This is a genomic window from Streptomyces sp. C (assembly GCF_000158895.1).
Taxonomy (GTDB): Bacteria; Actinomycetota; Actinomycetes; order Streptomycetales; family Streptomycetaceae; genus Streptomyces; species Streptomyces racemochromogenes.
On record NZ_GG657750.1, the window covers coordinates 5095105 to 5139169 of the forward strand.

The following is a 44065-nucleotide window of genomic DNA, read 5'->3' on the forward strand; positions in this document are numbered from 1 at the left end:
CCCTCGGCGTTCCCCCGCCCGGCCCGCCCGGCCCGGCGGCCGGGGGCCAAAGTCCGTTGCGGCCGCGCCCCGGCGCCGCCGACAGTGGACGGATGACCACCGAGACGCTGACCGTCCGCCCGGCCGGGCCCGGGGACGCGCGGGACATCTGCGCACTGCTCAACGCCGTCGACGTCATCGAGATCGGCAGACCCGAGACCGACCTGGGCACCGTCGAGGCCGACCTCAACCACCCCTGCGTGGACCTCGCCACCGACTCCTGGCTCGCCTTCCAGGACGGCCGGCTCGTCGCCTACGCCCTCGTGTGGGCCGACTCGGGCCCCGGCCGCGTCGACGGCGACCACTACGTCCTGCCCGGCCACGGCCGGGCCGCCCTGGCACTCCTGCACCGGATGGAGGACCGCGCCCGCCACATGGCCTGCGGCGCCGGCCCCGGCGCGCGCCTGCGGATCCAGCTCAACGTCCGGCCCACCCTCGACCTCGTCCTCCTCACCGGCCGCGGCTACCGCAGCGTGCGCCGCTACCAGGTGATGACCCGCCGGCTCTCGCCCGCCGCCGACCTGCCGCCCGTCCCGCCCGGCGGCCTCGCCCTGCGCGACTGCGCGGCCGACGGGGCCGACCGCCGCCGCGCCCACGCCCTGGTGGAGGAGACCTTCGCCGCCCACTTCGGGCACGCGCACCGCCCGTACGAGTCCTGGCTCGACCACATCGACGGCCGCTCCCTCGACTGGTCGCTCGTGTGGATCGCGAGCCTGCCCGGCAAGGGCGACGTCGCCGTCCTCGTCACCCGCGACGACCGCACCAGCATGGGCTGGATCAGCCACCTCGGCGTACGCGAGGACCTGCGCGGCCACGGCCTCGGCTCCCACCTGCTGCGGCACGCCTTCGCCGGCTACGCCGCCCGCGGCCGCGACACCCTGGGCCTCGGCGTGGACACCCTCAACGAGAGCGGCGCCCTCGCCCTGTACGAGGCCCACGGCATGGCCCTGCACTACGCCGTCGACACGTGGGAGCTCGCATTGCACCCCCAGGGGTGACAGGCGGGGGACGCGAGGGTGCAAAAGGGCCAACCAGGAGTGCGCAGGACCCGACATGAGGTGACATTGCCCCTAAGTGAGTCCTGGTACCTCTAGGAGGCAGTCCATGCGCGGAGCCACCCACGCCAAGTGGGCCGCATGTGCGGTGGCCGTCGCCCTCGCGGCGACGGCCTGCGGCGGCGGGAGCGACAGCGGCGGGGGCGGCGGCGCGGCCGGGATCGTCAGCTCCTCCTGGGGTGACCCGCAGAACCCGCTGGAGCCCGCCAACACCAACGAGGTGCAGGGCGGCAAGGTCCTCGACATGCTCTTCCGGGGCCTCAAGCGCTACGACGCGAAGACCGGCGAGGCCAGGAACATGGTCGCCGAGAAGATCGAGACCACCGACGGCCAGAACTTCACGATCACCCTGAAGGACGGCTGGAAGTTCAGCAACGACGAGCCGGTCACCGCGCAGTCCTTCGTCGACGCCTGGAACTACGCGGCGGACGTGCGCAACAAGCAGAACAACGCGCCCTTCTTCGCCGACATCGTGGGCTACGCCGACCTGCACCCCGCCTCCGGGGACCCCAAGGCCAAGACCATGTCCGGCCTGGTCGTCAAGGACCCGAAGACCTTCACCGTCGCCCTCAAGACCAAGTTCTCCACCTGGCCCGAGACCCTCGGCTACCAGGCCTTCTCCCCCCTGCCCAAGGCCTTCTTCACCGACCACTCCGCCTGGCTCGACAAGCCCGTCGGCAACGGCCCGTACACGGTGGACTCGTACACCAAGGGCACCGGCATGAAGCTGCGCACGTGGGAGGGCTACCCCGGCGAGGACAAGGCGCAGAACGGCGGCGTGGACCTCAAGGTCTACACCGACAACAACACCGCCTACACGGACCTGATCTCCGGCAACCTCGACCTCGTCGACGACATCCCCGCCCAGCAGCTGAAGAACGTCAAGAACGACCTCGGCGACCGCTACATCAACCAGCCGGCCCTCATCATCCAGACCCTCACCTTCCCCCTGTACGACCCTCAGTGGGGCAAGGAGGGCATGGAGAAGGTCCGCCGGGGCATCTCGATGGCCATCAACCGCGACGAGATCACCCAGCAGATCTTCCGCGAGACCCGCACCCCCGCCAAGGACTGGACCTCCCCGGCCCTCGGCGACAAGGGCGGCTTCAAGTCCACCCTCTGCGGCGACGCCTGCACGTACGACCCGAAGGCGGCCAAGGCGCTCATCCAGGAGGCCGGCGGCCTGCCCGGCGGCAAGATGACCCTCACCTCGAACGTGGACACCGGCTCGCACCGCGACTGGATGGACGCCGTCTGCAACAGCGTCAACAACGCCCTCGGCGAGGGCCCGGTCTGCACGGTCAACCCGGTCGGCACCTTCGCGGACTTCCGCAACCAGCAGAGCGCCTACAAGCTCACCGGCCCCTTCCGCTCCGGCTGGCAGGCCGACTACCCGCTGATCCAGAACTTCCTCCAGCCGCTGTACTACACCGGAGCCTCCTCCAACTACGGCAAGTTCAGCAGCCCGGACTTCGACAAGCTCGTCGACCAGGCCAACCAGGAGACCGACGCCGCCAAGGCCACCGCCTCCTTCCAGGACGCTGAGAAGATCCTCGCCGAGCAGATGCCGGCCATCCCCCTCTGGTACCAGAACGGCAGCGCCGGCCACTCCGAGCGGATCTCCGACGTCGCCCTGAACCAGTTCAGCGTCCCGGTCTACAACGAGATCAAGGTCAGCTGAACCCTCCGACGGATCGATCCTGGAGCAGTCCATGGGACGTTACGTGATCCGGCGGCTGCTCCAGATGATCCCCGTGTTCATCGGCAGCACCTTCCTGATCTTCATCATGGTCTACGCGCTCGGCGACCCGGTCGCGGCCCTCTTCGGCGACAAGGCCCCGGACCCCGCCACGGCCGCCCGGATCCGCAAGGACCTCTACCTCGACCGCCCCCTGTGGGAGCAGTACGTCCACTACATGGGGCAGATCTTCAAGGGCGACTTCGGCACCGCCTTCAACGGCCAGAAGGTCACCGAGCTGATGGCCACGGCCTTCCCCGTCACCCTGCGCCTCACCCTGGTCGCGATCTTCTTCGAGATCGTCATCGGCATCACCCTCGGCGTGGTCAGCGGGCTGCGCCGGGGCAAGGCCGTCGACACCACCCTGCTGGTCCTCACCCTCGTCGTCATCTCGGTGCCCACCTTCGTCACCGGATACGTGATCCAGTTCGTCCTCGGCGTCAAATGGGGCTGGGTACGCCCCACCGTCTCCTCGAACGCCTCCCTCGACGAGCTGATCCTGCCCGGCATCGTCCTCGCCCTGGTCTCCCTCGCGTACGTCACCCGGCTCTCGCGGACCTCCATCGCCGAGAACGTCAAGGCCGACTACGTCCGCACCGCCGTCGCCAAGGGCCTGCCCCGGCGCAGGATCATCACCCGCCACCTGCTGCGCAACTCCCTGATCCCGGTGGTCACCTTCATCGGCACCGACATCGGCGCCCTGATGGGCGGCGCCATCATCACCGAGCGGATCTTCAACATCCACGGCGTCGGCTACCAGCTCTACCAGGGCATCCTGCGCAACAACTCGCCCACGGTGGTCGGCTTCGTCACCATCCTCGTCATCGTCTTCCTCGTGGCGAACCTGCTCGTCGACCTGCTCTACGCGGTCCTGGACCCGAGGATCCGTTATGCCTGAGCCCGAGCGCCCCGAAGGCTCCGAACGCCCCGGAGCCCCCGGAGCCCCCGGAGTCCCCGGAGTCCCCGGAGTCCCCGGAGGCTACGACCCGGTGGGGCCCCGCCCCGGCGAGGCCATGTCACCCACCGGCCAGGGCGGGGCCATGGACCTGGCCCTCCAGGAGGCCGAGAGCGTGGAAGGCGTCACCGTCGCCAAGGAGTCCGGCCCGGCCGGAGCGGCCGGCCCGGCCGGAGCCGCGGGCCCCCGGGAGAAGGCCCGCTCCCTCTGGTCCGACGCCTGGCACCAGCTGCGCCGCAACCCCGTCTTCATCGTCTCGGCGCTGATCATCCTCTTCCTCGTCGTCATCTCCGTCTGGCCCCAGCTCATCGCGAGCGGCGACCCCCTCCAGTGCGACCTGTCCAAGTCGCAGCAGGGCTCCGCCCCCGGCCACCCCTTCGGCTACGACACCCAGGGCTGCGACGTCTACACCCGCACCGTCTACGGCGCCCGCGCCTCCATCACGGTCGGCATCTGCGCCACCGTCGGCGCCGCCCTGCTGGGCTCCGTACTCGGCGGACTCGCCGGCTTCTTCGGCGGCTGGGGCGACTCCCTGCTCTCCCGCGTCGCCGACATCTTCTTCGGGATCCCCGTCGTCCTCGGCGGCCTGGTCTTCCTGTCCGTGGTCACCAGCACCACCGTGTGGCCCGTCGTCGGGTTCATCGTTCTGCTCGGCTGGCCGCAGCTCGCCCGCATCGCCCGCGGCTCGGTGATCACCGCCAAGCAGAACGACTACGTCCAGGCCGCGCGCGCCCTGGGCGCCGGCAACGGGCGCATGCTGCTGCGCCACGTGGCGCCCAACGCCGTCGCCCCCGTCATCGTCGTCGCCACCATCGCGCTGGGCACCTACATCTCCCTCGAAGCCACCCTGTCGTTCCTCGGCGTGGGCCTGCGCCCGCCCACCGTCTCCTGGGGCATCGACATCTCCAACGCCGCCACCCAGATCCGCAACGCCCCGCACATGCTGCTCTGGCCGGCGGGCGCCCTGAGCCTGACCGTGCTCGCCTTCATCATGCTCGGCGACGCGGTGCGCGACGCCCTCGACCCCAAGCTGCGCTGAGGAGTGTGAGCCGCCAGATGCTGCTCGAAGTCCGGGACCTGCACGTCGAGTTCGCCACCCGGGACGGGGTCGCCAAGGCCGTCAACGGGGTGAACTACTCGGTGGACGAGGGCGAGACCCTCGCCGTGCTCGGCGAGTCCGGCTCCGGCAAGTCGGTGACGGCCCAGGCCGTGATGGGGATCCTCGACGTCCCACCGGGCCGGATCGCGGGCGGCGAGATCCTCTTCAAGGGCCGGGACCTCCTGAAGGCGAAGGAGGAGGAGCGCCGCAGGATCCGCGGCGCCGAAATGGCGATGATCTTCCAGGACGCGCTGTCCTCCCTCAACCCCGTGCTCAGCGTCGGTGCCCAGCTCGGCGAGATGTTCGAGGTCCACCGGGGGATGTCCCGCAAGGAATCCCGGGCCAGGGCCGTGGAGCTGATGGACCGGGTGAAGATCCCCGCCGCGAAGCAGCGGGTGGGGGACTACCCGCACCAGTTCTCCGGCGGCATGCGCCAGCGCATCATGATCGCCATGGCGCTGGCCCTGGAACCCTCCCTGATCATCGCCGACGAGCCCACCACCGCCCTCGACGTCACCGTCCAGGCCCAGGTCATGGACCTGCTCGCCGAGCTCCAGCGCGAACTCAACATGGGCCTGATCCTGATCACCCACGACCTCGGCGTCGTCGCCGACGTCGCCGACAAGATCGCCGTCATGTACGCGGGCCGGATCGTCGAGGCCGCCCCCGTGCGCGAGATCTACGCGTCGCCCGCCCACCCCTACACCCGGGGGCTGCTCGACTCGATCCCGCGCCTGGACCAGAAGGGCCAGGAGCTCTACGCCATCAAGGGCCTGCCGCCGAACCTGCTGGCCATCCCGCCCGGCTGCGCCTTCAACCCGCGCTGCCCGATGGCCCGGGCCGTCTGCCGGGCCGAGGTCCCGCCGCTGGCCGACGTCGGCCCGGACCGGGCCAGCGCCTGCTTCTTCTGGAAGGAGTGCCTCGGTGCCTGAGCCCATCCTGGAGGTCCGCGACCTCGTCAAGCACTACCCGCTGACCCGGGGCATCCTCTTCAAGAAGCAGGTCGGCGCGGTCAAGGCGGTCGACGGGGTCTCCTTCTCCCTCGCCGCGGGGGAGACCCTCGGCATCGTCGGCGAGTCCGGCTGCGGGAAGTCCACCGTCGCCCGGATGCTGGTCAACCTCGAACGCCCCACCGCCGGCGCGATCTCGTACAAGGGCGAGGACATCACCAGGCTCTCGAGCCGCGCACTGAAGGCGGTGCGCCGCAACATCCAGATGGTGTTCCAGGACCCGTACACCTCGCTGAACCCGCGCATGACGGTCGGCGACATCATCGGCGAGCCGTACGAGATCCACCCCGAGGTGGCCCCGAAGGGCGACCGGCGCCGCAAGGTCCAGGAGCTCCTGGACGTCGTGGGTCTGAACCCGGAGTACATCAACCGGTACCCGCACCAGTTCTCCGGCGGCCAGCGCCAGCGCATCGGCATCGCCCGCGGCCTCGCCCTGCGGCCCGAGGTCATCGTCGCGGACGAGCCCGTCTCCGCGCTGGACGTCTCCGTCCAGGCCCAGGTGGTCAACCTGCTGGAGCGCCTCCAGGACGAGTTCGGCCTCTCGTACGTGTTCATCGCGCACGACCTGTCCATCGTCCGGCACATCTCCGACCGGGTCGGGGTCATGTACCTGGGGCGCGTCGTCGAGATCGGGACGGACACCCAGATCTACGACCATCCCACCCACCCCTACACCCAGGCCCTGCTCTCCGCCGTGCCCGTGCCCGACCCCGGGGCCCGGGCCCACCGGGAGCGGATCATCCTCACCGGCGACGTACCCTCCCCGGCCAACCCGCCGTCGGGCTGCCGCTTCCGCACCCGCTGCTGGAAGGCCGAATCCCGCTGTGCGACGGAGGTGCCCCTGCTGGCCGTCCCGCAGGCCCTCCCGCCGGGCCCGGCCGCCCATCCCTCGGCCTGCCACTTCGCGGCCGAGAAGCAGGTGGTCCCGCCGCCGGGCGAACTGCCGCCCCCGCCGGCCCCTCTGACGAAGGAGTAGCGAACGGTTTCGGACGCCCGGGTGAGCGATCATTTCCAGCCACCCCCGCGTGCGGGCGCCCGGTCGGGTCGGCTGTGACCCAACACGCTTAACACAGGGGCAACTTGACCGTTTCTGCCCCGAGATCTGGGGCATGCAGTCTGGGCCGTGTGCGGCCGTGCGGGTGCCGACAGCCGGCCGGGAGGGCGTGAAGCCCTCCCGGCCGGTCTTCGTGTGCCCCCGGCCGTGCGCGGCATGCGCCCCTCGTGCTGCCGGAATTCGATCGATGTGCTGGTACGGATAGTTATGATCCGTAGCGCACGGTGGGTATGAATGCGCCGAGCAAGAGTACGCATACCGATGTCCGCTCGACGTGGAGGTGAAACGCCGTGGCACTCTCGATCTCGGCCGTGGTGCTGCTGGCGATCGTCGTCTTCCTTCTGGTCCGGAAGTCGGGGCTGAAGGCGGGACACGCGTTCGTCTGCGTACTGCTCGGGTTCTACCTGGCGAGTTCCACGGTCGCGCCCACCCTCAGCCAGCTCACCTCCAACGTGGCGAGCATGATCAGTGGCCTCAAGCTGTAGGGGGCGTCCCGGCCCTGCTCGTAGGGTGGACCCATGAACGGTCTTCCCGCCCGTCGTCTGCTCCTCGTGCACGCGCACCCGGACGACGAGTCGATCAACAACGGCGTCACCATGGCCAAGTACGCGGCCGAGGGTGCCCACGTCGCGCTGGTGACCTGCACCCTCGGCGAGGAGGGCGAGGTCATCCCCGCCGAGCTGGCCCACCTGGCCCCGGACCGCGACGACACCCTCGGTCCCTTCCGGGTCGGCGAGCTCGCCGCCGCCATGAAGGAACTCGGGGTCGCCGACCACCGCTTCCTCGGCGGCGCCGGCCGCTTCCGGGACTCCGGGATGATGGGCGCCCCGCAGAACGCCCGCCCCGGCTCCTTCTGGTCGGCCGATCTGGACGAGGCGGCCGGGTACCTCGTGGAAGTGATCCGCGAGCTGCGCCCGCAGGTCCTGGTCACCTACGACCCCGACGGCGGCTACGGCCACCCCGACCACATCCAGGCCCACCGGGTCGCCACGCGCGGCGCCGAGCTGGCCGCCGACGCCGCGTTCCGCCCCGAACTCGGAGCCCCGCACGCCGTCGCGAAGCTCTACTGGAACCGCGTGCCCGCCTCGGTCGTCGAGGAGGGCTTCGAGCGGCTGCGCGCGGCGGGCACCGCCTTCCCCGGCCTCGCGACCCCGGACGACGTGCCCGGCGTGGTCCCCGACGAGCGGATCACCGCCGAGATCGGCGACGAGGGCGGCGCCACCGTGCTGGTGGCGGCGAAGGCGGCCGCCATGCGGGCGCACGTCACCCAGATCGCCGTGGACGGCCCCTTCTTCGCCCTCTCCAACGACCTGGGCCAGCCCCTGTTCGCCCGGGAGTACTACGAGTTGGCCGCGGGCCGGTCCGGAGCCCCGGCCGGCGAGCGCGAGCGGGACCTCTTCGCGGGGGTGGAGGCGTGACCACCGCGCTGACGCCGGGGCGGATCGCCGCCCTCCTCGGCCTGCTCGTCCTCGGCGCCCTGACCGGCGCGGCCGGCTGGCTCGTGGTCGACCTGTGGTTCCCGGCCGGGCTGCTGCTCGCCCTGCTGGCCCTCCTCGGGCTGTTCCTCGCGGGCCGGCTGACGGTCGGCGGGGGCCTCGGAGTGGGCGCCCCGGCGGCCGGCTGGTTCCTGTCCTACGTCCTCCTCGGCGTCCCGCGCCCCGAAGGGGACTTCCTGCTCGGTTCCTCCGGAATCGGCATGTACGCATACCTTTTGGGGGGAAGTGCGGCCGCTGTGATCTGCGCCACGATGCGCGGACCCGCGCAAGGTCCCGTTCCGGCCTCCGAATCCCGCGGATGACAGGCCGCTGAACTCCCGCATCCGCCGATCGGGGACGGGTTGCGGGGGTTTGACGGGCCCTCGCCCGGGGGCGTGCGGAAGCAGAAGAGGAACCTGGGATTCCTGGCCGAGAGTTGTGCCGGGGCGGCGGCCAGTATGGTGGACGGGCCGCCGAGCTGCCCGCGCACGGAATGACGGGCGGCGGAGCCAACCGGGAGAACCTGCCTTGAGTCGTGAAACCGACAGTTCGTCCCCCGGGCCCCAAGGGCACGGTGGAGCCGCCTACCCCTCGGGTACGCCGCCGTATGGAACCGGCCAGTATCCGTCCGTGCCACCCGGTCCCGGCGCCGCGACCGTCCCGGAGGAGAACCCTGTGACCTCGAACCCGTCCACGCCCGACACCGACACCGACGGGCCGAAGACCGAGACCCACCTGACGACCCGGATCCGGATCAACATCCCCGGATCCCGGCCGATCCCGCCCGTGGTCGTGCGCAAGCCCGTCAAGGACGGCGCCCAGGACGCGTCCCCGGCCGCCGCCGGCCCGGCCCCGGACGCGGCCCCGCGCACGCCCGAGCGGCGCCCCGCGCAGGCCCGGCCCGCGGGCTCGGCGCCCGCGCTCCCCGCGGCAGCGGCCCCGGCCCCCGCGCCGGCCGCGCCCGCGCCCGAGCCGGCCCCCGCGCCCGCCGGGCCGCCGGCCGGCGGATGGTTCGCCCCGCGCAAGGCGGTGACGCCCCCGCCGACCGCGACACCGCCGGCCGGCGTGCCCGTCGGCGGCCCGGGCGGTCCCGGTGCGGCCGGCCCCGGCGGTCATGGCGGTCCCGGTGCGCCCGGCCCCGGCGGTCCCGGGGGCCATGGCGGTCCCGGTGCCCCCGGCCCCGGCGCGAGCTACGGCTCCGGCGTGCCCGGCGCCGGCACCGGCGCCGGCTTCGCGCCCCCGGCCGAGCCCGGACGCCCGCAGCCCCCGGCCGCGCACGGCACCGGAGCCGGCTTCGCACCTGCCCCCGCCGTCGGCGGACCCGGAGTCGGCGCGCCCCAGGGGTACGCCGGGTACGACAACGGGCCCGTCACCGAGCCCTTCCCCGCCTTCCCGGAGCCCGCCGGGCCGACGGGCGGACCCGCGCTGGGCACCGTACCCGTCGGCGCCGAGGCGCCCCCGAGCTGGCCCGGCCCCGAGGCCTTCGACACCCCGGCCCCCGCGCCCGTGCCCGCCCCCGGCCCGGCCGCCCCGCCGCCGGGCCCGAAGCCGCCGCGCCAGATGACGCCGCCGCCCGCCCCCGCCGGCAAGTCCGGCAAGGCCGCCCCGGCCGGCAAGCCCGCCAAGAAGAAGGGCCGCTCCAAGCTGGTCCTGCTCGGCGGCGGCATCGTCGTCCTCGCCGGCGTGGCCTACGGCGCCGGCCTGCTCATGAACCACTCCGACGTCCCCAAGGGCACCACCGTCCTCGGCGTCGACATCAGCGGCAGCCGCGACGACGCCGTCGCCAAGCTCCAGACCGCCTTCGGCAAGCGCGCCGCCGCCCCGCTCCAGCTCAGCGTCGGCGGCAAGCAGGTCGAGCTGAAGCCCGAGAAGGCCGGCCTGACCCTCGACAGCCAGACCACCGTCCGCAACGCCACGGGCAGCGACTACAACCCCGTCACCGTCATCGGCTCCCTCTTCGGCGTCGAGCGCACGGCCACCGCCGTCATGCCGGTCGACGAGGAGAAGCTGCGGGTCTCCCTCCAGGAACTGGCCGGCACCGCCGGCTCGGCCTCCGAGAGCACCATCAAGTTCGACACCGGCAAGGCCGTGGCCGTGCCCGGCAAGGCCGGCGAGGGCCTCGACGTCGACGCCTCCGTCGACAAGGTCACCAAGGCCTTCCGCGCACTCGTCGCCGACGGCAAGGCCCCGACCGTCCAACTCCCCGTCGCCAAGAAGGAGCCCACGGTCACCCAGGCCGAACTGGACCGCGCCATGAAGGAGTTCGCGGAGCCCGCCATGTCCGGCGTGGCGACCGTCAAGGCGGGCACCAAGTCCATCCCCTTCGGCCCCAAATCCCTGCCGAAGATCCTCAGCATGACGGCCGTGGACGGACGCCTCGTCGAGAAGTACGACCTGGAAGCCCTCAAGGCCACCTACGGGAACGCCTTCGACGGGGTCCTGATCACCCGGGGCACCGGCGCCAAGACCCCCGTCACCCCGCAGGACGTCGCGGGCGCCCTCGGCAAGGCCCTCATCGGCAAGACCCCCGCCGAACGGACCGTCACGATCGACACCAACGCGAACTGACGGCCCACGACCGCGCCGCGATGCCCCTCCCCGGCCTCCGGGAAGGGGCATCGCCGCATCCGGAACCCTGCCCCACCAGGCATGTCACCCCCACCGCATGACATCCGTCATGCGGGACTCACGACCCGCGACACTGCCGCACCCACCCCCGTACGGGCGAACCTCGGGGCATGACGACGACGACCGCGGCACACCCCGCCGCCCCGGGCCCCGCAGGCGGATCCGGCGACACCGCAACCGTGGTGTCCTTCCAGAACGTGACCAAGAGCTACGGCAAGGTCCGGGCCGTCGACGGACTCTCCCTCGCACTCCACCCGGGCGAGACCGTCGCCCTCCTCGGCCCCAACGGCGCCGGCAAGTCCTCCACCCTCGACCTCCTCCTCGGCCTGCGCCCCGCCGACTCCGGCACCGTCAGCCTCTTCGGCACCACCCCCCGCGAGGCCATCGCCTCCGGCCGGGTCGGCGCCATGCTCCAGAGCGGCGGCCTCATGGAGGAGGTGACCGTGCGCGAGCTCGTCACCCTCGGCTGCGCCCTGCACCCGCGCCCGTACCCCGTCGACGAGGTGCTCAGCCGGGCAGGGATCGACGAGATCGCCGGCCGGCTCGTCAACAAGCTCTCCGGCGGCCAGGAGCAGCGCGTGCGCTTCGCCCTCGCCACCGCCGGACACAACGACCTGATCGTCCTCGACGAGCCCACCACCGGCATGGACGTCACCTCGCGCCAGGCCTTCTGGGCCACCATGCGGGACCAGGCAGCCCAGGGCCGCACGGTCCTGTTCGCCACCCACTACCTGGAGGAGGCGGACGCCATCGCCGACCGCGTCCTCGTCCTCAACAAGGGCCGGCTGCTCGCCGACGGCACCGCCGCCGAGATCAAGGCCAGGGCCGGCGCCCGCAAGATCGCCTTCGACCTCGACGGGCCGGTCGACGAGCAGGCGCTGCGCGCCCTGCCCGGTCTGACGGCCTTCGACCTCACCGGCCGCTCCGTACGGCTCCAGTCGCGCGACGCCGACGCCACCGTGCACGCCGTGTACGCGCTCGGCCTGCGCCCCCGCAACCTGGAGGTCGCCGGCCTCGGCCTGGAACAGGCCTTCATCGCCCTCACCGAGGCCGAGGAGGCCACCCGATGACGAGCACCGTCAACACCGTCAACACCGTCAACACCGTCAACACCGGCACCCTGCGGCTGGTCAGGCTGGAGATCACCCGCGCCCTGCGCAACAAGAAGTACCTCTTCTTCACCGTCCTCTACCCGGCCGCCCTCTTCCTGATGCTCGGCGGCACCCTGGACGGCACGACGAAGGTCATGGGCACCGAACTGACCATGCCCGCCTTCTACATGGTCGCCATGGCCTCCTTCGGAGCCCTGACCGCCGTGCTGGTCGGCAACAGCGAACGCATCGCCAAGGAGCGGGAGAAGGGCTGGGTGCGCCAGCTGCGGCTGACGGCCCTGCCCGGCCACGGCTACGTCCTCGCCAAGACCGCCAGCGCCGGCGTCCTGTCCCTGCCGTCCATCCTGGTCGTCTTCGCCGTCGCCGCCGGGGCCAAGGGCGTACGGTTCGAGGCCTGGCAGTGGCTCGCCCTCACCGGCTCGATCTGGGCCGGCAGCCTCGTCTTCGCCGCGCTGGGCGTCGCCATCGGCTACCTGGCCGGCGCGGACAACGTCCGCCCCATCACGATGCTGATCTACTTCGCCCTGGCGATCCTCGGCGGCCTGTGGATGCCCACCGCCAACTTCCCGCAGTGGCTCCGCGACATCTGCGAGTGGCTGCCGACCCGCGCCTACACCGGCCTCGGCCAGGCCATCGAGCTCGGGGGCGCGCCGCACGCCAAGGACGTGGCGATCCTCGCCGTGTACTTCGTACTGTTCACCGGTGCGGCCGCCTGGCTGTACCGCAAGGACTCACTGAAGGCCTGAGGACGTGGCGCTGACACAGGAAGCCGACGGTCTGCACCGCATCGGCCAGGCACCGGAGACCACCACCCACAAGGTGGTGAAGAGCCTGTGGATCGGGATCTGGCTCTTCTACCTCAGCGCCCCCGTCACCGACCTCGTCAGCGGCGGGCACAGCACCGGGGCACGGCTGCTCGGCGGCCTGGGCCTGCTGGCCTTCACCTGCTGGTACCTGGTGCTGGTCTTCCGCACCGTCAAGATGATGCCGGTGCCCCGGGTGCTGGTCTCCCTGGCCGTGCTCGCCACGCAGGCCACCGTGCTGTCGCTGACGCTGGGCCGCGAGTGGCTCGTGCTCTTCGTGTACGTGTCCATCTCCTCCGGCGCCGCCCTGCCGGGGGAGGTGTCCCGCTGGACCGTCCCCGGCGCGACCGCGCTGCTGACGGCGGTCGCCCTCGCGGTCCCGGGCGGCACCCAGTACCTGGCCGGGCTGGTGGTGCCGGCGCTGATGGGCGGCTTCGCGATGGTCGGGGTCCGGGCGATGATCCGGACCACGATAGAGCTGCGCCAGGCCCGGGCCACGGTCGCCGAGCTCGCCGCCAACGAGGAGCGCCTGCGGATGGCCCGCGACCTCCACGACCTGCTGGGCCACTCGCTGTCGCTGATCACGCTCAAGAGCGAGCTGGCGGGCCGGATGCTGCCCGAGCACCCCGAGCGGGCCGCCCAGCAGGTCGCGGACATCGAGCGGGTCAGCCGGCAGGCGCTGGTCGACGTACGGGAGGCCGTGAGCGGCTACCGGCGGCCGACGCTGCCCGGCGAACTCGCGGGCGCGCGCACGGCGCTGGCGGCGGCGGGCGTGGCGGCGGACCTGCCGGCCGGCTGCGACGACGCCGAGCTGCCGGAGGAGACGGAGTCCGCGCTGGCGTGGTCCCTGCGCGAGGCCGTGACGAACGTGGTCCGGCACAGCGGGGCCCGGCGCTGCACCGTCACCCTCACCACCCGCCAGACCCTTGCAGGCCCGGTCGTCGAACTGAGCGTCACCGACGACGGGACGGGCGGCCCGGCCGTCCCCGGCAACGGCCTGACCGGCCTGACGGAACGCCTGGAGGCGGTCGGCGGCACCCTGTCGGCCGGCCCGGTGGGCAGGACCGGCTTCCGCCTGCTGGCGCGGGTCCCCCTAGGATCCGGGTCATGAGCGAAACCGGCGCCGCCCCCATCCGGATCCTCCTGGCCGAGGACCAGTCGATGGTCCGGGAGGCCCTCGCGGCCCTCCTCGGACTGGAACCGGACATCGAGGTCCTGGCCCAGGTCGCCCGCGGCGACGAGGTGGTCGCCGCTGCCCGCTCCCACGACGTGAACGTGGCCCTCCTCGACATCGAGATGCCCGGCATGACGGGCATCGAGGCGGCCGCGCAGCTGCGGGCCGCCCTCCCCGCCCTCAAGATCGTCGTGCTGACCACCTTCGGCCGCCCCGGCTACCTCCGCCGCGCGATGGAGGCGGGCGCCTCGGCCTTCCTGGTCAAGGACGCCCCGGCCGCCCAGCTCGCCGACGCGGTGCGCAAGGTCCTGGCGGGGCAGCGCGTCATCGACCCCACCCTCGCGGCGGCGGCCCTCGCGGAGGGCGCGAACCCCCTGACGGACCGCGAGCGGGAGGTCCTGCGCGCGGCGGAGTTCGGCGCGACCAACGCCGAACTGGCGTCCCGCCTCGGCCTCTCCCAGGGCACGGTCCGCAACTACCTCTCGACGGCCATCCAGAAACTGGCGGCGCGCAACCGAGCCGAAGCGGTGCGCGTGGCCCGCGAGAAGGGGTGGCTGTAGCCGGTGCCGGTGCCGGTGCCGGTGCCGGTGCCGGTGGCGTTGCCGCTGCGCGGGCTGGATACATCCAGCCCCGCCGGCGTTTGAGGCGCGGGGGTGCGGGGGCGGAGCCCCCGCAAGGGGTCCGGGCGCAGCCCGGGGAACGGGCGAAGGGCGGGTAGGGGACCCAGCCCCGCGCAGCGGTCCTCCGCGGAGCCGGCGCGGCTAGTTCAGGAGGGCGCGAGCCGCGACGGCCTCGCCGCGGATGCGGCCCGCCTCGGCCTTGTCCACCGCGTCCATGACCTCCGCGTACGCGTCCATCTCCGCCGCGCCCTCCCGGAAGGAACCCCGTTCCACCAGGAGCCGAGCCCGCTCGTAGCGCAGGGCCGCCGGGTGGGAGGGCAGCAGCAGCGACAGGTCCAGGGCCCACAGGGCGACCGCCGAGTGCTCCGGCCGGGCGGAGGCCCAGACGCGGATGTTGTTCAGGATCCGCAGCACGATGTCCAGGGTGCGCGCCGGGGTCTTGGGGGAGGCCGCCAGTTCCGCCGGGCCCGTTCCCAGCGAGGCGCCGCCCGCGAAGGGGTCGACCACCACCGAGTCCTCCGGGTCCCCGAAGCCCACCACGAAGTGTCCCGGCAGCCCCAGCCCGTACACCGGCGCGCCCGCCCTGCGGGCCACCTCCAGCCACACCACCGAGAGGAGGATCGGCAGGCCCCGCCGGCGCAGCAGCACCTCGTGCAGCAGGGAGGACGACAGCCGGTCGTAGTCCTTCGGGGTGCCGTGGAAGCCCAGCCGGCCGCCCAGCAGTTCCGTCACCGCCGCCGCCCACGACCGCGCGTCCCGCAGCCCGTACGGCAGCATCCCCGCGAGCCGGTCCAGCTCGATCTCGGCCCGGTCCATGGCGTGTTCGTCCAGCGACGGATCCGCCTCCGCGGCCAGCAGCAGGCACAGCCGGGCCAGGTCGGGCCGCTCCGCGCGGGCCTCCGCCGCGAACAGCTCACGGGTGTTCACCGCGCCGCCCGGAAGTGGTGGTAGGAGTGGTGCGTGGCGAAGCCCATCCCGTCGTAGAGGGCCCGCGCCGCCGGATTGTCCGTCTCCACCTGGAGCCACGCCGCCGACGCGCCCTCCTCCAGCGCCCGCCGGGCGAGCGCCGTCATCACCGCCGTCGCGAGCCCGCGCCGCCGGTCCTCCGGGGCGACGGTGACCGCCGCGAAGCCGGCCCAGCGGCCGTCCACCACGCAGCGCCCGATCGCCCGGCCCCCGTCCAGGGAGGCGAACCACACCGACGGGCCCTCCACCAGCATCCGCCGGGCGAGCTCCGGGTCCCGCACCTTGCCGTAGCGGGCGAGCCACTCCTCGTCCGGCTCGCGGGTCAGCCGTACCGCCGCCACGTCCGCGTCCAGGTCGCCCACCGGGGCCAGGCCCCCGACGCGTACCTCCGCCGAGACCTCGTTCACCCAGCCGCGCCCCTCCAGCTCGGCGCAGAGCAGCTCCTGCGTCCCGGCGGCGCCCGTCGCGGCCTGCACGTACGCCGGAAGGTCGCGCTCCGCGTACCAGGAGGTCACCCGCGCGAGTGCTTCGTCCAGGGGTATGCCGGGATCGCCGAGCGGGAGCACGGAATTGGCGCGCCGCGTGAACCCCGCGGCGGCCCGCAGCGTCCACTCGCCGAGCGGCTCGCTCTCCAGCGGCAGCCAGGCCCGCGCCGTGACCCGCGCCAGCTCCTCGAAGGAGGCCGCGGGACCCCGCCGCCGGGCCGGCGCGGGCGGCACGACCTTGCCCGCCACCAGCGACGATTCCGGGATGTGGACGGACACGCCGTCCTTGCGTGTGATCGTCAGCACACCCCCGGTCCAGGATGTGAGAACCCCTACTGCGTCGGCGAAGGCAGGGGTACCGCTCCCGCCGCCCTCCACCCGTCGTACAGAGACCCGTTTACCCACGTCAGCCGGGGTAATACGGATCTCCAGCAGCCCACCGGCAGTGATTTCCACAGCTCTGTCCGCCCCTCCTGTTCGGATCGTGCCCGGGAACGGAGATACTAGGTGCGGGCATCGACGACGCCGCGCTCCCGCGCGAATGGACAGCCCTACCGAGGAGGAACGAGAGCGTGACCTACGTCATCGCGGAGCCTTGTGTCGACGTCAAGGACAAGGCCTGCATCGAAGAGTGCCCCGTCGACTGCATCTACGAGGGCCAGCGGTCCTTGTACATCCACCCGGACGAGTGCGTCGACTGCGGCGCCTGTGAGCCGGTCTGCCCCGTCGAGGCCATCTTCTACGAGGACGACACCCCGGAGGAGTGGAAGGACTACTACAAGGCGAACGTCGAGTTCTTCGACGAGCTCGGCTCGCCCGGTGGTGCCTCCAAGCTCGGCCTGATCGAGCGCGACCACCCCTTCGTCGCCGCGCTGCCCGCCGACATCAACGCCGGCGAGCACTGACCGTTTCACGGCAGACGCGCTTCTCGGTCCCGTACGGCACTCCTGCCGGGCGGGACCGAGCCGTTTTCCCGCACCCTTCCAGCCCCTGAGAGAGAGCAGAGCACCGTGGCCGCAGTTTCCGACCGTCTCCCCACGTTCCCCTGGGACAAGCTGGAGCCCTACAAGGCCACGGCGGCGGCCCACGCTGACGGCATCGTCGACCTGTCCGTCGGCACGCCCGTCGACCCGGTGCCGCAGCTGATCCAGGACGCCCTGGTCGCCGCCGCCGACTCCCCGGGCTACCCGACCGTGTGGGGCACCCCCGCCCTGCGCGACGCCATCACCGGCTGGGTGCGCGGCCGCCTCGGCGCGAGCGCCGCCGGACACCGCAACGTCCTGCCCGTCGTCGGCTCCAAGGAGCTGGTGGCCTGGCTGCCGACCCAGCTGGGCCTGGGCGCCGGCACTGGGACGATCAAAGACAAGGTCGCCTACCCGCGCCTCGCCTACCCGACGTACGAGGTCGGCGCGCGGCTGTGCGGCGCCGAGGCCGTCGTCTACGACGACCCGACCGAGCTGGACCCGGCGGGGGTGAAGCTCCTGTGGCTCAACTCCCCGTCCAACCCCACCGGGAAGGTCATCCCGAAGGAAGAGCTGATCCGGATCGTCGCCTGGGCGCGAGAGCACGGCATCCTCGTCTTCAGCGACGAGTGCTACCTGGAGCTGGGCTGGGAGGCCGAGCCCGTCTCCGTCCTGCACGACGACGTGTGCGGCGGCTCCTACGAGGGCCTCGTCGCGGTCCACTCGCTCTCCAAGCGCTCCAACCTGGCCGGCTACCGGGCCGCGTTCATCGCCGGTGACGCGGCCGTCCTCGGCGAACTGCTGGAGATCCGCAAGCACGGCGGCATGATGACCCCCGCCCCGGTGCAGGCGGCCACGGTGGCGGCCCTCGGCGACGACACCCACGTCGAGGAACAGCGCGCCCGCTACGCCGCCCGCCGCGAGGCGCTGCGCACGGCCCTGGAGGCGCACGGCTTCCGCATCGAGCACAGCGAGGCCAGCCTCTACCTGTGGGCGACCCGCGACGAGCCCTGCTGGGACACCGTCGCGCACCTCGCGGAGCTCGGCATCCTGGTCGCGCCGGGCGACTTCTACGGCGAGGCCGGCGCGAACTTCGTCCGGGTGGCCTTCACGGCCACCGACGAGCGGGTCGCCGCCGCGGTCAAGCGCCTCGGCTGACCGGCGCGGCCGGACGTGAACGCGCCGAGGGGGCCGGGAGCAGCAGCTACCGGCCCCCTCGGCCGTTCGCGCGTCCCGACGCGGGTCAGCCCAGCAGGCCGCCCGGAAGACCGCCACCCGGAAGACCGCCGCCGGGCAGGCCGCCGCCCAGGGCCTCCCCGGCGACCGGCAGGCCGCCCAGCGTCTGGGTGGCTCCGCCGGCGCCGCCGAGGGCTTCGGTGGCGGGGGCGGCGACGGGGGCGGCGGCCGGGAGGGCCTCGGTGGCGGTGTGCGTGGCGTCGGTGGCCGCGCCGGCGTCGGGGGCGGTGAGCGTGTTCAGCTTCGGCAGGGACTCCAGGCCCACGGCGTCGGCCGCGCTGGCGGCGCCTGCCGCACCGACCACGGGAGCGGTACCGGCTGCGAGGAGAAGCGCGGCGCGGGCGATCCGACGGGTCAGGGGGAGGGTCATGATGCTCCTAAGCGGTAGCGGCTGAGTACGCCGTGTACAACCGCTCCCGGGGTGGGGGGAGTTGCGGACCCGTCGGGTAAAGGATCAGTAACGCATCGTTTAATCGGCTTCCGTGACAAGAGCACCGGACCCGCGCCGACCTGCGGTTCTTCCCGCCTTCCGGGTGTACGGGCCGAACGCGGGGACCCCCCTCCCGGGTGACGGTGCGCACGGATGACCGTGCCGCCGCGGCAGCACGCCGGGCCGCCCGCGCGCCGGGGGCGTACGCGGGTGGCCGACGCCGGCCGGTGATCGCGCCGGCGGGTCAGCGGGCGGTGGTGCGGGCCAGGAAGATCCGGACCTCGCCCGGCGCCGCGTCGTGCGGGTCGGCACCGGACTTGCGGCCGCCGCCCTTGCCCCGCCACGAGCCGCCGTCCCGCCCGGCCGTCCACGAGGAACCGTCGTACGACACCCGCGCGATGCCCAGCTCCTTCGACCGGGCCACCGCCCAGTGGGCCATCGCCCGCCCGCGCCGCGCCTCGGCCGGACCGCCGCCCTCCTTGAGCCGCAGCCCGACCTCCGCCTCGGGCACCGACCCGCCCGGCGACCCCGGCCGCCCGGCCGGAGCACCCGCCCGGCCCCCGCCCAGCGCCTCCCGCGCCGGCGCCCCGAACGCCCGCACCAGCTCCGCCCGCACCTTCTCCGGGTCGCCCGCCGAGGGCGCCGGGCCGGAGCAGACCAGGGAGGCCGGCGTGCCGTTCTCACCGAAGGCCGCCGTCAGCACCGTCGCGTCCGGCTCGTGCTTCGCGTACGCCTGCGGGAAACCGCTGAGCTGCACCTTCTGCGCCGCCACCGTCAGCGGCAGCCTGGTGTAGCCCTTGATCTCCGCGAGCCGGTCGTAGAAGATCCCCGCCGAGTACACCGGGTCCATGATCTGCTCCGGGGTGCCCCAGCCCTGCGAGGGCCGCTGCTGGAACAGACCCAGCGAATCACGGTCCCCGTGGTCGAGGTTGCGCAGCGCCGACTCCTGCATCGCCGTCGCCAGCGCGATGGTCACCGCCCGGTCCGGCAGCCCCTTGGAGATCCCGACGGCGGCTATCGTCGCCGCGTTCGCCGCCTGCTCCGGGGTCATCTCGTACGTCTGGACGTCCCCCGCACCCGCGGAGCCCGCCGCTCCGGTCGCCGAAGCAGTGCAGTACGGGGCGCCGTTGTCGGATTCCCGCTGGACGACGAAGTACCCGATCACCCCGAGCAGGACGACCAGGCCGACGGCCTTGCGGAACGGCCGGCGGCGGCGGGGACGGGAGCGATCGGTCTCGGACACGCGGCCCACCGTACTTGAGGCCGATAAACCGTCCACCGGCCGGACGCTCCCGCTTCCCGCCCATCCCGGGGCGTTAGGGTCAGTTCCATGTCCGAATCCGAGCTGGACCTCACCCTGGACGCTGCCGAGCTGACCGCCCGGCTCGTCGACATCCCTTCCGTGAGCGGCGACGAGAAGGTGCTCGCCGACCTGGTGGAAGACGCGCTGCGCGCCCTCCCGCACCTCACCGTCGACCGCCTCGGCAACAACGTCGTCGCCCGTACGCACCTCGGCCGCACCGAGCGCGTCGTGCTGGCCGGCCACCTCGACACCGTGCCGATCGCCGACAACATCCCGTCCCGCCTGGACGAGAACGGCGTCCTGTGGGGCTGCGGCACGACGGACATGAAGTCCGGGGTCGCCGTACAGCTGAGGATCGCGGCGACCGTCCCCGAACCCAACCGCGACCTCACCTTCGTCTTCTACGACCAGGAGGAGGTGGCCGCCGACCTCAACGGCCTCGGCAAGGTCGCCGACGCCCACCCCGACTGGCTGGCCGGTGACTTCGCCGTCCTGCTGGAGCCCTCCAACGCCGAGGTCGAGGGCGGCTGCCAGGGCACCCTGCGCGTGCTCCTGCGCACCGAGGGCGAGCGCGCCCACTCCGCGCGCAGCTGGATGGGCTCCAACGCCATCCACGCCGCCGCCCCGATCCTGGCGAAGCTGGCCGCGTACGAGCCCCGCAAGCCGGTCATCGACGGCCTGGAGTACCACGAGGGCCTCAACGCGGTCCGCATCGCGGGCGGCGTCGCCAACAACGTCATCCCCGACGCCTGCACGGTCACCGTGAACTTCCGCTACGCCCCCGACCGCAGCGAGGCCGACGCGCTGGCCCACGTCCGGGAGGTCTTCGCGGACTGCGACATCGCCGAGTTCGTGGTCGACGACTCCTCCGGCGGGGCCCTGCCCGGCCTGTCCCACCCGGCCGCGGCGGCCTTCATGGAGGCGGTCGGCGGCCGTCCGATGCCCAAGTTCGGCTGGACGGACGTCTCCCGCTTCAGCGCGCTCGGCGTCCCGGCGGTCAACTACGGGCCGGGCGACGCGCTGCTGGCCCACAAGGTCGACGAGCGTGTCGAGACGAAGGCCATCCTGCACTGCGAGGAACGACTCCGCGCCTGGCTGACCTCGTAAATTCCCCTTCCGGCCACCTTCGTGCGCCTAACCTGATCCAACGATCAGCTGGAGGGAGCACATCATGGGCAACCACGGCAGTGCCGAGGGGTCTCGCCGTCGGCCCGAGGAGCAGCAGCTCGGGCCGGTGCTGCGCAGGCGGGGCCAGGTGCAGGCGGGCAGTACGACGGACCAGCGGCTCCTGGACTCGGCCGGGCCCTCCGAGTGGGTGCACACCGATCCCTGGCGGGTCCTGCGCATCCAGTCGGAGTTCATCGAGGGCTTCGGCACCCTGGCGGAGCTGCCACCCGCGATCAGCGTGTTCGGCTCGGCCCGCACGCCGGTGGACTCGCCCGAGTACGAGGCCGGCGTACGGATCGGCAGCGCGCTCGTCGAGGCCGGCTTCGCCGTGATCACCGGCGGCGGCCCGGGCGCGATGGAGGCGGCCAACAAGGGCGCCCGCGAGGCGAACGGCATCTCCGTCGGCCTGGGCATCGAGCTCCCCTTCGAGCAGGGGCTCAACCAGCACGTCGACCTGGGGCTGAACTTCCGGTACTTCTTCGTCCGCAAGACGATGTTCGTGAAGTACAGCCAGGGCTTCGTGGTCCTGCCGGGCGGGCTCGGCACCCTGGACGAGATGTTCGAGGCGCTGACCCTGGTCCAGACGCAGAAGATCACCAGGTTCCCCATCGTGCTCTTCGGCACGGAGTACTGGGGCGGCCTGATCGACTGGCTGCGCAACACGGTCATCGCCCAGGGCAAGGCCTCGGAGAAGGACCTCTACCTCTTCCACGTCACGGACGACGTGGACGAGGCGATCGCGCTGGTCACGAAGGAAGTCGGCAAGTAGGGACCACGGCCGCGCCGCCGCGGCGGCGCGGCTCCGGGGGCCTCAGGCCAGGCCGCGGCGGGCGACGGCCGGCGGGCGGTGCCCCTGGATCGAGCGGACCATGTCGAGGACCTGCTTCGTCTCCGCGACCTCGTGGACGCGGTACACCTGCGCGCCGAGCCAGGCCGAGACGGCCGTGGTCGCCAGGGTGCCCAGCAGGCGCTCCTTGACCGGCTTGTCGAGGGTCTCCCCGACGAAGTCCTTGTTGGACAGCGACACCAGCACCGGCCAACCGGTTTCGGTCATCTCCGCGAGCCGGCGGGTGGCCTCCAGCGAATGCCGGGTGTTCTTCCCGAAGTCGTGACCCGGATCGATCATGATCGACTCGCGGGGCACCCCGAGGGCCTCGGCCCGCTCCGCCAGGGCGACCGTGACGCGCAGGACGTCCTCCATCACGTCCTCGTACGAGGTCCGGTGCGGCCGCGTGCGGGGCTCGACCCCGCCCGCGTGGGTGCACACGATGCCCGCGCCGTAGCGCGCGGCGACCTCCGCCAGCTTCGGGTCCACGCCGCCCCACGCGTCGTTCAGCACGTCCGCCCCGGCCTCGCAGACCGCCTCCCCGACCTCGTGCCGCCAGGTGTCCACGCTGATCACCACGTCCGGGTGGCGGCGGCGCACCTCCGCCACGAAGCCGACCGTGCGCCGGGCCTCCTCCGCCGCGTCCACGTGCTCGCCGGGGCCCGCCTTCACCCCGCCGATGTCGATGATCGCCGCGCCCTCGGCCACGGCCTGCTCCACCCGGTCGAGGGCCGGTTCGTCGCGGAAGGTGGCGCCCTGGTCGTAGAAGGAGTCCGGCGTGCGGTTCACGATGGCCATGATCACCGGCTCGTGGGTGTCGAACTCGCGCCTGCCCAGTCGCAGCATCCTGCTCTTTCCTCCTTCGGCGACCCTCGCGCCTCGTCTGCGACCTTAACCTGAGGGCAGGAGTCTCTCAGGGGAGTTGATCGTGTTCTGGTTCTTGCTGATCGCGCTGGTCGTGGTCGTGGCCGCGGTCACCCTCGCGGTGGTCGGCGGCGGTTCCGAAGCCGTACTGCCCGAGGCCGAGCCGGACCGGGTGGCCGACGCGCTCCCGGAGAGCCGGCCGGTGGTGCGGGCGGACATCGACGCGCTGCGGCTGCCGGTCGCGCCGCGCGGCTACCGGATGGCCGAGGTGGACGACGTACTGGACCGGCTCGCGGCCGAGCTGGCCGAGCGCGACGCGCGGATCGCGGAGCTGACGGCCGCGCGCGCCCACGCCCCGGCGGACCGGGTCGACCTCACGAAGGACGAGCGGTGAGCGGCGCGGGACTGCTGGCGGGCCCGGACGGCGGCCTGCGCTGCCCCTGGGGGCTGTCCACGGAGGACTACGTCACCTACCACGACACCGAATGGGGCAGGCCCGTCCACGGCGACGACGCCCTCTACGAACGGCTGTGCCTGGAGGCCTTCCAGTCCGGGCTGTCCTGGATCACGATCCTGCGCCGCCGCGAGGGCTTCCGCAAGGCCTTCGCGGACTTCGAGATCGCGGCGGTCGCGGAGTTCGGGCCGGCCGACGCCGAACGGCTCATGGGCGACGAGGGGATCATCCGCAACCGGGCCAAGATCGAGGCCACCCTGGCCAACGCGAAGGTCCTGGCCGGCTGGGGGGCGGGGGAGCTGGACGAGCTGATCTGGTCCCACGCCCCCGGGAAGCGGGGCCGGGCCCCGAGGAGCACCGCCGACGTGCCGGCGGTGACCCCGGAGTCCACGGCCCTGGCCAAGGCCCTGAAGAAGGCGGGCATCCGCTTCGTCGGGCCGACCACGGCCTACGCCCTGATGCAGGCCTGCGGCCTGGTCAACGACCACCTCGCGGGCTGCGTCTCCCGCGAGGGGTGAGGCGTCAGCGGCCCAGGTACCGCGGCGGCTGCTTCGCGAGGAAGGCCTGCACGGCGATGGAGTGGTCCTCGGAGGCCCCCGCGCGGGTCTGGAGGACGTCCTCGCGCTCCAGGGCCTCGGAGAGGGTGTGCGAGGCCCCGTACGCCAGGGACTCCTTGACGGCCGCGTAGGCCACCGTCGGGCCGGTGGCGAGGGTCCGGGCCACCTTCTCGGCCTCCGCGCGCAGCGACTCCGCGGGCACCAGCCGGTTCACGATGCCCAGCTCGTACGCCTCCTGCGCCTTGATGGAGCGGGGGAACAGCAGCAGGTCGGAGGCCCGGGAGGCGCCGATCAGCCGCGGCAGCGTCCAGGACACCCCGGAGTCGGCGGTCAGCGCGACCCCGGCGAAGGAGGTGTTGAAGGACGCGGACTCGGAGACGACGCGGAAGTCCGCCGCGAGCGCGAACCCGAAGCCGGCCCCGGCGGCGACGCCGTTGACCGCGGCCACGACGGGCTTGGGCATCTCCGTCAGGGCCCGCACGATCGGGTTGTAGTGCTCGGAGACCGTGCTCATCGTGAGCGTCGAGCCGTTCTCGCGGTCCGCGGCGAGGTTGCCGATGTGCTCCTTGAGGTCCTGGCCCACGCAGAAGGCCCGCTCCCCGGCGGCGGTGAGCAGGACCGCCCGTACGGCGGTGTCGGCGGCGGCGGCCTCGACGGCGTCGCGCAGGGCGACCTTGGCCTCCGTGTTCATGGCGTTCATCGCGTCGGGCCGGTTGATCGTGACGGTCGCGAGTCCGTCGGTCACTTCGTAGAGCACGCTGTCGGCCATGGTGGGGGTCCCCCTTCGTCGCGGGCTTGGCTACCGGCCGGTACCGGCCGGTGCAAGGGTCAGCATGGCGGACGGGACCGGGGGCGGGCATGTGATGTGCGTCAAACAAAGCGGAGCCCCACCCCCGGGGGCGACGGCGAAGTATCGCAGGCGGATCCCCGAAATGAGTGGTTTTGGTCGAGCGCGTTGCGCAAGCGTTCCCTTCCGATGTTGGTCATCGGGTCCTGACATGCGGGATAATGGCTGGGAAGCAATGTGTTCGATGCCGGGTACTAGGCGCCTGAACGGGGCCGTCGGCTGACGATGAGCTGGTTTCAGGAAGGGGAACGAGCATGGCGGCCATGAAGCCGCGGACGGGCGACGGCCCGCTCGAGGTCACCAAGGAGGGGCGAGGCATCGTCATGCGCGTACCGCTCGAAGGCGGCGGTCGGCTTGTCGTCGAGCTGACGCCGGACGAGGCGGACGCCCTGGGTGACGCCCTGAAGAAGGTCGTCGGCTGAGCCCCGACCCTTTTGATCTTGCCCCGCCCCTACCGCGCCTGCGGTGGGGGCGGGGCCGTTTTTTTCCCCTCTTGACGCGCCGCTCGCGCGGCTCGGCCGCGGGCGGCCTCCCCGGCTTCGCGCCGCTGCGACAGCCTCCGGCCGTCGGACCCGGGGCGGGGTTGGTTCGGGTGGCTGGTGCCGGTGTGTCGTCTGCGGGTGGGTGTGCCGCTGCGCGGGGCTGGTCCCCTACCCGCCCTTCCACCGTTCCCAGGGGCGCTGCCCCTGACCCCGTTGCGCTCAAACGCCGCGCGGGCTGGAAGACCTGGGGCTGCGCCCCAGACCCCGTGCCGGGCGCCGCGCGGGCTGGATTTCGCGCAGCGAAATTCCAGCCCCGCCGGCGTTTGAGGCGCGGGGGTCTGGGGGCGGAGCCCCCAGGAGGGGTCCGGGCGCAGCCCGGGGAACGGGCGAAGGGTGGGGCGGGGAGCAGCCCGCGCAGCGGCAGACCCGCGCACCGCCCGGCCAGGGCAGCGGCTACCGCCGGACCGCGCAGAGGAGCCCGTCCCCCACCGGAAGCAGCGCAGCTTCGAGCGCCGGACTCTCCCGCACGCTGCGCAGCAGCTCCCGCACCCGGATCACCTCCACCGGCTGAGCCGCGGAGTCCACCGTCCGCCCGTCCGCGAAGACCCCCTCGAAGCACACCAGGCCCCCGGGCCTCAGCAGCCGCAACGATTCCGCGAGGTAGTCGAGGGACTCGGCCGGGTCGCCGTCGCAGAAGACCAGGTCGTACCCGCCGTCGGCGAGCCGCGGCAGCACGTCCAGCGCCCGCCCCGGAATGAACCGCGCGCGGTTCCCCGCGAAGCCCGCCGCGCGGAAGGCCTGGCGGGCGAAGGCCTGCCGGTCGGGTTCGGGGTCCACCGTGGTCAGGACCCCGTCCGGCCGCATCCCGTGCAGCAGGTGGATCCCCGAGACGCCGGTCCCCGTGCCGATCTCGGCGACGGCCTTGGCGTCCGCGGTGGCGGCGAGCAGACGCAGCGCGGCCCCGGTGCCGGGGGACACGGACCGCAGGCCCGCTTCCCTGGACCGGTCTCGGGCCCATCGCAGAGCGTCGTCCTCGGCTACGAACGCGTCGGCGAACGCCCAGCTCGTCTGCCGGTTGCCGCTAATGACCCTCTCCTGTCCCCATAGTTGGCGCAACGGTGACTGTATCCGCTGACGTCGGGAACCCGCAGATGGGACCGGGCGTTGGGAGGGTGAGAGGCGGGATAGAGGGGACGGCTGCGGGCAGATCGGCGGTCCGGACCCCGAGGTCCGTGCAAAGTTACTGCAAAAATGCTTATCCAGAGCTGACGGGAGGGGTGGCTATGGTAGGGGCTCCACTGGACACCACCAGAGCCGACAGGGGAGGTGCGGCTGCGCTTGTGGATCGTGGAGGCGGCCTCAGACGCCTCTTCTGGTCGGCGGGTGAGCCGAAATCCGTGACCTACACTGCTGACCGCTTCCACACCGCCCACACCGCGACCACCGCGACCTTTGCCGCTGACGCGGGCTCCCAGGCGTGGACCCCTCCCTCGTGGGAGGAGATCGTCAGCACGCACAGCGCGCGGGTCTACCGCCTCGCCTACCGCCTGACGGGCAATCAGCACGACGCCGAGGACCTGACGCAGGAGGTCTTCGTCCGGGTCTTCCGTTCGCTGTCCACCTACACGCCCGGCACCTTCGAGGGCTGGCTGCACCGCATCACCACGAACCTGTTCCTGGACATGGTGCGCCGCAAGCAGCGGATCCGCTTCGACGCCCTCGGCGACGACGCCGCCGAGCGGCTGCCGAGCCGCGAGCCGTCCCCCCAGCAGGTCCTGCACGACACGCACTTCGACGCCGACGTGCAGCAGGCGCTGGACACCCTCGCGCCCGAGTTCCGCGCCGCCGTGGTTCTCTGCGACATCGAGGGCCTGTCCTACGAGGAGATCGCCGCCACGCTCGGCGTGAAGCTCGGCACCGTCCGCAGCCGCATCCACCGCGGCCGCTCGCACCTGCGCAAGGCGCTCAAGCACCGCTCTCCCGAGTTCCGCGCCGAGCAGCGCGCGCTGGCGGGCGTGGCGGTGGGCGCGCCGGGCGCCGGGGGAGAGGGCGGAGCCGAGTGAGCGGAGCGAGTCCCTCCCCCGCCGAACAGCACCTGGGCGACCGGCTCGCCGCCCTGGTGGACGGGGAGTTGAAGCACGACGCGCGCGAGCGGGTGCTGGCGCACCTGGCGACCTGTGCCAAGTGCAAGGCCGAGGCCGACGCGCAGCGCCGGCTGAAGACCCTGTTCGTGGAGAGCGCCCCGCCACCGCTGTCGGCCGGCCTGCTGGCCCGGCTCCAGGGGCTGCCGGGAGCGGGCCCGGACGGGCCCGCCGGGCCAGCCGGTCCGGGCGGCGGACCGGGGGCTCCGCTCGCGCCCCCGGCTCCGGGCGTCGACCCGTTCTCCTCGTTCGGGTACTCCGCTCCGGCCGCCCCGCGCGAGGGCTTCCGCATCCACGAGGTGGGCCGTCCCAGACGCCGCTTCGCCTTCGTGGCGGCGGGAGCCGTGTCGCTGGCCGCGATCGCGCTCGGCGGGTCGCTGCCGCTGGACGGGATCGAGCCGAACGCCCGGGGGGAGGCGCCCGCGACCAGGCCCGGACCGGTGGTGCCGCTGACCGACGCCTTCGTGCGCGACCGGGTCCCGACCCCCGGCGTGACGACCGGCCCGGTCCCGGTGGGACAGCTGCCGACGGCGGCTTCCTCGGCCCCGGCGACGGCCCAGCCGGTTTCCCTCTCCCGCTGACCCGGGCCCCCGAGGGGCCCGGGTACCTGGTTGAATCTGCGGCACACGCGCCGCCCCGCGGTGCGCCAGGCCCGCGGGGAGCGCCCATGTCCGACAGTCAGCAGAACGGTCCGGCTCCGACGTGGTGGAGCCGGCCCGCCGCCATGCCGGAGCCCGGCCCGGACGCGGACGCCGACCGGACCGAGCCCGCCCCCGCCCCGGACCAGGCCCCCGGCTCCGCTCCCGGACCCCGCTACGACCCCTGGGCCGCCGGCCCGCTCCAGGTCGTCGACCAGGGCAAGGCGCCGCGCGGCGCGCCCGCGCTGTGGCGGCTGGCGGTCGTCGGCGCGTTCATCGCCCTCCTCGCGGGCTGCGCCGGCGGCTACCTCGGCATCCTGGCCGAGCGGCGCACCAGTACCCGGCTGGAGCTCCCGCAGGCCGCCGCCGACGCCAAGGACCGGGCCCCCGACAGCGTGGCCGGCATCGCGGCCACCGCACTGCCCGGCGTGGTCACCCTGCACGTCAGCGGGGGCGGCGGCAGCGGCACCGGAACCGGCTTCGTCCTGGACGACCAGGGCCACATCCTGACCAACAACCACGTCGTCGCCGACGCCCGCGACATAACGGTCACCTTCAGCACCGGCGAGAGCGTGCGCGCCGAGCTCGTCGGCCGCGACGGCGGCTACGACCTGGCCGTGGTCAAGGTCGGCGGGGTCCGCGGCCTGCGCCCGCTGGCGCTCGGGAACTCCGAGAACGTCCGCGTCGGCGACCCGGTGGTGGCCATCGGCGCCCCCTTCGACCTCTCCAACACGGTCACCTCGGGCATCATCAGCGCGACCGGCCGCCCCATCACCGCGGGCGGCGGCAAGCGCGACGGCAGCGACATCAGCTACGTCGACGCCCTCCAGACCGACGCCCCCATCAACCCCGGCAACTCCGGCGGACCCCTCCTCGACTCCCGCGCCCACGTGATCGGCATCAACAGCGCCATCCGCGGCGCCGACAAGGGCGAGGACGGCGACGACCCCACCCGCCAGAGCGGCAGCATCGGCCTCGGCTTCGCCATCCCCGTCAACCAGGGCAAGCGGGTCGCCGAGGAACTCATCCGCACCGGCCGCGCCACCCACCCCGTCATCGGCGTCACCCTGGACATGGAGTACAAGGGCGACGGAGCCCGGGTCGACGCCAAGGGCGAGGACGGCAAGCCCTCCGTCGTGGCCGACGGCCCCGGCGCCCGCGCCGGGATCCGCCCGGGAGACGTGATCACCAAGGTGGACGGCGTACGCGTGCACGGCGGCGACGAGCTGATCATCAAGATCAGGGCCCACCGGCCCGGCGACCGCCTCGGCCTGACCGTCCTGCGCGACGGCAGGGAACGCACCCTGGACGTGGTCCTCGGCTCGGCGAGCGGCTCCTGAGCGGCCTGTCCGCGACACGAACACCGGATGACGCCCGGGTGAATCCGCGAACGGTCGCGCACCGGCGTAGGGGAGCGCAAGGAACGCCGGGTACCGTTGACCGGGCCGGAAGTGGAGAGAGCCGAGGAGCGGCAAGGTGTTCAACGACATAGGCGCACTCGAGCTGGTCACGATCGTGGTGCTCGCCATCCTCGTCTTCGGCCCGGACAAGCTGCCGAAGGTGATCCAGGACGTCTCCGGCTTCATCCGGAAGATCCGCGCGTTCTCCGACAACGCCAAGCAGGACATCCGCTCCGAACTGGGCCCCGAGTTCAAGGACTTCGAGTTCGAGGACCTGAACCCGAAGACCTTCATCCGCAAGCAGCTCACCGAGAACGAGGACCTCCAGGAGCTGCGCAGCAGCTTCGACCTCCGCAAGGAGCTCAACGAGGTCACCGACGCGGTGAACGGCCGGGAGGCCGACCTGCCGCAGGCCGCCGCCGCGCCCTCCGCCGCGCCCGCCGCCGGGACCGGTCCGGACCTGCTGAAGAAGCCCGCGGCACCGGCCCAGGAGCCCCGCACCCCCTTCGACGCCGACGCCACCTGATGCGCGGCCTGCCCGTCGATCCGGGACCGGATGGCTATCCTCCATCTGTCCGGACCCAGGCCGCCCGCGGAGGGGAGTCCCCCCAGCCAGGCGAGGGGGAGGGCCGTTCCGGACCCCACGGAACGAGAGGCCGCCCATGGAGACGACGAGCAGCAGCCGGGTAGGCGCGCAGCCTGCCGAGGCGCCCGAAGACGCACCGCCCACGCAGACCGAACCCCCGGAACATACCGGCGGCCAGGCCGCGCCCGGCCAGCCCCCGGAAGCCGCCGCGCCGGTCCCGAAGGCCCGCCGGGGGGCGGCGGGCTACCTGAGCGCGGAATTCCCCTGGTACGGCCTCGACGGGGCCTTCACCGGCCCCCGCTGGCTCATGCAGGTCGGCACCGGCGCCGACGGCAGCGTGGAGCACGGCTCCACCGGCCACGGCGACGAGCCGTCCGCCCGGGGCGAGATCGCCACCGGCGAGAAGGACCGCTTCGCGGTGGTGATCACCGTCGCCGGCAACCCGCAGCGCCGCAGCGGCGACGGCACCGGCGTCCTGGAGGCCACCTCGGTCTCCTCGGCGGCCTGGCTGGCCGGCTCGGGGCTGCTGTCCTACAGCTGGCCGCCGCAGATGGACCACACCCGGCGCGCCGACTGGCTCGACCAGCAGACGGAGGCCGCCTGGGAGCTCGCCGACGACCTCGCGGGGCCGGACTGGTCGACGCTGTCGCTGCCGGTGGACGGGGAGCCGACGCCGTTCCACTACCGCGAGTCGGAGTACGGGTGGGTCCTGGCCGGCTCCACCGGGAGCGGGGTGCACCTGGGGGCGTACGGGCGGGGGATGAGCGCGTACGGCCTGGGCTTCTCGGCCATCGCGGACCTCGCGGCGTACGAGTAGGAACGGGAAAGGGCACCGCCTGGCGGCGGTGCCCTTGACGCTGCGCGGTCCCTGCGGGCCGCCGTTCCGGTGTGCCCACCCGTTCCGCCCCGGCGGAACGAGCGCCCACACCTCCCTAGAACTTGTTCCGCGGCGTGATGCCCAGGCTCATGCCCGAGAGGCCGCGCGCGCGGCCGCCGAGCTTGCCGGCGATGGTGCGCAGGGCCGCGCCCGCCGGGGAGTCCGGGTCGGACAGCACGACCGGCTTGCCGTCGTCGCCGCCCTCGCGCAGCCGGACGTCGATCGGGATCGTGCCGAGCACCGGAACCGTCGCGCCGACCGTCTTGGTCAGGCCGTCGGCGACCTTCTGGCCGCCGCCCGAGCCAAACACGTCCACCATCTCGTCGCAGTGCGGGCACGGCAGGCCCGACATGTTCTCGACGACGCCCACGATCTTCTGGTGCGTCTGCACCGCGATCGAGCCGGCCCGCTCCGCGACCTCGGCCGCCGCCTGCTGCGGGGTGGTCACCACCAGGATCTCGGCGTTCGGGACCAGCTGCGCGACCGAGATCGCGATGTCGCCCGTGCCCGGCGGCAGGTCCAGCAGCAGCACGTCCAGGTCGCCCCAGAACACGTCCGCCAGGAACTGCTGGAGCGCACGGTGCAGCATCGGGCCGCGCCACACCACCGGGGCGTTGCCCGGGGTGAACATGCCGATGGAGATGACCTTCACGCCGTTCGCGGACGGCGGCATGATCATGTTCTCGACCTGGGTGGGCTTGCCGTCCACACCGAGCATCCGCGGCACGCTGTGCCCGTAGATGTCCGCGTCGACCACGCCGACCTTCAGGCCGTCGGCCGCCATCGCCGCGGCCAGGTTGACCGTCACGGAGGACTTGCCCACGCCGCCCTTGCCCGACGCGACCGCGTAGACGCGGGTCAGCGACCCCGGCTTGGCGAACGGCACCTCGCGCTCGGCGGTGCCGCCGCGCAGGGTCGCCGCCAGCTCCTTGCGCTGCTCGTCGCTCATCACGTCCAGGGAGACGGCGACGGAGGTGACGCCCGCGACCTTCTCGACGGCCTCGGTGACGTTCTTGGTGATGGTCTCGCGCATGGGGCAGCCCGAGACCGTGAGGTAGACCGTGACGGCGACGGCGCCGCCCTCGCCGATCTCCACCGATTTGACCATGCCGAGCTCGGTGATCGGCCGGTGGATCTCGGGGTCGTTGACCGTCGCCAGCGCGTCCAGGATCGCGTCCTGCTCCGGCGCGGCGGCGGAGGGTGTCTCGGTAGCCATGCCCCGATGGTACGGCTCGGTAGCAGGCCTCAGGTAAGCCGATCAGCGGTCGCCTTCGTCACTTTCACCCGGGAACAGCCGCCGCTCGTCCATCTCCTTGATCAGGTCCTGGAACTCCGAGCGGATCCAGTCGCGGGTGGCGACCTCGCCCAGGCCCATCCGCAGCGCCGCGATCTCCCGGGTCAGGTACTCGGTGTCCGCGATGGAGCGCTCGTTCTGCTTGCGGTCCTGCTCGTGGGTGACCCGGTCCCGGTCGTCCTGCCGGTTCTGCGCGAGCAGGATCAGCGGGGCCGCGTACGAGGCCTGCAGCGACAGCATCAGCGTCAGGAAGATGAACGGGTACTGGTCGAAGCGCAGGTGGTCCGGGGCGAACACGTTCCACAGCACCCAGACCACGATGACCAGGGTCATCCAGACGATGAACCGGCCCGTGCCGAGGAACCTCGCCACCCGCTCCGACAGCCGCCCGAAGGCCTCCGGGTCGTACTCGGGCAGCAGCTTGCGGCGGTCCGGGCGCGGCTGGTCCAGCCGTACGCGCGACCGCGTCAGCGCGCTCGCCCCCGCGGGCGCGGCGCTCCTCGCCCGTTCGGAGGAACGTTCCGTCCGCTCGTTGCGGAGCCGCTCGGCGGCCTCCTCCAGGCGTTCCGAGAGCCCCTCCCGGGCCTGCTCGCGCCGCTCCCGGCGCCGCTCGCGCGCCGCATCGCCGCGCCCGCGCTCAGTGCCCACGCAGGGCCTCCTCGGAGTGGAAGTCGGTCTCCCGCCAGTCGTCGGGCAGCAGGTGGTCCAGGACGTCGTCCACGGTGACCGCGCCCAGCAGCGAACCGCTCTCGTCGACGACGGGCGCCGCGACCATGTTGTACGCGGCCAGGTAGCTCGTCACCGCCGGCAGCGAGGCGTCCGGGCGCAGCGGCGGCAGGTCCGCGTCCACCAGGGAGCTGACCAGGGTGAACGGGGGGTCCCGCAGCAGCCGCTGGAAGTGCACCGTCCCCAGGTACTTGCCCGTCGGCGTCTCGTCCGGCGGCCGGCAGACGTACACCTGCGCGGCCAGCGCCGGCGACAGGTCCGACTTGCGCACGCGGGCCAGCGCGTCCGCGACGGTGGCGTCCGGGCGCAGCACGATCGGCTCGGTGGTCATCAGACCGCCCGCGGTGTTCTCCTCGTACGACAGCAGACGCCGCACGTCGGCCGCGTCGTCCGGCTGCATCAGCGTCAGCAGCCGCTCCTTCTCCTCCTCCGGCAGCTCGGAGAGCAGGTCGGCCGCGTCGTCGGGGTCCATGGCCTCCAGGACGTCGGCGGCGCGCTCCTCCTTCAGCTTCCCGAGGATCTCCACCTGGTCGTCCTCCGGCAGCTCCTCCAGGACGTCCGCGAGCCGGTCGTCGTCCAGGGCGTTGGCCACCTCGGCGCGCCGCTTGGGCGTCAGGTGGTGCAGGACGTTCGCCAGGTCCGCCGGACGCATCTGCTCGAAGGTCGCCACCAGGCTCTCGGCGCCCTGGCCCTCCTCCTCCAGGGAGAAGCCGGTGACCGCCGACCACTCCACGGTCAGCGTCTCGCCGCGCCGGCGCAGCGCGCCGCCCTTGCCCTTGCGCACGAAGATCCGGTCGATCTCCCAGTCCCGGCGGGCCGGCAGCTGCTGGATGGCCACGTCCAGGACGGTGACCTCCTCGCCGCCGTCCACCAGGCGCACCCGCCGGTCCAGCAGCTCGCCCAGGACCAGCCGCTCGGTGGGGCGCTGCTCGAAGCGCCGCATGTTGACCACACCGGTGGTGATGACCTGGCCCGACTCCACGCCCGTCACCCGCGTCATGGGGAGGAAGATCCGCCGCCTGCTGACGACCTCGACCACCAGGCCCAGCAGCCGGGGCGGGCGGCCGCCGACCCGCAGCATCGCGACGAGGTCGCGGACGCGGCCGACCTGGTCGCCGTTGGGGTCGAAGACGGGCACACCCGACAGATGCGAGACGAAGATCCGCGGGGCGCCTGCAACCATCCGTGCGCCTCCTAGAGCGTCCATCAACAGTCGTGCCGTGCCTCAGGCTAGCCCGTGGCGGGCGAAGGCGTCCTGGTGGGGCCGTCCGGCCGGGGTGCGTCCGGGGGTCCGCCGGGGCCGCGCCACCGGACGGGTACGCTGCCTGCTGCCGCAGACCCCCGACGGAAGGCACACGCCCGTGACCGCCCAGACCCCCGCCGTACGGCTGCGCCGGGCCGCCTTCATCGGTGCCCTCTGCGCGGGCCTCGCCGTCGCCGGCACGGGCTGCGGCGCGGAGAAGAAGGACCCCGACAAGGGCACCAACGGCGTCGGCAAGCTCGCCGCCGACAAGATCGAGGGCCAGGCCAAGGCCGCCGCGACCGCCGCGCACTCGGTCCACCTGGCGGGCACCCTCGTCACCGGCGGCAAGACCTTCACCCTCGACATGCGGCTCAAGGCCGACGGCGGCTCCGGCGAGGTGAAGTCGGCCGAGGACACCTTCCAGCTGCTGCGGGTCGGCGAACAGCTGTACCTGAAGGCCAGCGCCGCCTTCTGGGGCAAGTCGGACTCGGCGGGCAAGCTCGGCGACAAGTACGTGAAGGTGCCCGAGGGCGACCCCTCCTACAAGCAGTTCCGCGGGTTCACCGACATGCACGTCCTGCTGGACGGGCTCCTCGGCCTCCAGGGCAAGCTCAGCAAGGGCGCCTACACCACCGTCGGGCACACCCGCGCGGTCCCCGTCTCGGCGGACGCGGGCAAGGGCGGCAAGCTGTCGGTGTCCCTGGAGGGCACCCCGTACCCGCTGCTGATGGAGCGCGCGGGCGGCGCCGGCCGGGTGGAGCTGTCCGAGTGGGGCAAGCCCTTCCCGCTGGAGGCACCCGCGCAGGACCAGACCGTGGACTACGGCAGCCAGCTGCCGACCACCAAGGACGGCAAGGGCACCGCCCCCGGCGCCTCCCCGGCGCCCTCGAAGTCCACCGGGCAGGGCGGCCAGGGCGGCCAGGGCTCCGGCCCCAAGAGCTGAGCGGCGGCGCCCGCTACCGCTTCGCCCGCTACCGCTTCGCCTTCTTCCGCTTCAGCAGCAGCTTCGGCAGACCCGCCGGGATGGGCCTGCGGGTGACCGCCGGGGAGCCCACCGGCCGCGCCGCCAGCGAACCCGTCGGCAGGCCGTCCGCCACCGCCACCGGCTCCAGGCGCAGCAGCCGGCACTCCCGCGCCCAGCGCTCCGTCATCCGCTCCGAGTCGGGCGCGTTCAGCCGCTTGCCCTTCAGCTCGGCCACGGCCGCCTCCCAGGACTCGCTGCCGGGCACGAGTTCCCGTACGGCCGCGGTCCAGCCCACGAGCCGGCCGCCCTTGTCCTTGCTGCGTACGGTCACCTCCGCCGAGGCGCCGTCCGTGAGCCCGGGGAAGGGCTGCTCGCCGGGGCCGTCGCCGAGCACGTGCGCGGCGCCGTCCACCCAGGCGTGCCACAGGGCCCGGTCGGCACCGGTGCCGCGGACCCAGATCAGGCCGGACTTCTTTGAGGCCTCCTCGACGAGGGCCAGGTCGAGCGCGCTGAGAGTCATGCGCACAGCGTAGGCGGTGCACTCCCGGCCGCTACAGCCAGCCGTTGCGCCGCAGCGTGCGGTGGATGGCGAAACAGCTGCCCACGATGGCGGCCATCACCAGGGGATAGCCGTACTTCCAGTGCAGCTCCGGCATGTGGTCGAAGTTCATCCCGTACACGCCGCAGATCATCGTCGGCACGGCGATGATCGCCGCCCAGGAGGTGATCTTGCGCATGTCCTCGTTCTGCGCGACCGACGCCTGCGCCAGGTTCGCCTGGAGGATGGAGTTCAGCAGCTCGTCGAAGCCGATGACCTGCTCGTGCACCCGCGCCAGGTGGTCGGCCACGTCCCGGAAGTACTTCTGGATGTCCGGGTCCACCAGCCGCATCGGCCGCTCGCTCAGCAGCTCCATCGGCCGCAGCAGCGGCGACACCGCCCGCTTGAACTCCAGCACCTCCCGCTTGAGCTGGTAGATCCGGCCCGCGTCACCACCACGGGCGACCCCCTTCGCGGGGGCGGCGAAGACCGCGCTCTCCACCTCGTCGATGTCGTCCTGCACCGCCGCAGCGACCGCGATGTACCCGTCGACCACGTGGTCGGCGATCGAGTGCAGCACCGCCGACGGGCCCCGCGACAGCAGCTCCGGGTCGTCCTGGAGGCGGTGGCGCAGACTCCGCAGGGAACCCTGGCCGCCGTGCCGGACGGTGATGACGAAGTCGGGGCCCGTGAAGCACATCACCTCGCCCGTCTCCACCACCTCGCTGGTCGCCGTCAGTTCGGCGTGGTCCACGTAGTGGATCGTCTTGAAGACCGTGAAGAGGGTCTCGTCGTACCGCTCCAGCTTCGGCCGCTGGTGCGCGTGCACCGCGTCCTCCACGGCCAGCGGGTGCAGCCCGAACGTCGCGGCGATCCCGGCGAACTCGTCGTGGGTGGGCTCGTGCAGCCCGATCCAGGCGAAGCCCCCGTCCTCGCGCACCCGGCGCAGGGCCTCACGCGGCGTCAGGCAGTCCCCCTGCGCGCGCCGCCCGTCGCGGTACACGGCGCAGTCGACCACCGCACTACTGGCGGAGGGGTCGCGGGTGGTGTCGTAGCCGGGCTGTACGGGGGTGGACTTGCGCAGTGCCGGACGGACGGCGGCACGGAGGTAGGGCAGCATCGACATGGCAGGCTCCTTCTCGCGCACGGCTGCGGACCGCACGGGTGGGAGGCCCCCTGTGGCGGCCGGGGGCGGACAGCCCGGGGCCCACGGAGGGAAACAGGACGGGAGGACAAAGTTCTGCCGTCGCTCTTCTGCTGATCAGAAGATCAAAGAGGGCTGGAGAAGCCCTGGAAGGACGCCGAAGAGCGGCTGGTACTGCACGATCGACTTCGGTCCATCGCAGCCCCACCTCCTCCGGCCGGTCCCCCGTGGGGGACGTCCTGTCGCCGGAGCCCTGAAACAACTCTTCTGAGTGCGGCCCCGACCAGCTGTCAACACTATCAGCCGACGGATGGTCAAGACCCGCCCTTTACCCGGTGGATACGAGTTCTATGCTCGCTCCATGGCAGAAATTCTGGCCCTCGTCGAAGCCCGGCTGCGCAGCACGCTCGGCGAACCCGACGCCCGCGCCTCCGTCACCTTCCTCGGCACCGACCGCATCGAGGTCCTCCGCTTCACCGACGGCGACCTCGTCCGTTACGCGACCCTCGGCATGTCCGCCCACCCCATGACCGACCCCACCGCCGTCGTCGCCGACCCGGTGCGCGGCCCGCGCGCCGAACTGGTCCTCACCGTACGGGCCGGCCTCGCACCCACCGACAAGCTGCTGCGGCCACTGGCCGTACTCGCGGCCTCCCCGATGGTCGAAGGGCTCGTCGTCGCCCCCGGCGCCTCACTGGACGTCGGCGAACCGCTGTGGGACGGCGCCCCGTTCACCTCCGTACTCGTCGCCGAACCCGGCGGACTCGTCGAGGACCTCGACCTCGACGAGCCCATGGACCCCGTCCGCTTCCTCCCCCTGCTCCCCATGACGGCGAACGAGGCCGCCTGGAAGCGGGTCCACGGAGCCGCCGCGCTCCAGGAGCGCTGGCTCGCGCGCGGCACCGATCTGCGGGACCCTCTGCGTACGGCCGTCGCACTGGACTGAGCCCGGACGGGTGATCGCGTCTTGACGACGCCCCGGGCGGGGAGGAGCGTGCTTCTTATGAGGGGCGAACCGAGTTGCCCGAAGTGCGGTGGCCGGGTCCGCGCGCCCGGCCTCTTCTCCGACTCCTGGCAGTGCGCGGTGCACGGCGCCGTCCACCCGCTACAGCCTGTGATCCCGCCCAGCGTCGAAGGGCTGGAGGTCGTCGTCAACCGGGCGAACGTGCCCGTGTGGATGCCGTGGCCGCTCCCGGTCGGCTGGCTGTTCACCGGCGTGGCGAGCGCCGGTGACGACCGCAGCGGCGGCCGCGCCACCGCCGTGGCCTGCACCGGCCCGGGGCCGCTCGGCGGCCTGGGGGAGCTGCTGCTCATCGCCGAGGAGCTCGGCGTCGGCCTCGGCTCCCGCTTCGCCGGCATCGACGCCCCCGACCCGGGCCCCTACATCAACGTCTCGGCCCCGCCGCACGCCAAGGTCGTCGCGGCGGGCCGCCCCACCCCCCTGTGGCACGTCAAGGGCGCCCCGGACGACCGCGCCGTCTTCGCGGGAGAGGCCCGCGGCCTGTGGCTGTGGGCCATCGTCTGGCCCGAACAGACGGGCCTCCTCATGTACGACGAACTCGTCCTCACCGACCTCCGCGACGCGGGCTCGGAGGTAGAACTCCTCCCGTGCGGCGCCCTGAGCCCACGCATCCTGGGGTAGGGGGGGGCGGGCGTACGGGGCTTGCGGCTCGGGCCCGCCATCTCCCCCTCGACCCCGTGGGGTCGGGCGGGGGTTGCCCACCCGCCCCCTCGTCTGCGGGCCGGCGGTGCGGGGGCGGTGTCCCCCCGGACGGTCTCAGGGAGGGTTGGGGGCTTCCCGTCAGTCCCATCGTCCTTCCGTGTCGTGCCGGCCTGTCAAGGGCGCTCCTTCGTCGCGTCGCTTCGCGATGGCCTTCGGCCACCCTTGACAGACCGACCCGCCCCGGAAAGCCGAAAGACTGACGGGAAACCCCCATAGAAACGGGACGGTCCAGAGGAGGAGGACAGCCGTCTCAGGGATGAGACGAGGGGCCGGCAGCCGGCCCGCCGGGCATTCGGGCCCCTACGTCTGCGATTCCGGGCCAGGAGCGCGACTACCCGCACGAGAGGCCGATTTGGGCGACCTGGGAAGCCCTCAGGCGCAGCAGATCGCTACGCGCTCCTCACGTCTCAGCGTCCGGCGACCGTCCCGGGCCGATGCCCGCACCAGAGGACGACCAGATCGACTTGGGAGTCCGCCGGGCGCGCCAGATCGCTACGCGCTTCTCTGGTCTCGGCGTCCGGCGGCCGTCTTGGGCTGGTCCGGGGCGGGTTCGACGTTGGGCGCGGCGGTGGTGAACTCGCGGCCGCAGGCGCCTCGGATATAGGCGAGCTCCATCCAGCGCTCGATTCCGGTGTCGGAGACGTTCTCGTTGATCACGGCCATCAGCACGCCTTCGACGCCTGAGGCGATGTCACGAACGCGTTGGTGGAGGAGACGGTGTGGCACGTACTCGTAGCACTCACTCATCGGAAGCCCCCTCGAAAGTGCTGAGGAATCGCTCCCAGCCGGCGTGGGCACGATCGAGGAGCTCTTCGCTGAGGCTGGACGCGGCCCCACAGGCGCAGCGATGCGCGACAGCGTCAGAGCCCTCCGTGCTGACGGACAGCAGGCACATTGCAGGTACACCTCTCGACAGGTGATGTCTCTAGAGATGTCGCAACTGAAGCCCATCCAACCCATCTCGTCAATAGATCTCTAGAGATGTTCGCTCGCAAGGCTGATAAGTGCGGCGCCTTCCCGCTGGGCCTAGGGTGTCTAGAGAAGAGAAGGAGTGATCGTTCGATGACCAGCCAGGGCAGCACTCGCCAGCCGAAGTATCAGCGGATTGCCGACGAGCTGCGGGCGGCGATTCGTTCCGGCGAGTACGGACCGGGCGACCGTCTGCCTGGCGAGAACGACCTGATGGCCACCTACGACGTCGCGCGGATGACCGCACGTCAGGCTCTCAGCGTGCTCCAGAACGAAGGTCTCACGGAAGCGCGGAAAGGTGCCGGCGTCTTCGTCCGGGCCTTCAGGCCCCTGCGGAGGCACGGCATCCAGCGGCTCGCGCAGGAACAGTGGGGGTCGGGACGTTCCATCTGGTCGACGGACAGCGAAGACCGAGACCTGGTGGTCGACCAGGTCGAGGTGCACGAAGAGCGGGCGAGCGAGGAGATCGTCGTTGCACTCGACGTTCCGGATGGGTCTCCGGTCTGGGTGCGCAGCCGACGGTTCGTGCTGGACGGCAAGCCCGTGCTCTTCGCGACCTCGTATCTGCCGTCAGACGTCGTGGCCGACTCTGCGATCACCCAAACCGACACCGGGCCCGGTGGGACATACGCGAGGCTGGCGGAGCTGGGCCACAAGCCCGTTCACTTCCGTGAGGAGGTTCGGTGCCGCATGCCCTCCGCCGGAGAGGCCGAACGTCTCGCCCTCTCCATGGGGACACCTGTCATCCAGATCGTGCGCACCGCGTTCGCCGAGGACGGCCGTGCAGTCGAGGTCAATGAAATGACCCTGGATTCCGCTTCCTACGTCCTGGAATACGCCTTCGACGCGTAGTGCTTGCCGGCCATCGCGTCGAGGAAGGTGCGCGTGAGCTTGCCCCATGCGGCCGTTGGTCGCCGAGACCAGAGGAGCGCGTAGCGATCTGCCGCGCCCGTCGGCTGCCTGGGCTTCCCTGTTCGACCTCTCGTGCGGGTATCAGCCCAAGGCGGTCGTCCGACGCTGAGATCCGAGAAGCGGGTAGCGATCTGTCGCGCCTGCCGGACTCCCAAGTCGATCTGGTCGTCCTCTGGTGCGGGTATCAGCCCAGGACGGCCGTCGGCCGCCGAGATCAGAGAAGCGCGTAGCGATCTGTCGCGCCTGGGGGCTCCGTAGGTCGATTTGGTCGGCCTTTCGTGCGGGTGGTCGCGCCCCTGGCCCGGAATGGCGACTCTTGCGGGCTCGGATGCCCGGCGGGCCGGCGCCGGGCCCCTCGCCTCATCGCTGAGGGAGCCGCTCCTCCAAGGATCATCCGTCTCGTTTCTTTGGGGGTTTCCCGGCAGTCTTTCGGCTTTCCGGTTCGGGCCGGTCGGTCAAGGGTCGCCGAAGGCGATCACGAAGTGACGCGACGAAGGAGCGCCCTTGAGGGACCGGCCCGAACCGGAAGGACGATGGGACTGACGGGAAGCCCCCAACCCGCCCCGAGACCGCCCCGGGAGACACCGCCCACCGCCCCCGCCCGACCCCACGGGGTCGAGGGGGGACGTAGCGGGCCCGCGCCGCGAGACGTGTGCCCCCGCCCGGCGGGGCCGGTTCCGCTTCGTGTGGGCGGTACCCTGGGGTGTCCCCCGTCCGCGTGAACCCTGGAGTCCGGCTGTGCGCATCGACCTGCACGCCCACTCCACCGCTTCGGACGGCACCGACACCCCCGCCGAGCTGGTGCGCAATGCCGCCGCGGCCGGGCTGGACGTGGTCGCGCTGACCGACCACGACACCGTCGGGGGGTACGCCGAGGCGATCGCCGCGCTGCCCGCCGGGCTGACGCTGGTCACCGGTGCCGAGCTGTCCTGCCGCCTCGACGGCGTCGGGATGCACATGCTGGCGTACCTGTTCGATCCCGAGGAGCCCGAGCTCGCCCGTGAGCGGGAGCTCGTGCGCGACGACCGGACGCCTCGGGCCCAGGCCATGGTGGGCAAGCTCCAGGGGCTCGGTGTCGACGTCACCTGGGAGCAGGTGGCCCGGATCGCGGGGAACGGCTCGGTCGGCCGCCCGCACATCGCGACCGCGATGGTCGAGCTGGGGGTCGTCCCCACCGTGTCCGACGCGTTCACCGCGGACTGGCTCGCCGACGGCGGCCGCGCGTACGCCGAGAAGCACGAGCTCGACCCCTTCGACGCCATCCGCCTGGTCAAGGCGGCCGGCGGGGTCACCGTGTTCGCGCACCCCGCCGCCGTCAAGCGCGGCGAGTGCGTGCCCGAGTCCGCGATAGCCGCGCTCGCGGCCGCCGGCCTCGACGGCATCGAGGTGGACCACATGGACCACGACACCGCCACCCGCGCCCGTCTGCGCGGACTGGCCGGGGACCTCGGTCTGCTGACGACCGGCTCCAGCGACTACCACGGCAGCCGCAAGACCTGTCGTCTCGGGGAGTACACGACCGACCCCGAGATCTACGGCGAGATCACGCGCCGCGCCGCGGGGGCCTTCCCCGTGCCCGGCGCCGGTGGAGACGCCCGCGCGTAAGCGCCGCGCCCACACGTCCCCCTCCCGCTTTTTGGTAACACCCCTCACTGCAAGGCATCACTGTGTTTGATTTCGCCGTCTTCGGATCCCTTTTTCTCACGCTTTTTGTGATTATGGACCCCCCGGGGATCACGCCGATCTTCCTCGCCCTGACCTCGGGCCGTCCCGCGAAGGTCCAGCGCCGCATGGCCTGGCAGGCCGTCTGCGTGGCCTTCGGCGTCATCGCCGTCTTCGGTCTCTGCGGCCAGCAGATCCTGGACTACCTGCACGTCTCCGTCCCGGCGCTGATGATCGCCGGTGGTCTGCTGCTCCTGCTGATCGCGCTCGACCTGCTGACGGGCAAGACCGACGAGCCCAAGCAGACCAAGGACGTCAACGTCGCGCTCGTCCCGCTGGGCATGCCGCTGCTGGCCGGGCCGGGTGCGATCGTGTCCGTCATCCTGGCCGTGCAGAAGGCCGACGGGTTCGGCGGCCAGCTGTCCGTCTGGACGGCGATCGCCGCCATGCACGTCGTGCTGTGGCTGACGATGCGCTACTCGCTCGTGATCATCCGGGTCATCAAGGACGGCGGCGTCGTCCTGGTCACCCGCCTCGCCGGCATGATGCTCTCCGCCATCGCGGTCCAGCAGATCATCAACGGGGTGCTCCAGGTCGTCCGCGGCTCCTGACCCGGCGCGCCCTCACCCGGAACGTACGAACGCCCCCGCACCGGATCGGTGCGGGGGCGTTCGCGCGTGAAATCGTCAGGAGGACGCACTCTCGGCCGGTCGGATCAGGATGCGCTGGCCGATGGCGGCCGCCTGCTGCACGATCCGGTTGACGGAGGCCGCGTCCACGACGGTGCTGTCCACGGCGGTCCCGTCGACGTCGTCCAGGCGCAGAATCTCGAAGCGCACTGCTTCTCCCTTCGTCGGTGTTCTCCTTGCACAGGGGTCAACAGGGGATGCACGAGAAACATTCCCTACGCTAAGGAAATTTTTTCCTTAGCTAACTACCGACCGCTAAAGGGCTGCCAGAAGTCCACTAGTGCACCTGCCGTGACCTGCGGGTTCTCCGCGTTGGGGGAGTGCTCGGCGCCCTCCACCACCACCCGGGAAGCGTCCAGCCGGACGGCCATCTCGTCCATCAGCGGAACCGGCCAGGCGTAGTCGACCACCCCGGACAGGACCAGCTTGGGCAGCGGCAACGCCGCCAGCTCCGCGACCCGGTCGGGCTCCGAGACCAGCACCCGGCCGGTGGTGATCAGCTGCTCCGGAACGGTGCGCAGCCAGCGCTCGTGCAGGAACGCCGCCAGCTCGGGGGAGTCCGGCTCGGCGTCCGCCGGGTCCTGGGCCCGCATCGCGGCCCACACGGTCTCCATGCAGGTGGCGGGCTCGGTGTCGCGCAGCTCCTCCAGGGCCATGACCAGCAGCTTCGTACGGGCCTGCTGGTCCTCCGCGATGGCGGCGGGCCCGCTGCTCATCAGGGTGAGGGAGGCGAAGGGGGAGGGGTCGCGCAGCACTGCGGCGCGCGAGATCAGGCCGCCGAGGGAGTGGCCGACCAGGTGGAGCGGGCCCGGGGCGTCCAGGGCCGCGGCCTGGGCCAGGACGTCGAGGGCGAGCTCCTGGAGTTCGTACGCGGTCTCCTCGCCCGGTCCCGGGGTCTCGTACTGGCCGCGCCCGTCGACGGCGACCACCCGGTAGCCGGCGGCGGCGAGCGGCTCCAGGAGGGCGATGAAGTCCTCCTTGCTGCCGGTGAACCCGGGGACCAGGAGGGCCGTTCCGCGTACGGGCTCACCCGCCTCGTGCACGGCGAACGCGCCCCGGGTGGTGGTCAGGCGGTACGCGCGGGCGACGGGCGGCAGGGTGAGGCGCGGCGGCTTGCTCATGGCCCGAGGTTACCGGTCCGTAGCACCGCCGAGGGGTAGGGGAACGGCCCCGGCCCCCTCGAAAGGGGACCGGGGCCGTCCTGCGGGCGTGAGCCCG

General features: G+C 72.4%; 45 protein-coding genes and 2 pseudogenes. 32 read left to right on the forward strand and 15 right to left on the reverse strand.

What is annotated here, in order from left to right; genetic code table 11:
- The first annotated feature begins 92 nt into the window (after window positions 1–92).
- The 14 genes from SSNG_RS23145 (at window position 93) to SSNG_RS23210 (ending at window position 14702) form a co-directional block, all read left to right on the forward strand.
- Window positions 93–1037, forward strand: coding sequence for a GNAT family N-acetyltransferase (locus SSNG_RS23145; protein WP_007266322.1), 945 nt, complete (start codon window positions 93–95; stop codon window positions 1035–1037).
- Window positions 1038–1143: 106 nt separating this feature from the next.
- A complete protein-coding gene (locus SSNG_RS23150; RefSeq protein WP_007266323.1) occupies window positions 1144–2775 on the forward strand; it encodes an ABC transporter substrate-binding protein in 1632 nt (543 codons plus the stop codon).
- A gap of 31 nt (window positions 2776–2806) precedes the next feature.
- A complete protein-coding gene (locus SSNG_RS23155) occupies window positions 2807–3730 on the forward strand; it encodes an ABC transporter permease (protein WP_007266324.1) in 924 nt (307 codons plus the stop codon).
- Between the two features lie 115 nt (window positions 3731–3845).
- Entirely contained in the window at window positions 3846–4826 is a 981-nt protein-coding gene (locus SSNG_RS23160) for an ABC transporter permease (protein WP_050779904.1), read from the forward strand.
- A gap of 17 nt (window positions 4827–4843) precedes the next feature.
- Window positions 4844–5818 (forward strand): ABC transporter ATP-binding protein, encoded by a 975-nt coding sequence (locus SSNG_RS23165; protein ID WP_007266326.1) that lies wholly within the window; start codon window positions 4844–4846, stop codon window positions 5816–5818.
- A complete protein-coding gene (locus SSNG_RS23170) occupies window positions 5811–6872 on the forward strand; it encodes a dipeptide ABC transporter ATP-binding protein (protein WP_007266327.1) in 1062 nt (353 codons plus the stop codon). Before SSNG_RS23165 ends, SSNG_RS23170 begins: the two co-directional genes overlap by 8 nt.
- 368 nt (window positions 6873–7240) lie before the next feature.
- Window positions 7241–7435: a hypothetical protein gene (locus tag SSNG_RS23175; RefSeq protein ID WP_007266329.1), complete on the forward strand. Its 195-nt coding sequence runs from the start codon at window positions 7241–7243 to the stop codon at window positions 7433–7435.
- 33 nt (window positions 7436–7468) lie between these two features.
- Window positions 7469–8368 carry an N-acetyl-1-D-myo-inositol-2-amino-2-deoxy-alpha-D-glucopyranoside deacetylase gene (gene mshB, locus SSNG_RS23180; RefSeq protein WP_007266330.1) on the forward strand — a complete coding sequence of 300 codons (900 nt, stop codon included), beginning with the start codon at window positions 7469–7471 and terminating at the stop codon, window positions 8366–8368.
- Window positions 8365–8748, forward strand: coding sequence for a DUF6113 family protein (locus SSNG_RS23185; protein ID WP_007266331.1), 384 nt, complete (start codon window positions 8365–8367; stop codon window positions 8746–8748). The genes mshB and SSNG_RS23185 overlap by 4 nt, the downstream gene beginning before the upstream one ends.
- 352 nt (window positions 8749–9100) lie before the next feature.
- Entirely contained in the window at window positions 9101–10993 is a 1893-nt protein-coding gene (locus SSNG_RS41275) for a hypothetical protein (protein ID WP_007266332.1), read from the forward strand.
- Between the two features lie 239 nt (window positions 10994–11232).
- The gene (locus tag SSNG_RS23195) at window positions 11233–12123 is read left to right on the forward strand and encodes an ABC transporter ATP-binding protein (RefSeq protein ID WP_042803985.1); all 891 of its coding nucleotides are present in this window, start codon (window positions 11233–11235) and stop codon (window positions 12121–12123) included.
- On the forward strand, window positions 12120–12911 hold the full coding sequence (locus SSNG_RS23200; RefSeq protein WP_050779711.1) for an ABC transporter permease: 792 nt from the start codon (window positions 12120–12122) through the stop codon (window positions 12909–12911). The genes SSNG_RS23195 and SSNG_RS23200 overlap by 4 nt, the downstream gene beginning before the upstream one ends.
- Window positions 12912–12921: 10 nt before the next feature.
- Window positions 12922–14079 (forward strand): sensor histidine kinase, encoded by a 1158-nt coding sequence (locus tag SSNG_RS23205; RefSeq protein ID WP_042803986.1) that lies wholly within the window; start codon window positions 12922–12924, stop codon window positions 14077–14079.
- Entirely contained in the window at window positions 14076–14702 is a 627-nt protein-coding gene (locus SSNG_RS23210; protein WP_007266336.1) for a response regulator transcription factor, read from the forward strand. Before SSNG_RS23205 ends, SSNG_RS23210 begins: the two co-directional genes overlap by 4 nt.
- A 201-nt stretch (window positions 14703–14903) precedes the next feature.
- Here the strand turns inward: SSNG_RS23210 and SSNG_RS23215 are convergent, their stop codons facing one another.
- Together SSNG_RS23215 and SSNG_RS23220 are read right to left on the reverse strand one after the other, a co-directional pair.
- Window positions 14904–15689: a transglutaminase-like domain-containing protein gene (locus tag SSNG_RS23215; RefSeq protein ID WP_007266337.1), complete on the reverse strand. Its 786-nt coding sequence runs from the start codon at window positions 15687–15689 to the stop codon at window positions 14904–14906.
- On the reverse strand, window positions 15686–16669 hold the full coding sequence (locus SSNG_RS23220) for a GNAT family N-acetyltransferase (RefSeq protein ID WP_007266338.1): 984 nt from the start codon (window positions 16667–16669) through the stop codon (window positions 15686–15688). Before SSNG_RS23220 ends, SSNG_RS23215 begins: the two co-directional genes overlap by 4 nt.
- A gap of 116 nt (window positions 16670–16785) precedes the next feature.
- On the opposite strand from SSNG_RS23220, the gene fdxA reads away from it, so the two are divergent.
- The gene (gene fdxA, locus SSNG_RS23225; protein ID WP_007266339.1) at window positions 16786–17118 is read left to right on the forward strand and encodes a ferredoxin; all 333 of its coding nucleotides are present in this window, start codon (window positions 16786–16788) and stop codon (window positions 17116–17118) included.
- A gap of 105 nt (window positions 17119–17223) precedes the next feature.
- Complete coding sequence (gene dapC, locus SSNG_RS23230) at window positions 17224–18333, forward strand: succinyldiaminopimelate transaminase (protein WP_007266340.1); 1110 nt, start codon at window positions 17224–17226, stop codon at window positions 18331–18333.
- An 85-nt stretch (window positions 18334–18418) separates the two neighbouring features.
- Here the strand turns inward: dapC and SSNG_RS23235 are convergent, their stop codons facing one another.
- Both SSNG_RS23235 and SSNG_RS23240 read right to left on the reverse strand, forming a co-directional pair.
- A complete protein-coding gene (locus tag SSNG_RS23235) occupies window positions 18419–18781 on the reverse strand; it encodes a hypothetical protein (protein WP_007266341.1) in 363 nt (120 codons plus the stop codon).
- A gap of 304 nt (window positions 18782–19085) precedes the next feature.
- The gene (locus SSNG_RS23240; RefSeq protein ID WP_050779905.1) at window positions 19086–20084 is read right to left on the reverse strand and encodes a hypothetical protein; all 999 of its coding nucleotides are present in this window, start codon (window positions 20082–20084) and stop codon (window positions 19086–19088) included.
- Window positions 20085–20171: 87 nt separating this feature from the next.
- Between SSNG_RS23240 and dapE the strand changes: the two genes are divergently transcribed.
- Both dapE and SSNG_RS23250 read left to right on the forward strand, forming a co-directional pair.
- Window positions 20172–21251 (forward strand): succinyl-diaminopimelate desuccinylase, encoded by a 1080-nt coding sequence (dapE, locus tag SSNG_RS23245; RefSeq protein WP_007266343.1) that lies wholly within the window; start codon window positions 20172–20174, stop codon window positions 21249–21251.
- Between the two features lie 64 nt (window positions 21252–21315).
- Window positions 21316–22080 (forward strand): TIGR00730 family Rossman fold protein, encoded by a 765-nt coding sequence (locus tag SSNG_RS23250; RefSeq protein WP_007266344.1) that lies wholly within the window; start codon window positions 21316–21318, stop codon window positions 22078–22080.
- Between the two features lie 42 nt (window positions 22081–22122).
- Here SSNG_RS23250 and folP read toward each other — a convergent pair whose 3' ends face one another.
- A complete protein-coding gene (gene folP / locus SSNG_RS23255; RefSeq protein WP_007266345.1) occupies window positions 22123–22983 on the reverse strand; it encodes a dihydropteroate synthase in 861 nt (286 codons plus the stop codon).
- A gap of 82 nt (window positions 22984–23065) precedes the next feature.
- On the opposite strand from folP, the gene SSNG_RS23260 reads away from it, so the two are divergent.
- Entirely contained in the window at window positions 23066–23395 is a 330-nt protein-coding gene (locus tag SSNG_RS23260; RefSeq protein WP_125599841.1) for a DivIVA domain-containing protein, read from the forward strand.
- On the forward strand, window positions 23392–23973 hold the full coding sequence (locus SSNG_RS23265; RefSeq protein ID WP_007266347.1) for a DNA-3-methyladenine glycosylase I: 582 nt from the start codon (window positions 23392–23394) through the stop codon (window positions 23971–23973). Before SSNG_RS23260 ends, SSNG_RS23265 begins: the two co-directional genes overlap by 4 nt.
- 4 nt (window positions 23974–23977) lie before the next feature.
- Here the strand turns inward: SSNG_RS23265 and SSNG_RS23270 are convergent, their stop codons facing one another.
- The gene (locus SSNG_RS23270; RefSeq protein ID WP_007266348.1) at window positions 23978–24781 is read right to left on the reverse strand and encodes an enoyl-CoA hydratase-related protein; all 804 of its coding nucleotides are present in this window, start codon (window positions 24779–24781) and stop codon (window positions 23978–23980) included.
- A 332-nt stretch (window positions 24782–25113) separates the two neighbouring features.
- Here SSNG_RS23270 and SSNG_RS40150 point away from each other — a divergent pair, with 332 nt between their 5' ends.
- Complete coding sequence (locus SSNG_RS40150) at window positions 25114–25281, forward strand: DUF3117 domain-containing protein (RefSeq protein WP_003966491.1); 168 nt, start codon at window positions 25114–25116, stop codon at window positions 25279–25281.
- A 513-nt stretch (window positions 25282–25794) separates the two neighbouring features.
- Here the strand turns inward: SSNG_RS40150 and SSNG_RS23275 are convergent.
- On the reverse strand, window positions 25795–26457 hold the full coding sequence (locus tag SSNG_RS23275; protein ID WP_125605621.1) for a class I SAM-dependent methyltransferase: 663 nt from the start codon (window positions 26455–26457) through the stop codon (window positions 25795–25797).
- A 167-nt stretch (window positions 26458–26624) separates the two neighbouring features.
- On the opposite strand from SSNG_RS23275, the gene sigE reads away from it, so the two are divergent.
- The 5 genes and pseudogenes from sigE (at window position 26625) to SSNG_RS23300 (ending at window position 30923) form a co-directional block, all read left to right on the forward strand.
- Window positions 26625–27404: an RNA polymerase sigma factor SigE gene (gene sigE / locus SSNG_RS23280; protein ID WP_128637108.1), complete on the forward strand. Its 780-nt coding sequence runs from the start codon at window positions 26625–26627 to the stop codon at window positions 27402–27404.
- Window positions 27401–27895: pseudogene (locus SSNG_RS44920) on the forward strand (zf-HC2 domain-containing protein); the annotation flags it as partial. The gene sigE and the pseudogene SSNG_RS44920, both read left to right, overlap by 4 nt.
- 485 nt (window positions 27896–28380) lie before the next feature.
- Window positions 28381–29460: pseudogene (locus SSNG_RS23290) on the forward strand (trypsin-like peptidase domain-containing protein); the annotation flags it as partial.
- A 136-nt stretch (window positions 29461–29596) separates the two neighbouring features.
- Entirely contained in the window at window positions 29597–30046 is a 450-nt protein-coding gene (locus SSNG_RS23295) for a sec-independent translocase (protein WP_007266353.1), read from the forward strand.
- Between the two features lie 136 nt (window positions 30047–30182).
- On the forward strand, window positions 30183–30923 hold the full coding sequence (locus tag SSNG_RS23300; RefSeq protein WP_007266354.1) for a hypothetical protein: 741 nt from the start codon (window positions 30183–30185) through the stop codon (window positions 30921–30923).
- A 115-nt stretch (window positions 30924–31038) separates the two neighbouring features.
- Here SSNG_RS23300 and SSNG_RS23305 read toward each other — a convergent pair whose 3' ends face one another.
- From SSNG_RS23305 to SSNG_RS23315, 3 genes are all read right to left on the reverse strand, one after another.
- Window positions 31039–32199 carry an Mrp/NBP35 family ATP-binding protein gene (locus SSNG_RS23305; RefSeq protein WP_007266355.1) on the reverse strand — a complete coding sequence of 387 codons (1161 nt, stop codon included), beginning with the start codon at window positions 32197–32199 and terminating at the stop codon, window positions 31039–31041.
- 42 nt (window positions 32200–32241) lie between these two features.
- Window positions 32242–32838 (reverse strand): DUF1003 domain-containing protein, encoded by a 597-nt coding sequence (locus SSNG_RS23310; RefSeq protein WP_050779906.1) that lies wholly within the window; start codon window positions 32836–32838, stop codon window positions 32242–32244.
- Window positions 32839–32914: 76 nt separating this feature from the next.
- Window positions 32915–34186 carry a CBS domain-containing protein gene (locus SSNG_RS23315; protein ID WP_042801711.1) on the reverse strand — a complete coding sequence of 424 codons (1272 nt, stop codon included), beginning with the start codon at window positions 34184–34186 and terminating at the stop codon, window positions 32915–32917.
- 178 nt (window positions 34187–34364) lie between these two features.
- Between SSNG_RS23315 and SSNG_RS23320 the strand changes: the two genes are divergently transcribed.
- Window positions 34365–35189, forward strand: a complete 825-nt coding sequence (locus SSNG_RS23320; RefSeq protein WP_050779712.1) for a hypothetical protein — start codon at window positions 34365–34367, stop codon at window positions 35187–35189.
- 28 nt (window positions 35190–35217) lie between these two features.
- Here the strand turns inward: SSNG_RS23320 and SSNG_RS23325 are convergent, their stop codons facing one another.
- Both SSNG_RS23325 and SSNG_RS23330 read right to left on the reverse strand, forming a co-directional pair.
- Window positions 35218–35730 carry a hypothetical protein gene (locus SSNG_RS23325; RefSeq protein WP_007266359.1) on the reverse strand — a complete coding sequence of 171 codons (513 nt, stop codon included), beginning with the start codon at window positions 35728–35730 and terminating at the stop codon, window positions 35218–35220.
- Window positions 35731–35761: 31 nt separating this feature from the next.
- Entirely contained in the window at window positions 35762–36874 is a 1113-nt protein-coding gene (locus SSNG_RS23330) for a magnesium and cobalt transport protein CorA (RefSeq protein ID WP_007266360.1), read from the reverse strand.
- Between the two features lie 379 nt (window positions 36875–37253).
- Here SSNG_RS23330 and SSNG_RS23335 point away from each other — a divergent pair, with 379 nt between their 5' ends.
- Together SSNG_RS23335 and SSNG_RS23340 are read left to right on the forward strand one after the other, a co-directional pair.
- Complete coding sequence (locus tag SSNG_RS23335; RefSeq protein ID WP_007266361.1) at window positions 37254–37838, forward strand: suppressor of fused domain protein; 585 nt, start codon at window positions 37254–37256, stop codon at window positions 37836–37838.
- A 57-nt stretch (window positions 37839–37895) separates the two neighbouring features.
- A complete protein-coding gene (locus SSNG_RS23340; RefSeq protein WP_042801712.1) occupies window positions 37896–38534 on the forward strand; it encodes a DUF6758 family protein in 639 nt (212 codons plus the stop codon).
- A 573-nt stretch (window positions 38535–39107) separates the two neighbouring features.
- Here the strand turns inward: SSNG_RS23340 and SSNG_RS40155 are convergent.
- Window positions 39108–39362 carry a hypothetical protein gene (locus SSNG_RS40155; protein WP_007266363.1) on the reverse strand — a complete coding sequence of 85 codons (255 nt, stop codon included), beginning with the start codon at window positions 39360–39362 and terminating at the stop codon, window positions 39108–39110.
- 315 nt (window positions 39363–39677) lie between these two features.
- On the opposite strand from SSNG_RS40155, the gene SSNG_RS23345 reads away from it, so the two are divergent.
- The 3 genes from SSNG_RS23345 (at window position 39678) to SSNG_RS23355 (ending at window position 42769) form a co-directional block, all read left to right on the forward strand.
- A complete protein-coding gene (locus SSNG_RS23345) occupies window positions 39678–40436 on the forward strand; it encodes a GntR family transcriptional regulator (RefSeq protein ID WP_007266364.1) in 759 nt (252 codons plus the stop codon).
- Between the two features lie 798 nt (window positions 40437–41234).
- Complete coding sequence (locus tag SSNG_RS23350; RefSeq protein WP_007266365.1) at window positions 41235–42101, forward strand: PHP domain-containing protein; 867 nt, start codon at window positions 41235–41237, stop codon at window positions 42099–42101.
- 62 nt (window positions 42102–42163) lie between these two features.
- Window positions 42164–42769 (forward strand): MarC family protein, encoded by a 606-nt coding sequence (locus SSNG_RS23355; protein WP_007266366.1) that lies wholly within the window; start codon window positions 42164–42166, stop codon window positions 42767–42769.
- 75 nt (window positions 42770–42844) lie between these two features.
- On the opposite strand, the gene SSNG_RS42285 is transcribed toward SSNG_RS23355, so the two are convergent.
- Window positions 42845–42997 carry a hypothetical protein gene (locus SSNG_RS42285; protein ID WP_007266367.1) on the reverse strand — a complete coding sequence of 51 codons (153 nt, stop codon included), beginning with the start codon at window positions 42995–42997 and terminating at the stop codon, window positions 42845–42847.
- Between the two features lie 95 nt (window positions 42998–43092).
- Window positions 43093–43968, reverse strand: coding sequence for an alpha/beta fold hydrolase (locus tag SSNG_RS23360; RefSeq protein ID WP_007266368.1), 876 nt, complete (start codon window positions 43966–43968; stop codon window positions 43093–43095).
- Between the last annotated feature and the right edge of the window lie 97 nt (window positions 43969–44065).

What these genes read in the sequence shown, in the direction of transcription:
- SSNG_RS23325 (WP_007266359.1), bottom strand. Translation starts at nt 35,730, where the DNA reads ATGACTCTCAGCGCGCTCGACCTGGCCCTCGTCGAGGAGGCCTCAAAG.
- SSNG_RS23155 (WP_007266324.1), top strand. Translation starts at nt 2,807, where the DNA reads ATGGGACGTTACGTGATCCGGCGGCTGCTCCAGATGATCCCCGTGTTC.
- SSNG_RS23270 (WP_007266348.1), bottom strand. Translation starts at nt 24,781, where the DNA reads ATGGCCGACAGCGTGCTCTACGAAGTGACCGACGGACTCGCGACCGTC.
- folP (WP_007266345.1), bottom strand. Translation starts at nt 22,983, where the DNA reads ATGCTGCGACTGGGCAGGCGCGAGTTCGACACCCACGAGCCGGTGATC.
- SSNG_RS23145 (WP_007266322.1), top strand. Translation starts at nt 93, where the DNA reads ATGACCACCGAGACGCTGACCGTCCGCCCGGCCGGGCCCGGGGACGCG.
- SSNG_RS23160 (WP_050779904.1), top strand. Translation starts at nt 3,846, where the DNA reads ATGTCACCCACCGGCCAGGGCGGGGCCATGGACCTGGCCCTCCAGGAG.
- SSNG_RS23340 (WP_042801712.1), top strand. Translation starts at nt 37,896, where the DNA reads ATGAGGGGCGAACCGAGTTGCCCGAAGTGCGGTGGCCGGGTCCGCGCG.
- SSNG_RS23345 (WP_007266364.1), top strand. Translation starts at nt 39,678, where the DNA reads ATGACCAGCCAGGGCAGCACTCGCCAGCCGAAGTATCAGCGGATTGCC.
- SSNG_RS23360 (WP_007266368.1), bottom strand. Translation starts at nt 43,968, where the DNA reads ATGAGCAAGCCGCCGCGCCTCACCCTGCCGCCCGTCGCCCGCGCGTAC.
- SSNG_RS23335 (WP_007266361.1), top strand. Translation starts at nt 37,254, where the DNA reads ATGGCAGAAATTCTGGCCCTCGTCGAAGCCCGGCTGCGCAGCACGCTC.
- SSNG_RS23200 (WP_050779711.1), top strand. Translation starts at nt 12,120, where the DNA reads ATGACGAGCACCGTCAACACCGTCAACACCGTCAACACCGTCAACACC.
- SSNG_RS23305 (WP_007266355.1), bottom strand. Translation starts at nt 32,199, where the DNA reads ATGGCTACCGAGACACCCTCCGCCGCCGCGCCGGAGCAGGACGCGATC.
- sigE (WP_128637108.1), top strand. Translation starts at nt 26,625, where the DNA reads ATGGTAGGGGCTCCACTGGACACCACCAGAGCCGACAGGGGAGGTGCG.
- SSNG_RS23165 (WP_007266326.1), top strand. Translation starts at nt 4,844, where the DNA reads ATGCTGCTCGAAGTCCGGGACCTGCACGTCGAGTTCGCCACCCGGGAC.
- dapE (WP_007266343.1), top strand. Translation starts at nt 20,172, where the DNA reads ATGTCCGAATCCGAGCTGGACCTCACCCTGGACGCTGCCGAGCTGACC.
- SSNG_RS23300 (WP_007266354.1), top strand. Translation starts at nt 30,183, where the DNA reads ATGGAGACGACGAGCAGCAGCCGGGTAGGCGCGCAGCCTGCCGAGGCG.
- SSNG_RS40150 (WP_003966491.1), top strand. Translation starts at nt 25,114, where the DNA reads ATGGCGGCCATGAAGCCGCGGACGGGCGACGGCCCGCTCGAGGTCACC.
- SSNG_RS23210 (WP_007266336.1), top strand. Translation starts at nt 14,076, where the DNA reads ATGAGCGAAACCGGCGCCGCCCCCATCCGGATCCTCCTGGCCGAGGAC.
- SSNG_RS40155 (WP_007266363.1), bottom strand. Translation starts at nt 39,362, where the DNA reads ATGAGTGAGTGCTACGAGTACGTGCCACACCGTCTCCTCCACCAACGC.
- SSNG_RS23150 (WP_007266323.1), top strand. Translation starts at nt 1,144, where the DNA reads ATGCGCGGAGCCACCCACGCCAAGTGGGCCGCATGTGCGGTGGCCGTC.
- SSNG_RS23330 (WP_007266360.1), bottom strand. Translation starts at nt 36,874, where the DNA reads ATGTCGATGCTGCCCTACCTCCGTGCCGCCGTCCGTCCGGCACTGCGC.
- SSNG_RS23250 (WP_007266344.1), top strand. Translation starts at nt 21,316, where the DNA reads ATGGGCAACCACGGCAGTGCCGAGGGGTCTCGCCGTCGGCCCGAGGAG.
- SSNG_RS23315 (WP_042801711.1), bottom strand. Translation starts at nt 34,186, where the DNA reads ATGGTTGCAGGCGCCCCGCGGATCTTCGTCTCGCATCTGTCGGGTGTG.
- SSNG_RS23235 (WP_007266341.1), bottom strand. Translation starts at nt 18,781, where the DNA reads ATGACCCTCCCCCTGACCCGTCGGATCGCCCGCGCCGCGCTTCTCCTC.
- mshB (WP_007266330.1), top strand. Translation starts at nt 7,469, where the DNA reads ATGAACGGTCTTCCCGCCCGTCGTCTGCTCCTCGTGCACGCGCACCCG.